This window comes from Paraburkholderia sp. Ac-20340, assembly GCF_017104965.1.
GTDB lineage: Bacteria > Pseudomonadota > Gammaproteobacteria > Burkholderiales > Burkholderiaceae > Paraburkholderia.
In genome coordinates this window covers 1-45,836 of sequence record NZ_JAAGPR010000051.1, presented here as the reverse complement: position 1 = coordinate 45,836, position 45,836 = coordinate 1, and the positions used below count along the sequence as shown (strand labels likewise).

At 64.4% G+C, this 45,836-nt stretch carries 33 protein-coding genes and 2 pseudogenes; 23 read left to right on the top strand and 12 right to left on the bottom strand.

The features are described 5' to 3' along the window. From glyA to G3N59_RS34835, 7 genes and pseudogenes are all read left to right on the top strand, one after another. Window positions 1–236: pseudogene (glyA, locus tag G3N59_RS34865) on the top strand (serine hydroxymethyltransferase); the annotation flags it as partial. Window positions 237–250: 14 nt separating this feature from the next. After that, a complete protein-coding gene (locus tag G3N59_RS34860) occupies window positions 251–799 on the top strand; it encodes a hypothetical protein (protein WP_205987452.1) in 549 nt (182 codons plus the stop codon). Between the two features lie 110 nt (window positions 800–909). Continuing rightward, entirely contained in the window at window positions 910–1,827 is a 918-nt protein-coding gene (locus tag G3N59_RS34855; protein WP_205987451.1) for a LysR family transcriptional regulator, read from the top strand. Window positions 1,828–1,989: 162 nt separating this feature from the next. Then, window positions 1,990–3,129 carry a porin gene (locus G3N59_RS34850; protein ID WP_205987449.1) on the top strand — a complete coding sequence of 380 codons (1,140 nt, stop codon included), beginning with the start codon at window positions 1,990–1,992 and terminating at the stop codon, window positions 3,127–3,129. Window positions 3,130–3,175: 46 nt separating this feature from the next. Beyond that, window positions 3,176–4,534: an MFS transporter gene (locus G3N59_RS34845; RefSeq protein ID WP_205987448.1), complete on the top strand. Its 1,359-nt coding sequence runs from the start codon at window positions 3,176–3,178 to the stop codon at window positions 4,532–4,534. A 28-nt stretch (window positions 4,535–4,562) separates the two neighbouring features. Beyond that, complete coding sequence (locus G3N59_RS34840; protein ID WP_205987447.1) at window positions 4,563–5,336, top strand: DUF4286 family protein; 774 nt, start codon at window positions 4,563–4,565, stop codon at window positions 5,334–5,336. Further along, on the top strand, window positions 5,336–6,367 hold the full coding sequence (locus G3N59_RS34835; RefSeq protein WP_205987445.1) for an alcohol dehydrogenase catalytic domain-containing protein: 1,032 nt from the start codon (window positions 5,336–5,338) through the stop codon (window positions 6,365–6,367). The genes G3N59_RS34840 and G3N59_RS34835 overlap by 1 nt, the downstream gene beginning before the upstream one ends. Before the next feature lie 47 nt (window positions 6,368–6,414). On the opposite strand, the gene G3N59_RS34830 is transcribed toward G3N59_RS34835, so the two are convergent. Both G3N59_RS34830 and zigA read right to left on the bottom strand, forming a co-directional pair. After that, complete coding sequence (locus G3N59_RS34830; RefSeq protein ID WP_205987443.1) at window positions 6,415–6,975, bottom strand: carbonate dehydratase; 561 nt, start codon at window positions 6,973–6,975, stop codon at window positions 6,415–6,417. 17 nt (window positions 6,976–6,992) lie between these two features. Further along, on the bottom strand, window positions 6,993–8,222 hold the full coding sequence (gene zigA / locus G3N59_RS34825) for a zinc metallochaperone GTPase ZigA (RefSeq protein ID WP_205987442.1): 1,230 nt from the start codon (window positions 8,220–8,222) through the stop codon (window positions 6,993–6,995). A gap of 191 nt (window positions 8,223–8,413) precedes the next feature. On the opposite strand from zigA, the gene G3N59_RS34820 reads away from it, so the two are divergent. Next, window positions 8,414–9,475 (top strand): DMT family transporter, encoded by a 1,062-nt coding sequence (locus G3N59_RS34820; RefSeq protein ID WP_205987440.1) that lies wholly within the window; start codon window positions 8,414–8,416, stop codon window positions 9,473–9,475. Window positions 9,476–9,532: 57 nt separating this feature from the next. After that, window positions 9,533–9,925: an SRPBCC family protein gene (locus G3N59_RS34815; protein WP_205987439.1), complete on the top strand. Its 393-nt coding sequence runs from the start codon at window positions 9,533–9,535 to the stop codon at window positions 9,923–9,925. A gap of 541 nt (window positions 9,926–10,466) precedes the next feature. On the opposite strand, the gene G3N59_RS34810 is transcribed toward G3N59_RS34815, so the two are convergent. The 3 genes from G3N59_RS34810 to G3N59_RS34800 form a co-directional block, all read right to left on the bottom strand. Next, on the bottom strand, window positions 10,467–11,909 hold the full coding sequence (locus tag G3N59_RS34810) for an MFS transporter (protein WP_205987438.1): 1,443 nt from the start codon (window positions 11,907–11,909) through the stop codon (window positions 10,467–10,469). 69 nt (window positions 11,910–11,978) lie between these two features. Further along, the gene (locus tag G3N59_RS34805; protein WP_205987460.1) at window positions 11,979–13,130 is read right to left on the bottom strand and encodes a CaiB/BaiF CoA-transferase family protein; all 1,152 of its coding nucleotides are present in this window, start codon (window positions 13,128–13,130) and stop codon (window positions 11,979–11,981) included. Between the two features lie 19 nt (window positions 13,131–13,149). Next, window positions 13,150–14,097, bottom strand: a complete 948-nt coding sequence (locus G3N59_RS34800; protein WP_205987437.1) for a hydroxymethylglutaryl-CoA lyase — start codon at window positions 14,095–14,097, stop codon at window positions 13,150–13,152. 151 nt (window positions 14,098–14,248) lie between these two features. Here G3N59_RS34800 and G3N59_RS34795 point away from each other — a divergent pair, with 151 nt between their 5' ends. The 6 genes from G3N59_RS34795 (at window position 14,249) to G3N59_RS34770 (ending at window position 22,929) form a co-directional block, all read left to right on the top strand. Beyond that, on the top strand, window positions 14,249–15,163 hold the full coding sequence (locus tag G3N59_RS34795; RefSeq protein ID WP_205987436.1) for a LysR family transcriptional regulator: 915 nt from the start codon (window positions 14,249–14,251) through the stop codon (window positions 15,161–15,163). A gap of 89 nt (window positions 15,164–15,252) precedes the next feature. Next, window positions 15,253–16,212 carry a substrate-binding domain-containing protein gene (locus G3N59_RS34790; protein ID WP_205987435.1) on the top strand — a complete coding sequence of 320 codons (960 nt, stop codon included), beginning with the start codon at window positions 15,253–15,255 and terminating at the stop codon, window positions 16,210–16,212. A 97-nt stretch (window positions 16,213–16,309) separates the two neighbouring features. Next, complete coding sequence (locus G3N59_RS34785) at window positions 16,310–17,458, top strand: purine nucleoside permease (RefSeq protein ID WP_205987434.1); 1,149 nt, start codon at window positions 16,310–16,312, stop codon at window positions 17,456–17,458. Between the two features lie 325 nt (window positions 17,459–17,783). Beyond that, complete coding sequence (locus G3N59_RS34780) at window positions 17,784–19,118, top strand: FAD-dependent monooxygenase (protein WP_205987432.1); 1,335 nt, start codon at window positions 17,784–17,786, stop codon at window positions 19,116–19,118. A gap of 238 nt (window positions 19,119–19,356) precedes the next feature. After that, on the top strand, window positions 19,357–20,181 hold the full coding sequence (locus tag G3N59_RS34775; RefSeq protein ID WP_205987431.1) for an alpha/beta hydrolase: 825 nt from the start codon (window positions 19,357–19,359) through the stop codon (window positions 20,179–20,181). A 504-nt stretch (window positions 20,182–20,685) separates the two neighbouring features. After that, window positions 20,686–22,929: an NADP-dependent isocitrate dehydrogenase gene (locus G3N59_RS34770; RefSeq protein ID WP_205987429.1), complete on the top strand. Its 2,244-nt coding sequence runs from the start codon at window positions 20,686–20,688 to the stop codon at window positions 22,927–22,929. A 105-nt stretch (window positions 22,930–23,034) separates the two neighbouring features. Here G3N59_RS34770 and G3N59_RS34765 read toward each other — a convergent pair whose 3' ends face one another. Next, window positions 23,035–26,370 (bottom strand): autotransporter outer membrane beta-barrel domain-containing protein, encoded by a 3,336-nt coding sequence (locus G3N59_RS34765; RefSeq protein WP_241024788.1) that lies wholly within the window; start codon window positions 26,368–26,370, stop codon window positions 23,035–23,037. 446 nt (window positions 26,371–26,816) lie between these two features. On the opposite strand from G3N59_RS34765, the gene G3N59_RS34760 reads away from it, so the two are divergent. Next, window positions 26,817–27,722: a LysR family transcriptional regulator gene (locus tag G3N59_RS34760; protein ID WP_205987428.1), complete on the top strand. Its 906-nt coding sequence runs from the start codon at window positions 26,817–26,819 to the stop codon at window positions 27,720–27,722. Between the two features lie 142 nt (window positions 27,723–27,864). Beyond that, on the top strand, window positions 27,865–28,836 hold the full coding sequence (locus G3N59_RS34755) for a sensor domain-containing diguanylate cyclase (protein WP_205987426.1): 972 nt from the start codon (window positions 27,865–27,867) through the stop codon (window positions 28,834–28,836). 31 nt (window positions 28,837–28,867) lie between these two features. Here G3N59_RS34755 and G3N59_RS34750 read toward each other — a convergent pair whose 3' ends face one another. From G3N59_RS34750 to nirB, 3 genes are read right to left on the bottom strand one after another with little or no spacing between them, the layout of a single operon-like run. After that, a complete protein-coding gene (locus G3N59_RS34750; RefSeq protein ID WP_205987425.1) occupies window positions 28,868–33,022 on the bottom strand; it encodes a bifunctional nitrate reductase/sulfite reductase flavoprotein subunit alpha in 4,155 nt (1,384 codons plus the stop codon). A gap of 42 nt (window positions 33,023–33,064) precedes the next feature. Next, entirely contained in the window at window positions 33,065–33,412 is a 348-nt protein-coding gene (gene nirD, locus G3N59_RS34745) for a nitrite reductase small subunit NirD (protein ID WP_205987455.1), read from the bottom strand. 29 nt (window positions 33,413–33,441) lie between these two features. Beyond that, complete coding sequence (gene nirB, locus G3N59_RS34740) at window positions 33,442–36,030, bottom strand: nitrite reductase large subunit NirB (protein ID WP_205987454.1); 2,589 nt, start codon at window positions 36,028–36,030, stop codon at window positions 33,442–33,444. A gap of 610 nt (window positions 36,031–36,640) precedes the next feature. Between nirB and cobA the strand changes: the two genes are divergently transcribed. Beyond that, complete coding sequence (cobA, locus tag G3N59_RS34735) at window positions 36,641–37,414, top strand: uroporphyrinogen-III C-methyltransferase (protein WP_205987423.1); 774 nt, start codon at window positions 36,641–36,643, stop codon at window positions 37,412–37,414. A 7-nt stretch (window positions 37,415–37,421) separates the two neighbouring features. Here cobA and G3N59_RS34730 read toward each other — a convergent pair whose 3' ends face one another. The 3 genes from G3N59_RS34730 to G3N59_RS34720 all read right to left on the bottom strand — a co-directional run bounded on the left by G3N59_RS34730 (window position 37,422) and on the right by G3N59_RS34720 (window position 39,350). After that, complete coding sequence (locus G3N59_RS34730) at window positions 37,422–38,186, bottom strand: glycosyltransferase family 2 protein (protein ID WP_205987422.1); 765 nt, start codon at window positions 38,184–38,186, stop codon at window positions 37,422–37,424. A 108-nt stretch (window positions 38,187–38,294) separates the two neighbouring features. Further along, on the bottom strand, window positions 38,295–39,011 hold the full coding sequence (fabG, locus tag G3N59_RS34725; protein WP_205987453.1) for a 3-oxoacyl-ACP reductase FabG: 717 nt from the start codon (window positions 39,009–39,011) through the stop codon (window positions 38,295–38,297). A 78-nt stretch (window positions 39,012–39,089) separates the two neighbouring features. Beyond that, window positions 39,090–39,350 carry a phosphopantetheine-binding protein gene (locus tag G3N59_RS34720; RefSeq protein WP_205987420.1) on the bottom strand — a complete coding sequence of 87 codons (261 nt, stop codon included), beginning with the start codon at window positions 39,348–39,350 and terminating at the stop codon, window positions 39,090–39,092. A 578-nt stretch (window positions 39,351–39,928) separates the two neighbouring features. Between G3N59_RS34720 and G3N59_RS34715 the strand changes: the two genes are divergently transcribed. The 5 genes and pseudogenes from G3N59_RS34715 to G3N59_RS34695 all read left to right on the top strand — a co-directional run. Further along, window positions 39,929–40,597 carry a hypothetical protein gene (locus G3N59_RS34715; RefSeq protein WP_205987419.1) on the top strand — a complete coding sequence of 223 codons (669 nt, stop codon included), beginning with the start codon at window positions 39,929–39,931 and terminating at the stop codon, window positions 40,595–40,597. Between the two features lie 81 nt (window positions 40,598–40,678). After that, entirely contained in the window at window positions 40,679–42,508 is a 1,830-nt protein-coding gene (locus G3N59_RS34710; protein ID WP_205987418.1) for an AMP-binding protein, read from the top strand. A 155-nt stretch (window positions 42,509–42,663) separates the two neighbouring features. Beyond that, window positions 42,664–43,503 (top strand): annotated as a pseudogene (locus G3N59_RS34705) (acyl-CoA synthetase); the annotation flags it as partial. Between the two features lie 230 nt (window positions 43,504–43,733). Then, complete coding sequence (locus tag G3N59_RS34700; RefSeq protein ID WP_205987417.1) at window positions 43,734–44,390, top strand: outer membrane lipoprotein carrier protein LolA; 657 nt, start codon at window positions 43,734–43,736, stop codon at window positions 44,388–44,390. A gap of 76 nt (window positions 44,391–44,466) precedes the next feature. After that, a partial coding sequence (locus G3N59_RS34695; RefSeq protein WP_205987415.1) for an MMPL family transporter occupies window positions 44,467–45,836 on the top strand: 1,370 nt, incomplete at its 3' end.

The window sequence follows — 45,836 nt, the reverse complement described above, 5'->3', positions numbered from 1 at the left end:
CGCACATCACGGTCAACAAGAACGCGATCCCGAACGACCCGGAAAAGCCGTTCGTGACGAGCGGTATCCGTCTGGGTTCGCCGGCGATGACCACGCGCGGCTTCGGCGTGAAGGAAGCCGAGCAGGTGGGTAACCTGATCGCCGACGTGCTGGAAGCCCCTGAAGATGCCGCCACGATCGAGCGTGTGAAGGCGCACGTGGCCGACCTGACCACGCGTTTCCCCGTCTACCGCTAAAGCGCCGAGCCATCGTGCACACCTACATCGGCCCGAGTCTCGCAGCGGGCGGCCGCACGCTCGCCCTGTTCAAAATCCCCACGCGCCAGGGCGAGGTGTATATGAGCGTGGGCCGCACCGAATTCGGCAACGACGAACGCGCCGTCGTGGAAGTGCGGCGCGATGCGCTGTTCGGTCTCTGGCGCAACGACCTGACCGATACGGCCCGCGCGCTGGCCGCTCGCGGCAAGGCACCGGGCGAAACACTGAGCGAAAAGCTGGAACTCGCCGATGAAGGTTTCCGCTTCGGCATGGACGATCCCGTGCCGCTGGTGGAAGTGTGCTGCCGCGTGCGCTCGCAGATCAAAGCCGCGCCAAGCGGTGGCCCGGCCGCCGGCAACGCCACCGCGCAGCCCTATGTGTCGGTGATCGACGGCGTCGCGCGCACGCTCTGGCTCGCGTCCCAGGGCGCGCCCTGCTTTCCTGTCGAATGCCTCGTCGCCGAGGCGCCCTTGCTCGCCCGTCTGGCCGGTTCGCGGCGCAGCCGCTGGATGCGCGTGTCGGAAATGTTGCCGCGCCACTGACCTCCCGCCTGACCCGGCGCGCGCATATGGGAAAATGCGCGCCTGAACAGCGCTCGAATGGCAGGCGGCACACGGTCGGTGACCGCGCATCGGCGCGCAAGGGAGACAGGATGGATAGCGTCGAAAACGCACGCGCGTTTCTCGCGGTGGCCGAAGTCGGCAGTTTCGCGGGCGCCGCGCTGCGGCTCAATCTCGCGCCTTCGGTGGTCACCAAACGCGTGAGCGCGCTCGAAAAAGAACTCGGCCAGTTGCTGTTCCAGCGCACGACGCGCAGCCTGCATCTCACCGCGGGCGGGCGCGATACGATCGTGCGCGCGCGCGATTTCCTCGCCGCCTACGAACGCATGATGCGCGGCCCGGACGAAGACGACGGCTCGCGCCTGACCGGCCGCCTGAGAATCAAGGCGCCTTCGTCGTTCACGAATCACTTCCTCGGCGCGATGTTCAACGATTTTTTCCGCGATCATCCCAAGGTCGATGTCGAGCTTCAACTGACCAATCGCCCCGTCGATCCGGTGGTCGAAGGCTTCGATTTCGTCATCTCCGGTCTGCCGGTGGCCTACGACGGCGTCGAGGATTTCCCGCTCTGCCCCTTCAAGCGGCACGTCTACGCCTCGCCCGCCTATCTCGCGCGCCACGGCGAACCCGCGCATCCTTCCGAACTGGCCACGCATCGCTGCCTGCGCTATTCCTACCTCAATCCGGCCGGCACCTGGAGCTTCGTCGAGCCGGGTTCGGGCGGCGTGATCGACGTGGCGGTGAACGGCGCCTTCGCGACCAACGATATCGACGCCATGCACCGCGCCACCGCCGATGGCCTGGGCATCGCCGTGCTGCCGCGTTACCGCGCGCGCGCCGGCGTGCAGGCCGGCGATCTGGTGCAGATCCTCGGCGGCTTCGAATTGCCGGACTTCTGGGTCAAGGTGCTGCGCCCCGCCGGACATAGCAACCCGAAGGTTTTCCACGCGCTGCTCGATCATCTGACGCGCGGCCTCGCCACGCTGGTCGAAGGCGACGGCTATCTCTGACGCGCGCCGCCCGGCGCGCCCCACGCCATCCTTTCCAAAAAACGCGTTCTGAAGTTCCCGATCGATGCTGTTTCCCGCGGGCCGTTTCGCGGACTATCTCGCCGACGGACGCAACAGGCCATGCGAGCCAGCGCGCCGGACACAAAACGAGAGGAGACAGCTTTGAGACAGTGGATGGCCTATGTGCCGCTGGCCGTATGTGCCGCGGCAGCACACGCGCAGAGCAGCGTGACCTTGTACGGCGCGGTGGACAGCGCGCTCACGTGGAGCAGCAATCAGGGCGGCAAGGCCGCGTGGCAGACCTATAGCGGCGGCCGCGCAGGCGATAAATGGGGCCTGCGTGGCGTCGAGGATCTGGGCGACGACCTCAAGGCGATCTTCGTGCTCGAATCGGGCTTCAGCATCGAAACCGGTGCGGCGCAGCCGTCGAATACGCTGTTCGGGCGCCAGGCCTACGTGGGCCTGAGCGGCAAACTGGGTAACGTCTGGCTCGGCCGTCAGTATTCGATGACGAACGACTATTTCGTGCCGCTGAGTACCAGCATGATGTTCGCAGGCGGCCTGGGCGCGCCGCTCGGCGATATCGACGGCTCGTGGAACTACAACAAGATCAGCAACGTCATCAAGTACGAAACGCCGGTCTGGCACGGCTTCAACGGCAGCGCGATGTTCAGCCTCGGCGGCACCGCAGGCGACTTCTCGCGCAACCGCGTCTACGGCTTCGGCGCGCAATATGCCCACGCGGGTCTGACGATCGCCGGCGCCTACATGAACATGCGCACGCCGGCCACCTCGATCTACGGCGCCAGCGCGGCGCCGGTCGCGGGCGCCGCGTTCGCCAACCCGGTCTCGAACCCGATCTTCTCGAACTACGTGAGCGCGGCCAGCCAGCAGGTCGCGGGCGGCGGCGCGCGCTACGTCTGGGGCCGCTCGCAGATCGCGTTTTTGTACGACAACATCCGCTTTCTCGACATCACGCGCACGGCGTCGAATCCGCGCGCGCCCGCCAACGCGGCCTTCAACGACTATCAATTGACCTACGGCTTCAACGTCACGCCCGCCGTAATGCTGGGCGCCGCGTTCCAGTACAGCATCGCGCCGGGTAGCCGCTATCGCACGGCTTCGGTGGGCGGCGCCTACCTGTTGTCGAAATCGACCTACCTTTATGGCATCGGCATCTGGCAGCACGCGAGCGGCATCGACTCGACGGGCCACGAAGCGGTCGCGGACCTGTTCGGGCTTTCGCCGTCCAGCAACGCCAACCAGGGCGCGGTGCGCATCGGCTTGCGGCACCTGTTCTGAGCGCATATCCAGCGTATCCAACTAGAAAGGATTGAGGAGACATCAGGTGAATTCACCCCATTTCGCGGGCGGCGCACGTCAGACCGACGTGCAGGCCTTCATCGACGAACGGCCGCTGAGCCGCTTCCAGACACTCGTGATCGTGCTGTGCTTCCTGACCGTGGCGATCGACGGCATCGATATTGGCCTCGCGGCCTATATCGCGCCTTCGGTGCGCGCCGAATGGGGGCTGACCGTGACGCAACTCGCGCCGATTTTCCTCTCCGGGCTGATCGGCATGATGGTGGGTTCGCTGGCCTTCGGGCCGCTCGCCGACCGTTACGGCCGGCGTCCCGTGATGCTCGCCTCGGTCGCCTGCTTCGGCGTGGCGACGCTCGCGAGTCTGCTCGCCAGCAATATCGCCGAGCTTTCCGCGCTGCGTGTGCTCGCGGGCATCGGCATCGGCGGCGCGACGCCCACGGCCGTCACGCTGACCGCCGAGTTCGTGCCCGCGCGCCGCCGCCTCACGCTGATCACGGTGATGCTGTGCGGCAATTCGCTGGGCTCGGCGTTGGGCGGCGTGGTGGCGTCGCAGGTGATTCCGCGCTTCGGCTGGCACGCGATGCTGGTGATCGGCGGCGGCGTGCCCTTGCTGCTGCTCGTCGCGCTGTGGGCGCTGCTGCCCGAATCCATGCGCTATCTCGCGCTGCGCCGTCCCGAACGCGCCAGCGATCTGCTCGCGCTCGGCCAGCGCATGGCGGGCGGCACGCTCGACGCCGCCACGCGCTTCGTCGCGCTCGAATCGCGGCCGGGTCGCGCCGCCGTGCGCGAACTGCTGGCGCTGCCGTATCGACGCGGCACGCTGCTGCTCTGGACCACGTTTTTCATGGGCCTTTCCGTGCTGTTCCTGATGGCAAGCTGGCTGCCGACGATCATCACGCACTCGGGCGGCTCGATGCGCGCCGCCGCGCTCACCACCGCGCTGTGGTCGGTCGGCGGCACCACGGGCGGCCTGCTGATCGGGCGCGTGATGGACGGCAGCCAGCCCAGCCGCGTGCTCGGCATGGCGTATCTGTGCGCGTGCGCCGCCATCTGTATCGTCGGGCAGGCCTACGCGACGCCGCTCGTCGCCGCGCCTTTCGTGTTCGTCGCGGGCATGTGCATCAGCGGCACGCAGGTGGGCGTCAACGGCCTCGCGGCCACGCTCTATCCCACGGCAATGCGCGCGACCGGCGTGGCGTGGGCGACCGGCATCGGCCGCTTCGGTTCGATGCTCGGCTCGGCGCTCGGCGGCTATCTGCTGTCTTCGGGCCTGAGCTACGGCGTGCTGTTCGCGATTGTCGCGATGCCGGCTGTCGCCGCTGCGCTGTGCATGTTCGCGATGCCGCGCCGCGCGGCGGCGCCGCTCGCCGCGCCTGCGATCTGACGATTTTTCGATAAACGGAGTTCACCTGATGGCCCTCTTCGGCTGCGCGTTTCTCGCGCTCTGGAACGATGTCGATGCCGATGTCGAGGCGCAATACGAGCGCTGGCACACGCACGAACATGTGCCGGAGCGCGTCGGCATTCCCGGCTTTCTCGCCGGACGGCGCTATCGATCGGATGCTGCCGGACAGCCGCGCTATTTCACGCTGTACGAAGTGACGGATGCGGCGGTTTTCGACTCGGCCGCCTATCGCGACGTGATCGACCGCCCGACGCCGTGGTCCGCCGAAATGCGCCCGCGTTTGCGCAATGTGGTGCGGGCGACTTGTGCAACGATGGCGTCGGTTTCTTCGGCTTTGGAGGCTTCATCGGCTTCATCGGCTTCATCGGCTTCATCGGTCGGCGGCGTAGCGCAGGACGGTGCCGCACTGGCCTGCGCGCGTTTCTCGTGCGCGCCGGATGCGCAACCCGCCGCCGAAGCCTTGCTGGCCGCGTGCGCCGCGCTCGCAGGCGTGCGTTCAGTGCGACTCGGCAATGCTTTGGACTCCGTACCGCAAGCCTTCCAGCAATGGTCAAAAAACGCCGCGCCCACTCACGTGCTGCTGATCGAAGGCGACGATGAAACCGCCTTGCGCGCCGCGCACAGCGCCATCTCGGCGGCCATCGCCACGCACGGCCACGCGAGCGAGGCCGCGATCATCGACACCTACACGCTGGCGTTCCAGATCGCGCACGCCGAAGTCGACGACGCCTTACGGCGCGCCCAACCCCCGCTTACTTTTGACGCCCATTCAGGACATTGATGATGCAGGCATTGCAGAAAACCACCGCCGCCTTCGGGCTCGAATTGCGCGACGTGCCCGCGCCCGACGCGCCGGCCGAAGGCGAAGTGATCGTCGAAGTCGCCGCCGCCGGCATCTGCGGCAGCGACGTGCATATCTACGACTGGTCGGGCGGCTACGACTTCCTCCAATCGGCGTTTCCGGTCACGATCGGCCATGAATTCGCGGGCCGCGTGGCCAGCGCAGGCAGCGACGTCGGCGCACTCGCGGTCGGTCAGCCCGTGGTGGTGATTCCCTCGGTCGAATGCGGCGTGTGCGAAGCGTGCCGCTCGGGGCGCGTCGATGCCTGCCGCGACCGGCGCGGCATTGGCATGCTGCGCGACGGCGGCTTCGCGCGCACCGTGCGCGTGCCCGCCGCGAACTGCCTCACGCTGCCCGACGATATCGACCTGGGTATCGCGGCGCTGGGCGAGCCGCTTTCGATCGCCATGAGCGCGGTGAAGACCGCCGAAGTCGCGGCCGGCGACCGCGTGCTGGTGATGGGCCCGGGCACGATCGGCCAGGGCATCGCGCTGCTGGCCAGCGTGCGCGGCGCGAACGTCACGGTTGTTGGTTACGACGATGCGGACCGCCTCGCCACGGTGCGTGCGCTCGGCATCGAGCAGACCTTCGATCTGCGCGACCATGCGCTGGACGAAGTGAAAAAGCGCACGAATATCGACGAATTCGACATCGTGATCGAAGCGACGGGCGTGCCTTCGACCGTGCAGGCCGGGCTCGATTGTCTGCGCCCTTCGGGCATCTTCGTGATCTGCGGCATTCACGGCAAGCCGGTCAGCTTCGATGCCGCGAAGCTCGTGCGCAACCGCCATCAGATTCGCGGCACCTATCGCGCGACGCGCGCAACGTGGGCCGAAGTGCGCGATTTCGTGGTCGCGCATCAGGCGCGACTTGCACCAATGGTCACGCATCGCCTGCCGCTTGCCGAAGCCATCGACGGATTCGAAATGGCGCGCAACAAGATCGGCTCGAAGATTCTGCTGCTGCCGTAACTGCCCGATGCCATGCGGCCCGCTCGACTGAACGGGCCGCATGACCGTCAAAGCTCGTTCGCGATACGCCGATAACCGCGCACGAGACGGTTATTCGTCTGCGCGACATCCTCGGAAAACTCCGCGGCGCTCGCCGACACTTTGGGGATCGTCGCGAGATCCGTTGCCGGCCCGATACGCAGCGTCGAAGGCACATAAAAGCCTGCGGGAAGATCGCAACCGTCCACCACCGCGTTGTGACGCACCACGCAACCGGCACCAACCGTGCAGTTGAACAGCACGCTATTGAAGCCGATAAACACGCGGTCGCCCACGCTACACGGCCCATGCACGATCGCGCGATGCGCAATCGACGTATGACGGCCAATGTTCACCGCCGCGCCCGACTTCGAATGAATGACTACGCCATCCTGAATATTGGAATGCGCGCCGATCACAATGGGCTCGATCTCGCCGCGCGCATCGGTTTCATCGGCGCGAATCACGGCATACGGGCCGATAAACACATCGTCCTCGACGATCACGCGACCGCACAAAATAGCGGTCGGATCGACAAAAGCGCTTTCATGCACCACGGGCAGATCGCCACGCGGATTCTTTCTGATCATTGCCCCGCACCCTTTCCTTACCAGATCACACTGCTGTCCTGCTCTTCGGGCACCGTGCCGTCCCACTCGGGAAACGGATCGGCGAAATCGGCCCATGCGTGCGGGCCCGTGGCCATTTCCGCATCGTCCAGCAAGCACGCATCGAGACGTTGACGCAGCAGCGCTTCGTCCATATCGATGCCGATCAGCACCAGTTCCTGACGCGCATCGCCGACGTTTTCGTCCCAGTTTTCGTCGATAAACGCGCGCGATTCGTCGTCCGCGGGCCAGTGCGACTTCGGCACCGCGGCCCACCAGAGCCCCATCGCGCCATGACGGCACACCGATCCCGCCTGCGACCACGAGCCTGCATGCGTGGGCCGGCTGGCGAGCCAGAAGAAGCCTTTCGAGCGCACCACGCCCGGCCATTCGCTATTCACGAGATCCCAGAAACGCTGCGGATGCATCGGCCGGCGCGCACGCCAGACAAAGCTGCCGATACCGTATTCCTCGGTCTCCGGTTTATGTTCGCCGCGCAATTCCTGCAGCCAGCCGGGCGCTTTCGAGGCCTCGTCGAAATCGAATAGTTTCGTGTCGAGCACGTGCGCGAGCGGCACGCGGCCGAATTCGGCGATCTCGATGCGCGCACGCGGATTCAACCCGCGCAGGATGGCGATCAGGCGCTCGCGATCGGTCGTGTCGATCAGATCGATCTTGTTGACGACCATGACGTCGCAGAACTCGATCTGCTCGATCAGCAGGTCGGCGACCGTGCGCTGATCTTCCTCGCCCAGCGACTCGCCGCGCGCTTCCAGACTGTCCTGCGAACCGTAATCGTTGAGGAAATTGAACGCATCGATCACGGTCACCATGGTGTCCAGGCGCGCGACATCCGAGAGACTTTGGCCTTCTTCATCGGCGAACGTGAAGGTTTCGGCGACCGGCAGCGGCTCGGAAATCCCCGTCGATTCGATCACCAACTGGTCGAAGCGCCCCGCCTTCGCCAGCTGGTTCACCTCCAGCAGCAGGTCTTCGCGCAAGGTGCAGCAGATGCAGCCGTTGCTCATCTCGACGAGCTTTTCGTCGGTGCGCGAGAGTTGCGCGCCGCCGTCGCGCACGAGCGCCGCGTCGATATTCACCTCGCTCATGTCGTTGACGATGACGGCCACGCGGCGGCCTTCGCGATTGTTCAGGATGTGGTTCAGCAGCGTCGTCTTGCCGGCGCCCAGAAAACCGGAAAGCACCGTGACCGGCAGGCGTGTGTCCATGGGGAGGCTCCTTGGCTTCTGTTCTGCGATTCTTTGTATCGGGGATGGCGGCAGCGGCGCTGATGCGCATCGCTTCGCACTGTTCAATTTCGCGATGTTATAACATAACATTCAAGAAAGCCACTCTGTCATTCTCATCGGCGATAATTGCGGTTCTTGTCCGCTCGTCGCCAGCCCGCAGGTTTTCCCAGATGAAATCGCATCTTCACGCCATCGCGACGGCGTTGGCCGCCGCCGCGCTGTTCGGGGCCGCTACGCCGCTCGCCAAGGCGCTGCTCGGCGCGCTGTCGCCTTTTATGGTGGCCGGGCTGTTCTATCTGGGCAGCGGCACGGGACTCGCGCTGGCGATCCTCGTGCGCCGATTGCGACGACGCGCCGACGCCCCGCCCGACCACGCCCCGCTACGCCTGGCCGAAGCGCCCTGGCTTGCGGGCGCGATCGTTGCGGGCGGTGTGGCCGGGCCCGCGCTGCTGATGCTCGGGCTCGTTACGACGCCCGCCGCGTCGAGCGCCCTGCTGCTCAATCTCGAAGGCGTGCTGACGGCGCTGATCGCGTGGGTCTGTTTCCGCGAAAATTTCGATGCGCAAATCGCGCTGGGCATGGCCGCCATCGTCGCGGGCGGCGTGCTGCTGTCGTGGAGCGGACCGCACGCGGGACTCACGCCGGGCGCGTTGTGCGTGGTGGGCGCGTGCCTTTGCTGGGCCATCGACAACAATCTCACGCGCAAGGTCTCCGCCAACGACGCGATGACGATCGCCTGCCTCAAAGGCCTGGCGGCTGGGCCCGTCAATCTGCTGGTGGCGTTCTGGTTGGGCGCGCACTGGCCCGACGGCGCGCGTATTGCCGCGGCGATGGCGGTGGGATTCGCGGGATATGGCGTAAGCCTCGTGCTGTTCGTGGTCGCCTTGCGCAACCTGGGCACGGCGCGCACCGGAGCGTATTTTTCGGTGGCGCCGCTGTTTGGCGTGGCGCTTTCCTTGATGCTCTGGCCGCAGCGGCCGGCGCTGACGTTCTGGGCCGCGCTCGCGCTGATGGCCCTGGGCGTGTGGCTGCATGTGCGCGAGCGCCACGAGCACGAGCATACGCATGACGCGCTCGAACATACGCATCGGCATCGGCATGATGCGCATCATCGGCATGAGCACGATTTCGACTGGGACGGCACCGAGCCGCACACGCATGCCCACCAGCATCTGCCGCTCACGCATACGCATGCCCATTTCCCGGATGTGCATCATCGGCATTCGCATTGATCGGCGTTCAACTTTCGACTACTGGAATTTCGACTACTGGAAACAGGAGATGCGGCGATGGCTTCTCTTTATCGCGATGTTCCCTTGAGTATCGATGCGGCCAGCGCATGGGCCACGTTGCGCGACTCGCGCAATATCGCGCAGGTTTTTGCGGGCGTGCTGGTTGATGTGAAAGTCGAAGGCGATAGACGCAGCGTGACGTTTGCGAATGGCAACGTGGTGCAGGAGCGCATCGTGACTGTCGATGACGCGAGGATGCGGGTGGCCTACGCGGTCTGCGGGCCGAACTTCGAGCAGCACGCGGCGTCGATGCAGATCGTGGCGAACGAAGCGGGCGGCGGTTGCAGGCTGGTGTGGATCTGCGATTTTCTGCCCGATGAACGGCGTGCAGTGATCGAGCCGCTGATGGATGCTGGGTGCGCGGCGGCGGCGCGGAATCTGGTGCGTTAGTGGGTCGTGCGAGTGCGGGTTGTGGCGGCGGTTTCCGATTGTGTTCGTGTGACGTGTTCTGCTTCGCTCATGGGGACTTTTTCTTGCGATCAAGGTTTGCGGACATGCGAGCGTGCGTGATTCGGTGAGGGGTTTTGAGGCTGGCTGTTAGTTGCGTTATGAGTTTTGTTTGCGGATTGCGCTCTCTGTTGACGGTTACGAATCAAGCATGAAAAATTTTCCTTAAATACAGATTTTTGCCAGTTCGATTCAATTAATTCATGTCAATCTGAGGCGCCATGCGGCCATTGACGAGGCGCTTCAGTTGTTGAACTAGCGCCCGCAGCGTCCTGAAACTGCCTGGTGACCTGAAATCCCACTGTCCAACAAAAAAAAGCCCGCATTGCGCGGGCTTCAAATACTAGAACAGTGGGCCGGGGGAGCCTGCCTGTTCCATATCGCAGGACCAGATGCGATACGTCTTTGACTGTAGGCTTCCCCTACAACCGCCGGACATACGAAAATTCCGAATTACCTGCGACACTCCAGGCCGCACACCACATCACCCCGAAATCTCATCCAGCGAGACCCCATTCGTGCGCGGCCCGAACGCGCCGATCGACACCATCACCGCGAGCATGCAGCAGGTAATCCCGGCGAACACACCTTGCACGCCGAAGTCGCGCAACAGCGCCGCGATAATGAAACCGGACATCATCGCCCCCACCCGGCTCGCCGAATACACCACCCCATTCGCACGACAACGCACGGCCGTAGGAAACAACTCCGCCTGATAGGCGTGATAGCAAACGGAAATCATCTGCCCCGCGAGACTGATCAAAATCCCCAGCACGATCAGCGCCGTAGCCCCGCGAGCCTGCGAGAACAGCAGCCCGAATACCAGCACCGCAAACGCCGATCCGACGATCAACCATTTGCGCTCGATCCTGTCCGCGACGAGCATCGCCAGCAGCGGCCCGCACGGCAGCGCAATCGCAATCACGAAGGCATAGAGCAGGCTGCGCGTCACGTGCACGCCCTGCCCGATCAGCAAGGTCGGCACCCAGTTCGCGAAACCGTAATAACCGATCGCCTGACACAGATTGAACGCGATCAGCATGAGCAGGCGCGCGCGATACGGCGGCTTCCACAACTCCGCCAGCGAGGCACGGCGATGCGCGGGCGGCGTCACCACCGGCGCGGGCGGCGGCAATTCACGTCCACTTTCGCGGACTGCCGCCTGTTCCAGCCGCGCAATCTCGCGCTCGGCTTCCTCGGTGCGGTGATGCGTGGCGAGCCAGCGCGGGCTTTCCGGCACGGCACGGCGCACGAACCAGACAATCACTGCGCCCAGCGCACCCGCCAGCACCACGTAACGCCAACCGTCGATACCAAACGGCGCAATCGGCACAAGCCACCACGACAGCAAGGCGGAAGCCGGCGCGGCGGCAAACATGATCGCCTGATTGAAGGCCATTGCGCGACCGCGCATCTGCTGCGGGACCATCTCGGTCACATAGCTGTCGATCGTCACGATCTCGATGCCCACGCCGATGCCGGTGATAAAGCGCCACAGGATCAGGCCTTCGGAAGAATGCTGCATCGCCATGACGATCGAGCCAATCGAATACCACAGCAGGGAAAACGTGAATACGCTTCGTCGTCCGAATTTATCGGGAAGCCAGCCAAAAAAGAACGTACCGATAAAAAGACCCGAAAATGTCGCGGCCACGAATGCGCCAATGCCATTGAAACCGAACAGATTCGATGTCGTGGTCTGCAGCAGACCGCTTTTCGCCATACCCGGCGCGATATAGCCCGTGAAAATCAGATCGTAGACCTCGAAGAAGCCGCCCAGCGAAATCAGCAAGACCAGTTTCCACAATTGCCAGGTCGCCGGCAGCCGATCGAGCCGCGCGGAGAGCGCGGCCGCCACGGCCTGGCCCGGTTCTGCCACGTCCAAAGGCAAGGCGAGCGCATCGTCCGTGGTGAGGGTGCGTTGCATAGTCTGTCTCCATGTTGTTTTGGCGCGCGGGCTACTCTGGCCCGCGCTGCGTCACATCGCTCTTTGAGGCTAACCGGCTACATGCGCGGCGAGTCGCGCCAGCACTTCCTCCGTATGCTCGCCCACTTTCGCCAGCGGTTGGCGCACGCCGGGGCGGCGTCCGTCCATCATCAGCGGCAGCAGCACGACTTCGGTTTCGCCGCCGTCGTCGGTCTGCATCGGCACGAGGCCGCCACTGGCCTTCAGATGCGGATCGTCGAGCAACTGGTCCGGGCGCACGATCGGCGCATACGGCACGCCCGCCGCTTCCAGGCGCGGCATCAAGTCCTCCACGCGATGCGCCTTGAGCACATCGCCCAGACGCGCGAGCAATTCGGGGCGCAAGGCCACACGTGCCGCGTTACTGGCATAGCGCGGCTCGCGCGCATAGTCGGGGCAGCCAATCACGTCGCACAGCGTAACGAACTGCTTGTCGCTGACCGCGCCGATAAAAAGCTGCTCGCCTTCGGCCAGCGTGAACACGTCGTACACGCTCCATGCCGACACGCGCGAGGGCATCGGCGGCGGCGCTTCGTGCGTCATCGCGTATTGCTGCATATGCTGCGCGCTCAGAAACACGCAGTTCTCGAACAGCGCGCTCTGCACTTCCTGGCCGCGCCCGCTCGCCTCGCGCTCGCGCAATGCCGCCAGCACGCCGATCGCACCGAACATGCCGCCCATGATGTCGTTCACCGACGTCCCCGCACGCAGCGGCCGCCCAGCCGGCCCGGTCATATACGACAGGCCGCCCATCATCTGCACGACTTCGTCGAGTGCGAGCCGGTTTTCATAAGGCCCGGGCAAAAAGCCCTTGTGCGAAACGTAGATCAGCCCCGGATAACGCTGCGAAAGCGTGGCGTAGTCCAGACCGAATTTCTGCATCAGCCCCGGCCGGAAATTCTCCAGCATCACATCGCATTGCCCGATCAATTCGACTGCAGCAGCGCGCCCTTCTTCGGTATTGATATCGAGCACGACACTCTTTTTATTGCGGTTGAACGAGCGAAAAAAACCAATTCCCAGGCCCGGCAGATCGCGCGTTTTATCGCCGCCGGGCGGTTCGATCTTGATGACTTCCGCACCCAGATCCGCGAGAATCATTCCGCAGGTTGGGCCCATGACCATATGCGTAAATTCGACGACGCGCACGCCGTCGAGCGGCAGCCTTCGCGTGGTGTCCATGTTTGCGCTCATCACATCCTCAGGATAACGAATCGACCGTCACAGCGGCCTGAAAAGTCTTTGGCAAGCCGGCGCGCCAGAGCGCGCCATGCAGGCTCTCGCCATCGAGCCATTGCGCCACTTGCGCGCGCAAGGCCAGCAAAGCGTCGATATCGATACCGGTTTCGATACCCATGTCTTCGAGCATGAAAGCCAGGTCCTCGCTTGCCGCGTTGCCGCTCGCACCGGGCGCATGCGGACAGCCGCCGATGCCTGCCAGCGAAGCATCGAAGCGCGTCACGCCGGTTTCCAGCGCGGCATGGACATTGGCGAGCGCAAGACCGCGCGTGTCGTGAAAGTGCGCGCACCAGAGCCGCTCGCCCGCCATGGCGCGCGCGCGTTCGAACAACGCGCGCACGGCACGCGGATTCGCGTAGCCCACCGTATCGGCGAGACTCACGCGATCGGCGCCCGCATCGAGCAGCGCCTGCATGTAGCGCAACACATCTTCCTGCGCGACCTCGCCTTGCAGCGTGCAACCGAAAGCCGTGCCGATGCCGCCTTCGATCAGCGTGCGCGCGCCAGCAGCATCGCGTTCGGCACGCATGCGCGCGACTTCGGCCACGACTTCGTCGGGTGTCTTGCGCAGATTCGCGCGGCTATGCGCTTCGCTCGCGGAAAGCGGCACGAGCATCAGATCGGCGCCGGTTTCGAGCGCGCGCTGCGCGCCCTTGAGATTGGGCACCAGCACGGAAACGCACAGGCCGGGCAGACTGCGCGCGAACGCCACCAGTTCGGCCGTATCGGCGAGTTGGGGCAACAGGCGCGCGGGCACGAACGAGCCGACTTCGATCTCGCGCACACCGGCCGCATGCGCCGCGCGCAGCCAGGCGAACTTGAGTTCGGTGGGCAAAATGGTGTCGATGCTTTGCAGGCCGTCGCGCAGACCGACTTCGCGCAGCGTGGCGCGCGCGGGATAGGCGGGCATAGAAATGTCTCCAGACGAATAAGCGGGGCGCCGGTTCATGTCGTGCCGGCGTGGTGTTTCGTTGTATTTGCCTCTGTGCTAACTTTAGACATTCCAGTCCATCCATAAAGCGGTATTTTGGAAGCTCCAAGATTCCGTTTGGGAAACACAGATGCACGATATCGACACCAAGACGCTGCGCCTGTTCGTGGCCGTCTGCGAACACGGCAACATGGGGCACGCGGCGCGCGAATCGCATATCGAGCCTTCCGCCATCAGCAAGCGCATCGCCCAACTCGAAACCGATCTGGGCGTGCCTTTGCTCACGCGTTCGCGGCGCGGAGTGCAGCCCACCCAGGCGGGCGTCGCGCTGCTGGAGCACGCGCGCAGCGTGATCTTTACGCTCGAGCGCGCCGTCAGCGATATCGCTGCGTTCGGCAGCGGCCTGCGCGGCAGCGTGAGCGTGTGCGCGTCGGCATCGGCGATTGCGGAGGCATTGCTCGACGATCTCGCCTCTTTCATGCGCATGCCCGCTCACGAAAACATCCGCGTCAACGTGGATGAGCGCACCTCGAAGGAACTCGTGCAGCGCGTGCGCGACGGCGTGGCGTCCGTGGGCGTGTGCTGGGACAACGTCGAACTGGGCGGCCTGGAAGCGCGCCCCTGGCGCACCGACCGGCTCGCGCTGGCCGTGCCGGGCGGGCATGCGCTCGCGCGGCGTAAATCGGTGGCGTTCGCGGATACGCTCGGCTTCGAACACGTGGGCCTGCCGCCCTCCACCGCCGTGCACACCTTGCTGCAACGCGCGGCGGCGCTGAGCGGGCGCACCGTGGATTACCGCGCGACGGTATCGAATTTCGACGCGGCGTTTCGCGTGGTCGCCGCGAAGCTCGGCATCAGCGTCGTACCGGAGGAAGTCGGCCAGAGCTACACGCGCATCATGAACGTGCGCCTTGTGCCTTTGAGCGACGCGTGGGCGCAGCGGCGCTTCATCGTCTGCTTTCGTGCGTTCGATGCCTTGCAGCCCGCCGCGCAGCGCATGGTCGAGCATCTGGTGGCGCGCGCGCAGGCCGCCGAAGCTGCTTGAACCGCTTGAGCTATCCCAAGCCCGCACGCCTCGTTTACACTTCCACCATTCCGTTTCTGCCCCGCGCGAACTGCGCCGCCGCTCACGCCATGCACCATCCACAACGCCGCCGTTTCGTGCTCGCAAGCCTGCTTGCTGCGATCGGCGCCGCGCATGCCGGCAGCGGCATGGGCGCCACGCGCGAAGTCACCATCGCGCTCGTGCTCAAGGCCATGCCCGATCCCTTCACGATGGCGATGGTCGCCGCCGCCAGGGGTTTCCAGGCGCACTCGCCTTATCCGTTCAAGCTGGTGATACTCGGCATCCAGTCGGAAACCGATGCGGCCGGACAGATCCGCCTCGTCGATACGGCCATCAAACAGCGTGTCGATGCGATCGTGCTCGCGCCCGCCGATTCGCGTGCGCTGGTGAACGCCGCGCGTCGCGCCGTCCAGCACGGCATCCTCACGCTGGCGATCGACAATCCGCTCGATGCCGACGCACTGCGCGAAGCGCGCATCCACGTGCCTTACGTGGGCCCCGACGACCGCCGCGCCGCGAAGCGCGTGGGCGAATACCTGGCGCGCCGGCTGCATGCGGGCGATCGTGTCGGCATCATCGAAGGGGTGTCGTCCGATCTCAACGCGCAGCAGCGCACGGCCGGCTTTCGCGACGCGATGCAGGCCGCGCACGTCGAGATCGCGGCGACCGAAACCGGCAACTGGGAATATGGCCAGGGGCGTCTCGCGGCGGCCTCGATTATCGCGTCGCAGCCGGGCATTCGCGCGCTGCTATGCGCGAACGACAACATGGCGCGCGGCGCGGTCGATGCGGTGCGCGAATCGCAACTCACCGGCCGCGTGCTGATCACCGGCTTCAACAACAGCGACGCCATCAAGCCGATGATCAAGGATGGCCGCGTGCTCGTCACGCTCAACCAGTTCGCGGAAAAGCAGGCGGTGTATGGGCTCGACGTGGCGCTGCAAGCCTGCGTCGAACATCGCGATCAGGATGACCTTTCCGAATACATCGAAACGCCTGTCGTGCTGGTGGCGAAGGATATTTCATAGCGGCGGATTGCACGCGCAATCTGGCGGCGCATTTTCGCGTTGGCATCATATGATGGCGGCTCGCACGATACCGAACGTCACGAAATCCAACGCGCATATGAACAAGAAAATCGAACCCGTCGTTACTCGTTTCCGCTTCGCTAGCCACCTCACCTCGCACTTCGCCTCGCACGCCACCACGCTCTCTTCCACGTTCCTCGCCGCCCTCGCACTCGCGGGCTGCGCCGCCAGCAACGCGCCGTCGTCCACCCAGGCGTCCTCTGGCGCCTTCGTGCAACAAGGCGCGGCCACGGGCGCGCGCCCGGTGAAGGTGATGATCGTCACGATGTTCGCGCCCGAGGCCAAGACCTGGCTCGACAAGCTCGGGCCCTGGGACAGCATTCCCGTTGCGGGCCTCTCGCCCGACTATCCCGCCGTGCAGTGCAATCACGACGATGTCTGCGTGATGACCACCGGCATGGGCCACACGAACGCCGCCGCATCGACGATGGCACTCGCCTTCGCGCCGCAATTCGATCTGCGCCAGACTTATTTCCTGGTGGCGGGCATTGCGGGCGTGAATCCGCAGCAAGGCACGGTGGGTTCGGCGGCGTGGTCGGACTGGCTCGTCGATTTCGGCCTGCAATGGGAGATCGACCCGGACCGTCGTCCCAAAGGCTGGCATACCGGCTATCTCGGCATCAATACGAAAAACCCCGGCGAAAAGCCCGCGCTCGACTATCGCACCGAAGTCTTCCAGCTCAATGCGAAGCTGACTTCGGCGGCCTATGCCTTGAGTCACGACGTCGCGCTGGCCGATAGTCCCGAAGCGAAAACCGCGCGCGCGAAGTATCGCTATGCGCCGGCCAATCGCGCGCCCAGCGTGATCCGTTGCGATTCGATTGCAGGCGATACCTGGTGGTCGGGCGCGGAACTCGGTGCGCGCGCAACCGAATTCACGCGTCAGCTCACCGGTAACAAGGGCGTCTATTGCATGACGCAGCAGGAAGATAACGCGACGTATGAAGCACTCAAACGCGCCGCCGCCACGCAGCGTGTCGATCTCGACCGGGTGGCCGTGCTGCGCGCGGGATCGGATTTCGATCGTCCGTACAAGGGCCAGTCGAGCGCCGCCAATCTGCTCGGCTATGCGAGCCAGGGCGGCTTCGCGCCCGCTCTCGAAAACCTCTATCGTGCGGGCAATCCGCTCGTGCAGGATATCGTCGCGCATTGGGACGACTGGCGCACTGGCGTGCCCTCGCGCTGATCCGCCCTGCGTTCCTGCCCGCGTCTTTCGACGCGGGCAAGCTTTGAAGCGCCTGCCTCATTGCGCCCTCGTGAAGCGCGGAAATGCGTCTTTGACCGGATGGACTTATCAAGGCATCCATGCCAGATTGAGCCACATCCTTTCGCGCGGCACGCTTGCCGCCGCGACGCACCGTTATTTTCCGGCTCAAAGGGGGACACTTGCGCGATTCGTTTCCTATCGAAGCGGCGCTGAACGTTCAGCCCTGCAACGCTCGACCGATACGTTCAGACGAAGGCAAAAAGCACACACGTGCGTGCTTCGTTATCGGCGTGTCGCCCAGGGTATGCACGTCGCCGCTCTGAATCCTGCGGCGCGCGCCGTCGTCCTCGGCGCCGGGCCTGCGGGCGCGGCGGTCGCGCGCGAACTGGCGCGCCTCGGCTACGCGGTGCAGGTCGTCAGCGACTGGCGGCGCTTCGACGCCGTGGAAGGCCTTTCGGCGCGCGTCATCGAAGGCTTGCGTCATGCGGGTCTGCATCGCGCGGCCAGCAGCGTCGCCGGACCCTGCACGCGCACGACGCTCTGGAACGGCGTGCTGCAAACGCTCAACGCGGAGTTTCTGGCCGATCGCCGCGTATTCGATGCCGCGTTGCGCGACGATCTGCGCCAGGCAGGCGTCGACGTGATCGAGGCGAATGTGCGCAATATCCAGACCTCGCCGGCCGGTCACGACCTCGTGATCGAAACCGCCGATGGCCCGCTTTCGCTGCGCGCCGATTTTCTCGTCGAAGCGCGCGGGCGTTTTGCGCCGCTGTTGCGCGACGCCACGCGCGGGCCGCAAACACTGAGCCTGCTGAACGTATGGCAGGGCGAGCGTGGCGCGGCGGCATCCGCCATCGAAAGCCTGCAGGACGGCTGGGCATGGATGGCGCGCCTGCCCGACGGCCGTTGTTACTGGCAGATGACACTCGATGTGGCGAGCGCCGAACTCCCGCAGCGCGACGAACTGCTGGCATTCTGCGCGCGCATGCGGCACGCGCCGCTGGCGAGCGACTTTTTCGCGCACGACGCAGATACGGACGTGCGCCTGCACGCGCGCAGCAGCACCGCGACATTGTGCGGGCGCACCGGCGCGCACAACTGGCTGCGCGTGGGCGATGCGGCGATGGCCGTCGATCCGCTATCGGGCAACGGTATTTTCCAGTCGCTTTCGTCTGCACTGCAGGCGCCCGCCGTGATCCACACCTTGCTCAGTTGCCCGGAGCGCGCCTCGCTCGCGCTGCGCTTTCATCAGCAGCGTATCGAGCAGTTGTTCGTGCGCTTCGCGCGCACGGGCCGCGACTTCTACGCGCTCGAACAGCGCTGGTCCGCACGATCGTTCTGGGAATCACGCCGCCTCTGGCCCGACGACGCGCCGCTGCAAGTGAACGCCGATTTCAACCAGCTCAATATCGAGCGTGCGCCGGTGATCGACGGCAATCTGATCGCCGAAGCCGATGTGGTCGTGAGCCCCGATCAACCGCTCGGCGTCTGGCATCTGGAGGGCGTGCCGCTCGCGCCTATCGTCGAGGCGCTGCGCAAACAGCCGGCCGAACAGGTGCTGCGCGCACTCGATGCCGATCAGGCGCGCCTCGTGCGCCACTGGCTCGACGCGCACGGTTATTCGCAAACGCACGCCTGACGTGCGCGGTTTGTTTCGAGACATCCGCACGCTGGCGCTGCATCGCACAGCTTCGGATCATCGCTTCGCGATCCTCTCTATACTCGTTCGCGTATTCGACCTGCCGGCAACGCGCCGCGCCTCTGCCGCGTGACATCCCCGTGACATCCGGGTGACGCCCGCTTTATACCTGCTTGATACCCGCGCAGCACCCTCAATTCGCGTGATTCCCCTTTCGCCTCAACCAGGAGCGCTACTGATGAGCACGTTCACCACCCGCGACGGCACCTCGATCTACTACAAGGATTGGGGCAGCGGCCGCCCGGTCGTCTTCAGCCACGGCTGGCCGCTTTCGTCCGAGGCCTGGGACGCGCAGATGCTCTTTCTCGTGCAGAAAGGCTTTCGCGTGATCGCGCACGACCGTCGCGGCCACGGCCGCTCGGACCAGCCGGCCAAAGGCAACGACATGAACACCTGGGCCGACGATCTCGCCGATCTGCTCGACAAGCTCGATGTGAAAGACGCCACGCTGGTCGGCCATTCGACGGGCGGCGGCGAAGTCGCGCGCTATATCGGCCGTCATGGCACGAAGCGCGTGTCGGGCGCGGTGCTGATCGGCGCGGTGCCGCCCATCATGATCAAGAGCGAACAGAATCCGGGCGGCCTGCCCAGGGAAGTGTTCGACAACATTCGCAAAGGTGTCGTCGATAACCGCTCGCAGTTCTTCAAGGATCTGGCCGTGCCGTTCTACGGCTTCAATCGCAGCGGCGCGAAGACCTCGCAGGGCACGATCGACGCGTTCTGGCTGCAGGGCATGTGGGGCGGCATGCTGGCGCTCTACGAGTGCGTGCACGAATTCTCGGAAGTCGATTACACCGAGGATCTGAAGAAGATCGACGTGCCCACGCTGATCCTGCACGGCGACGACGACCAGATCGTGCCGATCGACGACGCGGGCAAGCTCTCCGCGAAGATCGTCAAGGATGCGACGCTCAAGATTTATCCGGGCGGCTCGCACGGCATGTGCACGACCGAAGCCGACAAGGTCAACGCCGACCTGCTGGAATTCCTGAACCGGAAGTAACGACCGGACGTAATGACCGGAACGAAGGACCGGCCCGCGCAATCCTGACGGTGGCGAATCGTCTGAATCCTGCATCGGTTCGCCGCCAATACCCCACTGTTTGACCAGGAAATTCGGACGCAAAACGAAGCGCTGCGGCAATAAATTCTTCTATAAGACTCAGCGATACCCCTCGCTTTCAGCAAGGGTCTTCACCAACTTGACAAAGAATCGAGGGTACGAAACTGAAATTATCCGATCCGTCCCCGAGCGATTCAAAATAGCGCGTAAGCCTTTATTTATCAGGCATTTGCGGCGATAACGTTTTCAGCGCAAGCCCGCCCGTTCGCGGCAAACGCGACGATTTCACGCATGAACATGCCCGCGCAACGCAATTTCATAATATGAAATTCATGTCGATCTCGGCCCCGGGCGATCCGAAATTGAGGCAAAATCCAGGTGTTTCGCCGACTGCGCGCAGCCGGTGGTGTTACCACCTCGTTTAACGATCCCGCCAAGAAGCCGATGAGTACCCAGCAACCCACCATCATCTATACCCTGACCGATGAAGCGCCGCTGCTTGCCACCAGCGCGTTTCTGCCGATCATCCGCACCTTCGCTGCGCCGGCCGGCGTGAACGTCGAGACCAGCGATATTTCCGTGGCGGGCCGCATCCTCGGTGAATTCCCCGAATTCCTGACCGAGGAACAACGCGTTCCGGACAACCTGGCTGAACTGGGTCGTCTCACGCAGCTGCCGGAAACCAACATCATCAAGCTGCCGAACATCAGCGCATCGGTGCCGCAGCTCGTCGCAGCCATCAAGGAACTCCAGAACAAGGGCTACAAGATCCCCGACTTCCCGGAAGATCCGAAGACCGACGAAGAAAAGGCTATCCAGAAGCGCTATTCGAAGTGCCTCGGCTCGGCGGTGAACCCGGTCCTGCGCGAAGGCAACTCGGACCGCCGCGCACCGCTGGCAGTCAAGAACTACGCGAAGAAGCACCCGCACAGCATGGGCGAGTGGAGCATGGCTTCGCGCACCCACGTCGCGCACATGAAGCACGGCGACTTCTACCACGGCGAAAAGTCGATCACGACCGACAAGGCGCGCGAAGTGCGCATGGAACTCGTGACGAAGAGCGGCGAAACCATCGTCCTCAAGCCGAAGGTCTCGCTGCAGGCTGGCGAAATCGTCGACAGCATGTTCATGAGCAAGAAGGCCCTGCTGGACTTCTATGAAGACCAGATGGAAGACGCGCGCAAGACCGGCGTCATGCTGTCGCTGCACGTCAAGGCGACCATGATGAAGGTTTCGCACCCGATCGTGTTCGGCCACGCTGTGCGCACGTTCTACAAGGACGCGTTCGCGAAGCACGCCAAGCTGTTCGAACAACTGGGCGTGAACGTCAACAACGGCCTCGTCGATCTCTACACGAAGATCGACACGCTGCCGGAATCGCAGCGCGAAGAAGTCATCCGCGACATGCACGCGTGCCACGAGCACCGTCCGGCGCTGGCGATGGTCGATTCGGCCAAGGGCATCTCGAACCTGCACGCACCGAACGACGTGATCGTCGACGCATCGATGCCCGCGATGATCCGCGCAGGCGGCAAGATGTGGGGCGCCGACGGCCGCCCGGCCGATACGAAGTGCCTGATCCCGGAAAGCACGTTCGCGCGCATTTACCAGGAAATCATCAACTTCTGCAAGACCAACGGCGCATTCGACCCGAAGACCATGGGCACGGTGCCGAACGTCGGCCTGATGGCGCAGAAGGCTGAAGAGTACGGTTCGCACGACAAGACCTTCGAAATCCCGAAGGACGGCACGGCCCGTATCGTTGACAACGCAACCAACGAAGTGCTGGACGCGCTCACGCAGGAAGTCGAGCAAGGCGACATCTGGCGTATGTGCCTCGTGAAGGACGCTCCGATCCGCGACTGGGTCAAGCTGGCCGTCACGCGCGCGAAGAACTCGGACACGCCGGCCGTGTTCTGGCTCGACCCGTATCGTCCGCACGAAAACGAAGTGATCAAGAAGGTCGAAGCGTACCTGAAGGATTACGACACGAGCGGCCTGGACATCCAGATCATGTCGCAAGTGCGCGCGATGCGTTACACGCTCGAGCGCGTGATCCGCGGTCTGGACACGATCTCGGTCACCGGCAACATCCTGCGCGACTACCTGACCGACCTGTTCCCGATCATGGAACTGGGCACGTCGGCGAAGATGCTCTCGATCGTTCCGCTGATGGCCGGTGGCGGCATGTACGAAACGGGCGCAGGCGGTTCGGCTCCGAAGCACGTGCAGCAGCTGGTTCAGGAAGACCACCTGCGTTGGGACTCGCTCGGCGAATTCCTCGCGCTGGCAGTGTCGCTGGAAGACCTCGGCATCAAGACGAACAACGCGCGCGCCAAGCTGCTCGCGAAGACGCTCGACGCCGCAACCGGCAAGCTGCTGGACAACAACAAGGGCCCGTCGCCGAAGACCGGCGAGCTGGACAACCGCGGCAGCCAGTTCTACCTGTCGATGTACTGGGCACAAGAGCTGGCAGCGCAGAAGGACGACGCGGAACTCGCCGCCCAGTTCGCGCCGCTCGCGAAGGCACTGGCCGACAACGAACAGAAGATCGTTGCTGAGCTGGCTGCTGTTCAGGGCAAGCCGGTCGATATCGGCGGTTACTACAAGCCGGACTTTGCGAAGCTGGCTGAAGTGATGCGCCCGAGCGCGACGTTCAACGCAGCGCTCGAAGCGGTCGCGAAGTAAGTCGACGTTAGCTTAGCTGCATTCGAGGCCTGTTTTTAAGGCCTCGTTGTAGAAACGCCCCTGCAGCTTCTGCTTGCAGGGGCGTTTTGTTTTTGGGCATTGAGTTCACCACGCCCAGCGCACACCCGCATCGCCCGCGATCACACGCTGATGCTCGCCGCCCAGATTCGTCAGCCAGCTTGCCGTGACGAAGACACTGCCGCGCTTCGTCAGTTGCGCGACAAGACCCACACCGACCTGCCCCATCGTCTGCCCGACCGGCGTGCCCAGCGTGGTGGTGCCGCTGAAGGTGGTTTTGTCATCGGCGCCGAATGCACGCAGCACATTCACCCGCGCATAAGGTTTCCAGTCGATGCCACCGGCCGCAAACGCGTACTGCAAGCGCGCGCCGATGCGGCCAAGAAACGTGTTGCCGTTATTCCACGTGACCTCCGAAATGCCATCGTTGAAGCGGTCGAGCGAAAGCCATTGCCAGACGATCTGTGCCTGCGGCTCCAGCGTGAGGCCATATGCGAGCGCCATCGGCAAACCCGCTTCGACGGACCCGGTGAACGCGTTGCCGTGTGTCGAACCTGACACGCCGCCGTCGGTATCGCTCGACTGCGTGCGTACCGTGAGCGCGCTGCCCATTGCCACGGCGTCCGTGTACCAGCCGCCCGCGCCGATGTGCGTCCAGTACGCGCCAAGGTTGTACACATTGATTTGCAGCGAGCCAGCGCTGTAATCGGGCTGCCCTAGCGCAAAGCCGTTCACGTCGCCCACAGCGCGCGAAAAACCCAGCAGAAAGCCGAAGTGATCGCGCGCACCGCTCGCGGGATGTGTGGCATAGAGATCCTGACCGATCTGCATGCCCCATACCGATCCGTCGAACGACGGGCTCAGCTCGCCGCCCTGCCCAATAGTGCTATCGCCGCCCCACGCCCGCGCCCACGATGCGGGTACTGTGCCACTCTCGGTAAGCGAGCCTTGCTCGCCTTGACGATCATGGAATGTATCGATCTGAAGGATGCCTAATTGACGTGCGACGCTGGGCGCTTCGGCGTAAAGCGGTACTTCCGCACGATAAACAGGCACGCTGTTTTCAGCCTCTTTGGCGACCGCGCTCGCCACAGCCTGCACGATAGATTCTGGCGTGCCTGGCGCGGAAACAACGGGCTCGGGCGCACTACCTACATTCGTCTCGCCTGTTACGGCCGGAATGGTATTGCGCAAATACCAGTTCTGGCTCGTACCTGCGCTTACGCCGCCCTTCGCCAGAAAGTATTCATACGCGCCAGCCTTCACGGACCCGCCCGCCAAAGAAAACGCTCCGGCATTCGTGGTCGCGCCATTGAGCGCCTGCACGATCTGAATGCCGTCGCTCGACGTCGCCGCGCCTGGCCCATTCACGTTCGTGACGTCCAGCGTGCTATTGCCGCTGGCCGTGCCGCCGCTCACCACGAGCCGGTCCGATGCCGCGCCGTCGCCGGCCAGATATGTGTTCAGCGCAATCGACCCATTCTGGCCGATATAGTTGCCCGCCACCGTCAGCGTATTGCCCACGCCGCTACCGCCAAGCCGCACGAGCCCCGCATTGGTGAGATTGCCGTTGATCTGGAAATTGCCGATCGCGCCGCCTGCGAGCGCGGCCATTGCATTGGCCGTAGCGATCGTGCCGTTATTCGTGACGTCGCCACTCACGCTGCCATAGCCGCCCAACGTCGCGCCCGCTGCAACCGCCACTGCGCCACCACCTGTGAGCGCAGCCGCGCTGCTCGCGCTATCGCCCACAATCAGCGTGCCCGCGCTGACATTCGTGCCGCCCGCATAGCTGTTGCTCCCGCCATCGAGCGTCAGTGCGCCCGCGCCAAGCTTGGTGAGCGCGCCTGCACCGGTGATGTTCTGCGTAATCGTCGAGCTGAAACTCTGTGTATCGATGGTGCCGTTGTTCGCCGTAATCGCCATCGCGCGGCTGGCCGAAAGATCGAACGCGCTATTCAATTGCAGCGTGCCGCCGTTCAAAGTGAGCGCGCCCGTTGATGCGCCGATGGCGTTATCGGCTGCAATCGCAAGCGTGCCTTGCGTAATCGTCGTGCCGCCGGAATACGTATTGCCACCCGATGCCGATGGCGAGAGCGTCAACGCACCCGCACCGGTTTTTTCCAGCGTGCCAGTGCCGCCGATCAAACCCGCGTACGTCCCATCGCTGTCCTGCTGAAAGCGCACGAGACCGTTATCGGTCACGGCGAGCGGCAGATTCGCGGCGTTCGCCTGCAAGGTCGCGCCGCTGTCCACACTGGCGCTGACCGTCGCCGTGGTCGTGCCTAACGTGCCGGTTAGATTGAGCGTTCCGTTTTTGACATAGGCATTCGCAAACGTGCCCGTCCCAGACCATGTCCATGCGGTTCCGGTCATCGTCAGCGTCTGATAGTTGACGAAGGCATTCGAAGCCGTGCCGCTGCCATGCAATTGCACACTGTTGGCTCCGCCGCCACCATCAGCACTACCTACTATTTGCGAACCGGTCTGCAAAATCAGTGTGTCATTGCCATTGCCGTTCTTGATGGCCGTGCCGCTACCGCCCTGAATCAACCCCGCATTGGTGATGGTGGTATTGCCATTGGTCGAACGCACGCCAATGCCGTTATTGCTGACGATCGATCCGCCCGCCTGATTCGTGATCGTCGCGTTAAAAGAACTGCCGAGCGTATTCGATACGACCGCATCGACGCTGCCGCTACTCGACGCCGTACCGGTCGTCTGGATTGTCCCGCTATTGACGAGCGTATCGTTGTTGCCCTGCATATAGACCGCAGGGCTGTCGCGTCCCGATGAGGCGAGCGTGCCGCTATTGTTGATGGTGCTGCTTCCACCGAGCAGCGAAGCCGCGCGCGCATTGCTTCCCGAAGTCGAAACCGTGCCGGTATTGGTGAGCACATTGCCCGACGCGCCCTGGTTGCTTTGCCCCCAGGCCGCTGTCATGCCATAAGAGTTGGCGCCCGATGTCGTGATCTTGCCGTTGTTGACGAGTTGATTGTTGTTGCCATTCGCGGCCAGACCATCGTTATAGGCACCCGTGGTGGCGATGACGCCGCTTGTGCCATTCGTCACGGTATTGCCATTATTCACGCCGATCAGCATGGCTCCGCGATTCGCCACGCCCGTGCCATTGCCCGACATGGAAAGGCTGCCGCTATTGACGAGGGTGCTCGATGTATCGACTGAAAATGGCGTCGGCGTGCTGCCATGCGAATAGCTGCCGGTGACGGTGCTGTCCAGCGTAATCGAAACCTGCGTACTACCGGAAACCGCTACGACAGAAGGTGCGCCCGATCCGCTGCACGTGACCGTGGTATTGCTGGCCGGTGCTGTCGAGGAACAAGCGGCGTGCCCCACCACCGGCGTTGCACCGGTCAATAGCGCCATGCTGCCCACACCGATTTTCCACGTCCGTTTTTGCATTTTCGCGTCCAGTGTATGGAACGTTGCGACTGCATTCGGCTGCGTGAATCGGTTTATAACACCGCTTTAAAAAATCTTCCCGATAAGTGTTTTCATCAGACAATTAAAGCTTCTTTAAATGCCATTTTGTGCGATGCGGAAATTCATTCAATCCATGCATCGCCCATGTTTCAAATATCGCTTGAATAACGATGTAAAGGGAAAGCACGCGCCGCTCAATGCGCGTTATTTCCCAGCGCAATCTCATACCGCACACAGCCGGTACGCGCCCCCACATTCTCCTGATTCGTCACCCAGTAAATACGAAGCCCATTCTGATCCACGCCGATCGCTCTCAATCGCTCGATAAACGCCGTGGCAATGCCTTGCCTGCGATCGACACACTGGACGTCCACACAGCGGCCGTGCTGAAATAAGCGGAACCGAATCTTTCATCGCCAGCCATCATGCCCGCTGATATCAGGACAATGGATCTCAATCTGCTGCGCGCACTCGACGCCCTGCTCGACGAGCGCAACGTCACGCGCGCCGCGCAGCGTCTCTCGCTCACGCAACCCGCAGTGAGCGGCATGCTCACCCGCCTGCGCGAAGCCTTCGACGATCCGCTCTTCGTGCGTACGCAGCGCGGCATCGCGCCCACGTTGCGCGCACTCGAACTGGCCGCGCCGGTCAGGCAGATTCTCGGCGAAGTCGAGTCGCTGCTCACGCCTCAAGCATTCGATCCTGCCCGCGCCGATTTCACGCTCACGCTCGCGGCCACCGATTACGCGCTGCAAGCGGTGGTGTCGCCCTATCTCGCGGCCTTGCGTCGCGATGCACCGGGCATACGCGTGGCGGTCGTGCCCGCCCAGGACCCGTCGCTGTTCGCGCAACTCGCACGCGGCGACGTCGATATCGCGTTGATCACGCCGGAGAGCACGCCGCCCGATCTACACGCGCGGCGTCTTTTCGATGAACGCTACGTATGCGTGATGCGTAAAGATCATCCCGATGCCGCGCGCAAGCGCATGACGATTGCACGCTTTTGCGCGCTCGATCATGCGCTCGTTTCGTATTCGGGCGGCGCATTCGAAGGCGTCACGGACACCGCACTCGCGCAGCTTGGCCGCAAGCGGCGCGTGGCGCTTTCGGTGACGAGTTTTCTGGTATTGCCGGAGATTCTGCGCGCAAGCGATCTGATTGCAGTCGTGCCGCAAAGGCTCGCCGAGCGTGCCGAAGGTTTAGCCGTGCTCGCGCCGCCGCTCGCGATTCCGGGCTTCACGAAAACCGCCGCCTGGCACGAACGCACGCATCGCGATCCGGCGCGGCGCTGGGCACGCGCCTTGCTCTTCGATGTGTGCGGTTCGCTTTAGCAATGCGTGCGGCCGCAATCAATTCGAAAGCTCGCCTGCACGACGCATCATCCCTGCGTTGCAGACTCACACTTCGTGCGGTCACAGCCCAACGCTTCGCGTTAGAATCGACGGCATCTTTTTCCAATCCTCTCGTTCATTTATGCTTCGACCTTCCGAACCCGCGAACGAAGCCGAGCGTCTGGACGTGTTGCGATCGCTCAAGATCCTCGACACACCGCCCGAAGACCGCTTCGACCGCATCACGCGTCTCGCACGACGCCTGTTCAACGTGCCCATTGCGGCCATCACGCTGGTCGATTCAGGCCGCCAGTGGTTCAAATCGCATCCGGGTCTCGACGTTTCCGAGACCTCGCGCGACGTGTCGTTCTGCGGCCACGTGATCCTCGGCGACGAGCTATTCTTCGTCAACGACGCCAGCATCGACTCGCGTTTCGCCGACAATCCGCTGGTCACCGGCAATCCGAATATCCGCTTTTATGCGGGCTGTCCGTTGTCGGTGCCGGGCGATATCCGGCTGGGCACATTATGCGTAATCGATAACCGCCCGCGCGTTTTCGACGACGAGGAACGCATCGTGCTGCGCGATCTCGCCGCCATGGCCGAGCAGGAAATCGCCGCCACCCAGATGGCGACGACCGACGAACTCACGGGCCTTGCAAACCGCCGCGGTTTCAAGTCGCTCGCGGAGCAGGCGGTGCGTCTGTGCCGCAACACGCAGCGCCCCGCTTCGCTGCTGTATCTCGACCTCAACGGCTTCAAGCAGATCAACGATACCTACGGCCACGCCGAAGGCGATCGCGCACTGGTTGCGTTCACAACGATATTGCGCACGGCGTTGCGCGATGGCGATGTGATCGGCCGGATGGGCGGCGATGAATTCGCCGTGCTGCTTTCCAGTACCGACGAACACGGCGCAATGAGTGCGATGGAACGCATCCGCAATCAGCTGGAGATTTTCAATCGCGCCGCGCAAAAGCCGTATCAGTTGCGCAGCAGCGTGGGCAGCGCGATGACGCATGACGATCTGCCGTCGTCGGTGGACGATCTGCTCGCGCGCGCCGATGCCGCGATGTATCAGCAAAAGCGCGCATCATTGGGCGAGCGGCGTTAAGGCGTTTTTGGCAAGTTCGCCTTTGGCAAGATCAGTACACGTCGCGCACATAACGGCGCTCGCGCGACATCTGGCCGACGTATTCGCCGGCGGCATCGTCGCTCATGCCGCCGTGCTGCGCAACGACCGTCCTGAGTGCGGCGTCCACATCCTTCGCCATGCGGCTCGCGTCGCCGCAGACATAGAAGTGGGCGCCCTCTTCCAGCCATGACCAGAGCTGCGCGCCGTTTTCGCGCATACGGTCCTGCACGTAGACCTTTTCATGCTGATCGCGCGAGAACGCGAGATCGAGTTTATTCAGCAGGCCGTCGCCGCGCATTGCTTCGAGTTCGTCGCGGTAATAAAAGTCCGTTGCCGCGTGTTGCTCGCCGAAGAACAGCCAGTTGCGGCCCGAATCGCCCCGCGCGCGACGCTCGTGCAGAAACGCGCGGAACGGTGCAACGCCGGTGCCGGGACCGACCATGATCATCGGCGTGTCGCCACTGCGTGGCGGACGGAAATGCGTGCTCTTTTGCACGAATACCGGCACGCTGCCCGCCGTCGCGCGATCGGCGAGGAAAGTCGACGCCACGCCTTTTCGATCGCGCCGCCCGTTGTGATAACGCACGGCGGAAACGGTCAGATGCACTTCGCCCGCGTGCGCCTTCGGGCTCGATGAAATCGAATAAAGCCGCGGCTGCAGACGCTTGAGCATGCCGGTCAATTCACGCGCCGAGAGTTCGACGGGATACTCGTGCAGCACATCGGCGAGTTGTTGTCCCCACAACCAGTTTTTCAGATCCGATTTGCGGTCGTCGTGCAGCAGATCGCTCAGGCCCTGACCACGCGCACGCGCGGCGATCAGCGCAAGCGCATCGGCACCGGGACGGGCGATTTCATAGTGATGGCTCAAGGCATCGGCGAGACGAACATCGCCCACGCCCGGCACATCCACGGGCGTATCGGCGTGCAGATGCGTCAGTGCGAGCACTTCGTCGACCAGCGCCGGGCAGTTTGTCGGCCATACGCCCAGCGCATCGCCCGCTTCGTATTCGATGCCCGCTTCGCCAGTCGCCAGCGAGAAGTAACGCGTGTCCTTGCTCGCGCCCTGCATGTTCAGGCGCACGTTGGCCACCAGGCGCGACGCGGCCGGACGCGTCTTGGTCGGCGCACAGCCCGGCAACACTTCGGGAATCGATCCGCCCGCGGGCACGGCATGCAGCGCCGCGTCTTCCTCCTTGATGCGCGCCGTGACGCGTTCGAGCCAGGCGTCGGCGGTACTCTGGAATTCGCTGTCGCAATCGACGCGCGCCATCAAACGCTGCGCGCCCAGCGCCTCCAGACGCGTATCCAGATTGCGCCCGTGGCCGCAGAACTGGTCGTAGTTGCGATCGCCCAGCGCGAGCACGGCATAGCGCAGCGAAGCGAGACGCGGGGCATTGTCGGCCTTCAGCGCGCTCCAGAACGGCTCGCCATTATCGGGTGAATCGCCGTCGCCGAAAGTGCTGGTCATCAGCAGTACGTACTGTGCCTTTTCCAGATTCGCGAGCGTGTAATCGGCCATGCAGGCCGTGCGAATCTCGCAGCCCGATTCCATCAATTGCGTGGCGTAGCGCTCGACCAGCGACTCGACGTTGCCGGTTTGCGAGGCCCAGAGCAGCACGACTTTCGGGCGCGTGTGCGCGATGCGCACGCTGCCTTGCTGCTCGTCCTGCGGCCTGGCGGCTTCGATCAACGGCGCGACGCGCGATGGCGCGCGGCTGAATAAGCCCGCGAGCAAGCCATCCACCCACGCGCGTTTTGCAGCGGTCATCGGCGCATGTTGGGGAAGCAATGGCACCGCAGCGTCGGCGGACTCGTTGCGCGACGCGCGCAGGCCGTTCACAAAACCCGCGAGATAAAGCCGCTCGGTTTCGCTGAGCGTCGGCGCGGGCGTCGCGCCGAGGTCGAGTAGGTTCGCAAAGGCATCGATTCGGGTCATGTCGAATTCCTGGGGCAACGCCGCTTCATGGGTCTCTTGCGTGGCGGTCTGCGCGTCGTGAATATCGCGCGCATCGGGTTCGACCACGACAGGCTCGGGCGCGACGCGCGTGAGCGCGACGGCGCAGAATTTCAATTCGGGCTGCTGGGAAATGGCGTCGATCGCATCGCTCGTCACAGCGTTGACGCAAAGATCGTCGCCGAATACGTCGTTCCAGTGCATCGGCGCGAAGCAATTGCCGGGCTGCACGCGGTCGGTGACCACTGCGGGCAGCACCACGCGTCCGCGACGCGAACGCACTTCCACGCGGTCCTTTGCCGCGATGCCGAGCGCACCGGCATCTTCGGGATGAATCTCGACAAACGGCGCGGGATTGAGCTTGTTGAGCATCGCCACCTTGCCGGTCTTCGTCATGGTGTGCCACTGATGCTGCAAGCGCCCCGTGTTGAAGACGATCGGATACGTGCCATCGGGCAGTTCGGCAGGCGCCACGTGCGGGCGCGCGAAGAAAACGCCCTTGCCATGCGGCGTGGCGAAGACGATGCGCGGTTCGCCGTCGCGAGCGGCATCATTCAGATAACGAATGGGATTGCGATCGCTTTTCGCATCGGGCGCGCACGGCCATTGCAGCGGCGTTTCGCGCAGCTTCGCGTGGCTCACACCGCGCAGATCGTAGCCGGTCTTCGGGTTCGAAAAGCCGACGATCTCATCGAAAACTTCAGCCGCGCTCGCATAGCTGAATGCCGCTTCAAAACCCATTGCGCAGGCCACGCGCGCGATGATCTGCCAGTCGGGCAACGCTTCGCCCGGCGACTCGACGGCGCGCTGCGTGAGCGTCATATTGCGCTCGGAGTTGATCATCACGCCTTCGGCTTCGGCCCACAGCGCGCCGGGCAGCAAGACATCGGCGTATTGATTGGTTTCCGTGTCCAGAAACGCATCCTGGGCGATCACGAGTTCGGCGGCGCGCAGACCCGCCATCACGGTCTGACGATTCGCAACCGAAGCCACCGGATTCGTGCAGATGATCCAGCAAGCCTTGATTTCGCCTGCCGCCATGCGCGAAAACATGTCGATGGTGCCGCCGCCCAGCTTGGTCGTGAGCGTGCCTTGCGGCACTTGCCAGCGCGCCTCCACGAAGGCGCGATCATCTTCGGACAGGACCGAACGCTGCCCCGGCAGGCCCGGACCCATATAGCCCATTTCGCGCCCGCCCATCGCATTGGGCTGGCCCGTGAGCGAAAACGGCCCGCTGCCGGGACGGCAGATCTTGCCCGTCGCCAGATGCAGATTGCAGAGCGCGTTGGTGCTCCACGTGCCGTGCGTGCTCTGATTCAGGCCCATGGTCCAGCAACTCATCCACTCGGGCGCAGCGCCGATCATCTGCGCAGCGCGGCGGATATCGGCTTCATCGAGCCCGGTGATGGCCGCCACTTTCTCCGGCGTGTAATCGGCGAGAAATGCGGGCATCGCGTCCCAGCCTTGCGTGTACTGCGCGATGAAATCGGTGTCCGTATGACCGTTTTCGTGCAGCAGATACAGCAGGCCGTTGAGCAGCGCGAGATCGGTGCCGGCCTTGATCGGCAGATAGAGCGAGGCTTTATCCGCGGTGGCCGTGCGGCGCGGGTCGACCACGATCAGCTTCGCGCCGGCCTTCACGCGATCCATCATGCGCAGAAAAAGGATCGGATGGCAGTCCGCCATATTCGCGCCGATCACGAAGAAACAATCGGCGCGATCGAAATCCTGATACGAACCCGGCGGGCCATCCGCGCCCAGCGAAAGCTTGTAGCCGCTGCCCGCGCTCGCCATGCAAAGACGCGAATTCGATTCGATATTGTTGGTGCCGACAAAGCCCTTCGCGAGTTTGTTGACGAGGTATTGCGCCTCGATCGACATCTGGCCGGAGACATAGAACGAGAGGGCATCGGGACCATGCGCGTCGAGCGTCGCGCGCAGACGCGCCGCCGTATCGGCGATCGCCTGGGCGATGGGCAACGGCACCGGGTCTTCGTCGCGCGCGCGGCGCACGAAGGCGCGTTCGAGCCGCCCCGATTTGCGCAGCGCCACGTGCGCCGACGAGCCCTTGGTGCAGAGCCGCCCGAAATTGCTCGGGTGCTCGGTATCGCCGGAGATCTTCTTGACCTCGCCGTCCTCGACGTGCAGCACCATGCCGCAACCCACGCCGCAATAAGGACACACGGTCTTGACGCTCTTGCCCGTCATATCGATCTCTTACCCGTTCGTTTCAAGCGAATTCAAGTTGCGTTAAGCGGCCACCCAAACCTGGCCGTCTTGCACGCGCGTGGCGAATGCATTCACCGAACTGCGCGGCTCTTCCAGGCATTCGCCCGTAGCGAGATCGAAGTGATGCTTGTAGATCGGCGACGCCACCACGATGCGCTCGCCCAGACTCCCCACCAGCCCGCGCGACAGCACCGCGGCCTGCGAATTCGGATCGTAATTACCGATGGCAAACACGCGCGCTTCGCCATCGTCGATATGAAATACGGCGATCTGCTCGCCCTTCACGAGCGCGCACACGCCCGTATTCGGCACGATTTCCTCGAGCTGGCAGACCGGCACCCAGCTTTCCGCGAACATGGACTGGTTCATGTCATTCATTCTGGATTCCTCTCTAGTATTTAAACTGCCTCGACAACCACGGGAATATCGGCCAGCGTATTTCGTTGCGCACGCACCGGAATCTGTTCGCGCTCCTCGAGCGTCGCCGGGCGAATCTGGCCGCGCTCCTCCACGAAGGTCACATGCTGATCGCCTTCTTCGCTATTGACGAAGTGGCGGAAGCGGCGACGCGTTTGCGGATCGGTCACGGCTTTTTTCCATTCGCATTCGTAGGTGTCCACCACGAGCTGCATTTCCGCTTCGAGCTCCGCACCAATGCCGAGCTTGTCGTGCACGATCACGTCGATCAGATAATCGAGGCCGCCTTCGAGGTTGTCGCGCCACACGCTGGTGCGTTGCAGACGGTCTGCCGTGCGGACATAGAACATCAGGAAACGGTCGATATAGCGCTCCAGCGTGGCGCGATCGAGATCCGCTGCGAGCAGTTCCGCGTGGCGCGGCTTCATGCCGCCATTGCCGCAGACATAGAGATTCCAGCCCTTTTCCGTGGCGATCACGCCCACATCCTTGCCCTGCGCTTCCGCGCATTCGCGCGTGCAACCGGACACGCCAAACTTGATCTTGTGCGGCGCGCGCAGGCCTTTGTAGCGGTTCTCCAGCGCAATCGCGAGCCCCACCGAATCGCCCACGCCAAAGCGGCACCACGTCGATCCCACACACGATTTCACCGTGCGCAGCGCCTTGCCATAAGCGTGACCAGATTCAAAACCGGCTTCGATCAGTTCTTCCCAGATAAAAGGCAATTGCTCGACGCGTGCACCGAAAAGATCGACGCGCTGACCGCCCGTGATCTTGGTATAGAGACCGTATTTCTTCGCCACCATGCCCACGGCGATCAGCCCTTCGGGCGTCACCTCACCGCCCGCCATGCGCGGCACCACCGAATAGGTGCCGTCGCGCTGGATATTGGCGAGGTAATAGTCGTTCGAATCCTGCAGGCTCGCGTGTTCCTTCTTGAGCACGAACTCATTCCAGCACGAAGCCAGAATGCCGGCTACGGCAGGCTTGCAGATATCGCAGCCCAGACCGTGACCATGCTTTGCGAGCAGCGCGCCGAACGTCTTGATCTGCTCGACGCGAACGAGGTGATAAAGCTCCTGACGCGAATACGGGAAGTGCTCGCAGAGATGATTGTTGACGGCCACGCCCTGACGCTTCATTTCCGACTTCATGACCTGCGTAACGAGCGGCACGCAGCCGCCGCACGACGCGCCCGCGCAGGTTGCGGCCTTCATCGCGCCGATGCTGGTCGCGCCTTCGCGCACGGCGGCGCAGATCTGCGCCTTCGACACGTTATTGCACGAGCAGATCTGCGCGGCTTCGGGCAAGGCTTCCACGCCGAGCGCGGGCTTGGCCTTGCCGTCGGCTTGCGGCAGGATCAGGAATTCGGGCGCTTCCGGCAACTCGATACCGTTGAGCATCATCTGCAACAGCGTGCCGTATTCGCCCGCGTCGCCCACCATCACCGCGCCCAGCAGCTTCTTGCCGCATTCGGACACGACGATCTTCTTGTAGACCGCGCGGCGTTCATCGGCGAAACGGTACGAGCGGCTGCCTGCCGTCTTGCCGTGTGCATCGCCAATGCTTGCCACATCCACGCCCATCAGCTTGAGCTTGGTGCTCATGTCGGCGCCCGCGAAATCCTGCGCGACGTCGCCCGCCAGCGCCTTCGCGACGATGCGCGCCATGTCGTAGCCCGGCGCGACCAGACCGAAAATCTGCCCTTGCCACAGCGCGCATTCGCCGATGGCGTAGATATCGGCGTCGCTCGTACGGCATGCATCGTCGATCACGATGCCGCCGCGCGGGCCCACTTCGAGGCCGCAGGCACGCGCCAGTTCGTCGCGCGGACGAATGCCCGCCGAGAATACGATCATGTCGGTTTCGAGGTGCGTGCCATCGGCGAACACCATGCGATTCGCGGCGCTTTCGCCATCGACGATCGCCGTGGTGTTCTTTTGCGTATGCACGCTCACGCCCAGCGCCTCGATCTTGCCGCGCAGCATGCGCCCGCCGTCGTCGTCCACTTGCACGGTCATCAGGCGCGGCGCGAATTCGACCACATGAGTTTGCAGGCCGAGATCGCGCAGCGCTTTCGCGCATTCGAGGCCCAACAGGCCGCCGCCCACCACCACGCCGGTTTGTGCGCTCGCGCCACGCGCCTGCATGGCTTCCAGATCTTCGATCGTGCGATACACAAAGCAGTCCGAACGATTATTACCTTCGATAGGCGGCACGAACGGCGAAGAACCGGTGGCCATCACCAGCTTGTCGTAGACGAGCGTTTCGCCGTTCGACACGCTGACCGTGCGCGCGGCACGGTCGATCGACACGACCTTCGCGTCGAGCACGAGGCGCACGCGATCGCGCACATCGTCGCGCTCGAAAAAGCCTGCGCTCACGAGCGAAAGATCGTCGGCGCTTTTGCCTGCGAAGAATTCGGAGAGATGCACGCGGTCATAGGCCGGGCGCGGCTCCTCGCAGAGCACGGTGACGCGCAGCGGCTGTCCCGTTTGCGCGGCATTGGCGAGCACGCTTTCCAGAAACTTGTGGCCCACCATGCCGTGGCCGATGACGACGACGTTCAGAGCGTCCGTTGCGAGCGTAGATTGCGTCATGCCTGTGCACCCTGCTAGAGAGAAAATAAAAAAAGCGTCCCGCAAATCCCGCTTCAAGGAAGCCAGATTCAGGGGACGCCGTTGTCCTGTGTTCAATCGAATTGTCCTGCCTGCTGCCCGCATGATTTGCGGTGCAGCAGCCGGATCGCCATTGATCCGGGTTCGCAGGTCTTTATGCAAGCGTTGTGCCAATGCGGATGAAATCGGCGCAATGCCTTTCGCCGTGGGCGTTTGCGCCGCTCGCGCGATGATCGGGCACGATCGGCGCGCTGATTCACGACGATGCAGGCGGGCACAAGTTTGGTGCCGTGCAGCACGGCGGCTGTGCGCTTTCGGTGCGGTTTCCGGTGCGTGCAAGCGGCTGAAACGAAGCCATCACGCGCGATCACGCAGCGGCGGGCGTTGGTCTGGAACTTGCGTTATTCGACGCAACCGGCAACGATGCCGGTACGCGCAGTACGGTTAGACATCGCAGGAATGGACAACGGCGTCCCCTCGTCACTCATGGCGAGCGGACGCCGTTTGCATTTGAAGCGCAAGATAGACAGTGCGTCACAACGCACGCCATCAAGGACGAAACATGAACGACGCAACGGGCAAGGTCACATTGTTGAGCGCAGGTCCGGGCGACCTCGACCTGCTCACGCTCAAGGCCGCGAAAGCGCTCGCGCGCGCGCATATCGTGCTGCTCGACGATCTCGTCAATCCAGAGATCGCTTCGCTGGCCCCGCAGGCGCGCATCATCAAGGTCGGCAAACGCGGCGGCTGCAGATCCACGCCGCAGGCGTTCATCGAACGTCTGATGGTGCGCTACGCGCGCAAGGGTCACGATGTCGTGCGCGTCAAAGGCGGCGACGCGCTGCTGTTCGGCCGCGCGGGCGAAGAACTCGCGGCGCTGCATCGAGCGGGCGTGCCGTTTGAAATCGTCAATGGGGTGTCGTCGGCATTCGCGGCGGCGGCGGGCTTAGGCGTCTCGCTCACGCATCGCGATCATTGCCAGGGCGTGATCTTCGTGACCGCGCATCTGCGCGACCATAGCGAACCCGACTGGCGCGCGCTCGCGGCCACGCAGATGACGCTCGCCATCTATATGGGCATGAGCCGGATCGACGGCTTGTGCGCAACGCTCGCGCAGGTGCTGCCGGGCGCTACGCCAGCGGCGGTCGTGCAATGGGCAGGCACGGCGCAGGAGCGCCGCGTGATGGGCACGCTCGGCGATATTGCGGAACGGGCGCATGCGGCCGGACTCGGCAGCCCGGCGATCATTCTGGTGGGCGACGCAATTGGCGAAGCAATTGCGCTGACGGGATTCGATGCGCACACAACGAACGTGCCGATGCTGCGCCGTGCGTGAAGCGCGATTAGCGCAGCACTTTCTTCGCCACCATGAACGGCAGGCGCACGCCGAATCCGGCCACGAGCCGCAGATGCATCCACGAAAGCAGCAGATTGTCGCGCGCGTAATTGAAGTGCGAGACGCCGCCTTCGTGCGCGCTGAAGTAACGCACGGGCGCTTCGATCTGGATCGGCCGCACGCCGGCCCAGCACAGGCGCACGGCGGCTTCGGGATCGAAGTCGAAACGGCGCATCCATGCATGGCTGCGCATGATGGTCATGAGCGGCGCGATCGGATAGACACGGAAGCCATACAGCGAATCGCCGATACCGGCCCACAGCGTTTCGAAGTCGGCGAGCATGTTCGAGAGCCGACGGCCCTGCACGCGCAGTTGCGGCGCGCTTGCGTCGAATTTGGGGCGGCCCAGCACCATCGCTGCGCGATCGGCTTGCGAGGCGGCCATGAAGCGCGGAATCAGATCGGCGGGATGCTGGCCGTCCGAGTCCATCGTGAGCACGTGCGTGAAGCCTTGCGCCGCGGCGGCTTCCATGCCCGCGAGCACCGCCCCGCCCTTGCCGCGATTGGCGGGCAGCACGATCACGTGCAGGCCGGGATCGCCGGCCGCCATCGCCTGAAGGCGCTCGGCGCTGCCGTCGGTGCTGCCGTCCACGACCACCCAGACCGGGTTCCATTGCGCACGCGCGGCGCGCACGGTTTCATCGACCTTGACGCCCGGGTTGTAGCTCGGGATCAGGACAAGATGGCTGGTGGAAGCGGCTGGCGTGGACATGGCGAACGCAATACTGACAAAGTTGAATGACCCGGCGAAGACAGATGCCCGCGGGTTCGGGATCGGGTTGAAGCGGCGATCGGCTAAAGGGGCTAACGACGTCCGGACTCAGGCCAGCCCGCCGTTGATCGACAGCACCTGCCCGGTCACATAGGCGGCGGCATCGGACACGAGATAGGCGACCATGCCGGCCACTTCCTCGGGCTGACCGGCGCGCTGCGCGGGCACCAGTTGCTTGATGCGCTCGGCGGGAAAAGCGTCCTCGGCCATCGGCGAAGCGATGATGCCCGGCGCGATCGCATTGACGGTGATGCCGCGCGATGCGACTTCGAGCGACAGCGCCCGGGTCGCGCCAATCAGGCCGGCCTTGGCCGCCGAATAGTTGACCTGACCGCGATTGCCCATCACACCCGCCAGCGAGGCGATATTGACGATGCGCCCGCGACGCGTGCGGATCATCGGCAACATCAGCGGCTGCGTGACGTTGAAGAAGCCGTTGAGCGATACGTCGATCACCCGGCGCCACTGCTCGCGCGACATGCCCGCGAGCGGTGCATCGTCGTGAATGCCGGCGTTGTTGACGAGAATCTGCACGGGCGCGTCTTCGATCAACCGTTCGAGCGCGGCCTGGGCGGCGTCGGCGTCGGTCACGTCGAAGGCAATCGCCTGGGCCTGACCGCCTGCATCGACGATACGTTGCGCGACGGCCTGCGCATCGTCCAGACGCCGGTTCGCGTGCACCCAGACTTCATGGCCGGCTTCGGCCAGCGCGGCGCAGATGGCCTGACCGATCGAGCCGCTGCCGCCGGTCACGAGCGCCCGCATGGGCTTATCTCTCGGCTTGTCCTTGTGCATGTCAGTCCCCGTTATGCGATGGCGGCGCGACGGCAGCGCAAGCGCCGCTCAGCGCGTGCGATGCGCCTCGACGTAGGCCGACAAGGCGCCCAGCGTCGCGTAGATTTTTTCGTTATCCGGATTGTCCGAACGCAGCTCGAAACCGTACTTCTTCGAGATCAGCAGCGCGATTTCCAGAATATCGATGGAATCGAGCCCAAAGCCTTCGCCATAGAGCGGGGTCTCGGCCGTGACATCCGCGATCGCGATGTCTTCGAGATTCAGTTCACCGACGATCAACGTCGCGAGTTCGTGTTCCAGTGGGTTCATGTGCGTGCGTGAGAAGCGTGAGATGAGGGGCGCGCAACGGCTCGGAATGCTCACGAGCGGCAGCCGCCATCGGTTATAGTCCGGCTCCCGGCGCCAGCCCCTGATTTTAGGGTTCGTTTGGTAAAAGTTACGCGGATTCTAGACGAAGGGTATCGGGGCGTATACGGGGAGGCCTTCCGAAAGGTTACAGAGGGTCGGGCACAGGCCGTGTGGCTTTGAGCACGCAAAGTCGCGTCGCGCCTGAAGGGCGGTGGGCCGACCTCGCTGCGGCGATTGCCGGCGCCTGCGCGGTGTCATACAAACGGTTACAAAGCGCCCAGAAGGCTTACCGAGGAAGCCGGCCGGGCATCTTAAAATACGCCTGCCCCGAATTATGGGCCGCAGATTGATATGACATAACTGAGTTCGTGAGCGAAGCCGCTATCTCGTAAGCGAACTGAAAACTCCCGCAGCCACCATAGACCAGGACTCCCGACGATCATGCTCCGCCCGCCCGTTCGCGCCCGTTTTGCCTGTTCCGCGCGTCATGCCCCGGCCTGCCATGCAGTGCGCGAGGGCGTGCGTGCAGGAGCCGCGCAATGAGCGCGGGCGGCGCAGTGGTGCGCACGGGGCTGGGCATCGCGGCGGTGATCGCGTATCAGGTGCTCGCGCATCATGCGGTCGCCACGCCTGGCGAACAGGGTCTGGGGCTCGCGATGGCCTTGATTCCGCCGCTGTTGCTCGCGCTGGGCGCAGCCGCGAAATCGCCGCGCCGGGCGTGGCTCCTGCCGCTCTGGGTGGCGGGCGCGTGCGCGCTCTGGGGAGCGCGCACGCCGCTTGCTCAGCAGTTTGAATGGGGCCTGTACATCGAACACGCGAGCTTCAATCTGGGCATGGCGCTGCTGTTCGGGCGCACGCTGGCTGCCGGACGCACGCCGTTGTGCACGCAGTTCGCGTCGATGTTGCATACCCGGGACGGCAGCGCGCTCGCACCGGCGATTGCGCGCTACACGCGGCAGATCACGCTTGCATGGACGCTGTTTTTTGTCGCGACCGCCGCGGTATCGACGCTGATGTTTGCCTTCGCGCCGATCGTCGACTGGGCGACCTTCGCGAATTATCTGGCGCTGCCGCTGGTGGGCGTGATGTTCGTCGCCGAGCATGCGTGCCGGCGTTTCGCGCTGCCGGGCGAACGGCGCGCGGGCATGATGGAATCGGTGCGCGCTTACCGGGCGTCGTCCGGCGCGGCGAACGCGGGCCGAACGTGAACTGAAGGTCCGCACGCGCACTGAATGAATGATCGACCGGCACGTCGTATCGCTGGTCCCTGTTTTCGTATCAACCGATTTATGCAGACTCATCCGCTGGTTTCTCACACCTCGCCCCGTCAGGTCATCGCCTGGCGCGACGGCTCGCCGGTCACGGTGCGCGCGTTCCTCGCCGAAGTCGCGCGAGTTGCGGCTGCGCTGCCGCCGGGCACGCACGTGCTCAACGTTTGCCGCGACCGTTACCGTTTCGCGGTGAGTCTGTGCGCGGCGCTGGTGTCGGGCCGCATCAGCCTGCTGCCTTCGACGCTCACGCCGGAAATGGTGCGCCAGATCGCATCGTTCGCCCCCGATGCGTTCTGCCTCTACGACGCGCCCCACTGCAGCATCGATCTGCCGCAAGTGCGCTATCCGGCGGCCCCGCAAGCGGCAGATTCCGCGGATTACGCCGACCCGGCTCATGCGCCCTTCGACGTCCCGCAGATCGACGCCGAACGCGTGATGGCCTACGTTTTCACGTCCGGTTCGACCGGCACGCCGGTGCCGCATCGCAAGACCTGGGGCTTTCTCGTCGGCGCCATGAAGGCTTCGGCCGTGCGCCTGGGTCTCGCCGCACCAGGTCTCGCCGATCACACCGGCGCCACGCCGACGATCATCGGCACCGTGCCGGCGCAGCATATGTACGGCTTCGAAACGACGGTGCTGCTGCCGCTGATCGCGGGACTCGCGTTCAGCAACCGCCAGCCGTTCTATCCCGAGGACATCCGCAGCGAACTGGCCGCCATCCCGCAGCCGCGCGTGCTGGTGACTTCGCCGATCCATCTGCGCGCGCTGCTCGCCAGCGACGCCGCCGTGCCCGACGCCGCACTCGTGCTCAGCGCCACCGCGCCGCTCGCGGCAAAGCTCGCCAGCGATGCCGAAGCGCGCCTGCACGCGCCGCTCGTCGAGATCTACGGCAGCACGGAAACCGGCCAGATCGCCACGCGCCGCACGGCGCAGGGCGCGACGTGGACGCTCTACGACGCCATCCGCCTCGAAGCGCGCGACGATGCCAGCGCCGCGCAGGACGACGGCCCGAGCGTGTGGGCGTCCGGCGGCCACATCGAAACGCCGGTGCCGATGGGCGACGCGCTCGAACTGCTCGATACGCATCGTTTCCTGCTGCACGGCCGCAAGGCGGATCTGATCAATATCGCGGGCAAGCGCACGTCGCTGGCGTATCTGAATCATCAACTCAACGCGATCGACGGCGTGACGGACGGCGTGTTTTTCATGCCCGACGAAGGCGCTCGCGCCACGCCCGCCGCGGAGCCGGTCACGCGCCTTGTGGCGCTGGTGGTCGCGCCCGCGCTGGACGCCGCGCGTCTGCAACGCGCGCTACGCGAGCGCATCGACGCGGCGTTCATGCCGCGTCCGCTGATCTTCGTCGATGCACTGCCGCGCAACGAAACCGGCAAGCTCCCGCACGACGTCCTCGCGGCGCTGGTCGCGCGACATACGCGCGGCGGGGGCCGAAATGGCACACAGCCCGACGCACAGATCGACGCAGAAGCCGCCGTAAAACCCGCCCTGAATTTCACGATTGCCGCCGATCACCCCGCGCTGCCCGGACATTTCCCGGGCCATCCGATCGTGCCGGGCGTCGTGCTGCTCGATCACGCCATCGACGCGATCGGTGCGGCGCTCGATCGTCCGTTCGACACCTGGCGTCTGAGCGCGGCGAAGTTCCTGAGCCCCGCCGCGCCCGGCGACGCGCTCGAGGTCGAGTTCGACACCCAGGCGAGCGGCGCGATCCGCTTCACCGTGCGCGCCGGCGCGCGCGCTGTCGCGAGCGGTACGCTCTCGGCCGCCGCCAGCGCCATGCAAAACGTAAAGACTAGCGCGACAACCACGCAGGAAGGGCCGCAGCCATGACCCAGAACACTCGACGCACCGCTAGCAACGACCCGGGCGCTTGCGCAGAAAACCGCGCAGAAAGCGGCGCCGATAACCGCACCAGCAGCCACGCGGGCACCCGCACCGACTGGGCCCAGCGCGAGGAGCGCGGCAACGCGCTGCTGCTGCGCGCCATGACGTGGATTTCGCTGCGTCTGGGCCGCCGCGTCGCGCGCACGCTCGTGCATCTCACCGCCGCGTATTTCGTGCTGTTCTCGCCGCGCGCACGCGCCGCGTCGCGCGACTATCTGCGCCGCGTGCTCGGCCGTCCGGCCAACTGGCTCGATCTGTACCGCCACGTCTTCACCTTCGCGGTGACGATCCACGACCGCATCTACCTGATGAACCAGCGCTTCGACCTGTTCGACATCCGTCCCAAAGGTCATACGCTGGTGGACGAAGCACTCGCCAGCGGGCGCGGCGCGTTCCTGATGGGCGCACATCTGGGCAGCTTCGAAGTGGTGCGCGCGCTCGGCCGCACCAAGCCCGACTTGCGCGTGGTCGTGACGATGTACGAAGAAAACGCGCGCAAGATCAACGCGACGCTCGCCGCCGTCAACCCGGCCGCGCAACCGGAGGTGATCAGCCTCGGCCAGGTCGATTCGATGCTGCGCGTGAACCGGCGGCTCGACGAAAACTGCATGGTCGGCATGCTCGCCGACCGCACCCTGCTCGCCGACGACACCGCCGCGCTGCGCCGCATGGCCTTTCTCGGCGAGCCCGCCGCGTTTCCGCTCGGGCCGCTCTATATGGCCGCGATGCTCAAGCGTCCGGTGATCTTCATGACGGGCCTGTATCGCGGCGGCAATCGTTACGACGTGCACTTCGAAAAGCTCGCCGATTTCACCGACATCCCGCGCGAGCAACGTCAGGCGGCCATCGACGCGGCGCTGGTGCGCTACGTCGCGCTGCTCGACCGCTATTGCCGCAGCGCGCCGTATAACTGGTTCAACTACTTCGACTTCTGGCAGACGGCGCAGAAGCCGCAGGACGCGTCGGCGGAACAGACGCAGCCCAGCGCCCAAAGCGCGGAAGCCAAGGCAAAGAGCGCGGCGCTGGCCGCACGGCTCGCGCAGAACGCGTTTGCGGCCAGTAGCGCCAATCGGGCCGGCGGTGCGGTCGGCGCGGCCGCCCACGCGCAGACCCGCGCACCGGCGCGCCGCGACAAGACCGCCAGCCTCGCCACCCGGGAGACTTCCGACGCATGAGCGCCCTTCGCTTTCCTACGCTGCGCAACGTCACACGCGCGCTCGCCGTGTGTGTGCTGATGGGCGCGAGCCTCGCTCAAGCGGCGTCGCCTGCTGCGTCGGCTGCCTCGGCACCCGATGCAGGCTGGACGCTCGACCGCCTGATGTCCACGCTCGCGCAGCACAAGTCGGGCCGCGCCGCGTTCACCGAAACCAAGTACCTCGCAATCGCGACGCAACCGGTCGAATCGTCCGGCGAACTCTCCTTCGTCGCGCCCGACCACCTCGAAAAGAACACGCTCGCGCCCAAACCCGAGCATCTGGTCGTGGACGGCGACATGCTCACCGTCGATCGCAACAACCACAAGTACACGCTCGCGCTCGCCCGCTACCCGGAACTGGGCGCGTTTATCGAGAGCATCCGCGCGACGCTCACGGGCAACCGCTTCGCGCTGGAGCAGACCTACCAGGTCGCGCTTACCGGCAACGGCGACGACTGGACGCTCACGCTCACGCCGCGCGATTCGCAGATGCGCAAAACCGTTAGCGCAATCACGCTCGAAGGCACGCGCGATATGCTGCGCAGCGTAGCGATCCAGCAGGCGGGCGGCGATCATTCGGTGATGCGTCTGCGCCCGCTCGCGGCGTCGGCGTCGGCGTCGTCATCGAATTGAGCGCCAATCTGGCGACAACCCAGCGCCAACCGAGCCCCGCGCCCGCACCCCGCCTCAACCAGCCTGCCCGATCCGCATGAAACCCTCCCTCGAACCCAGCCTGCCCCGCCGCTGCCTGCAGGCGCTGCAACGCTGGGCTGTGCCCGTCTGGCTGCTGTTCCTGCTCGCCTGCGCCGCCGTGATCGCGCGCACGCCGTTCAGCACCGATCTGTCCGCCTTCCTGCCGAGCGCGCCCAGCGCCAGCCAGCGCGTGCTCGTCGATCAGTTGCGCGACGGCGTGGTCTCGAAGCTGATCCTCGTCGCCATCGAAGGCGGCGATCCGGCCACGCGCGCGCAGCTCTCGAAACAGGTCGCCGCCAGACTGCGCGCCGATCCGCAATTCGCCGCGCTGCATAACGGCGAAGCCGTCAACGACGCGCGCGACCAGCAGTTCGTTTTCACGCACCGCTATGCGCTGAGTCCCGCCGTCACGCCGCAGCATTTCACCGAGGCCGGCCTGCATGCGGCGCTGGGCGACAGTCTCGATCTGCTGAGTTCGTCGGCGGGCCTCGTCGCCAAAGATCTGCTGCCGCACGATCCGACCGGCGAAGTCGCCGCGCTCGTCAGCCAGCTCGATAGCGCCGCGCAGCCCGCGACCCAGGACGGCGTCTGGGCCTCGCGCGACGGCTCGCGCGCCGTGCTGGTGGCGCAAACCGCCGCCGCAGGTTCGGACACCGACGCCCAGGCCCGCGCCATCGACGCCATCCAGCACGCCTTCGATGCGGCTGCGGCGCAGGTGCCGGGCTCACCCGGCTACCGCCTCGTCATGAGCGGCCCCGGCGTGTTCTCGGTGCAGACGCGCGATGCGATCCGCCACGACGTCGAACGCATTTCCGTGCTCAGCCTTGCGCTGATCGTCGCGCTGCTGCTCACGCTCTACCGCTCGCCGCGCACGCTGGTGCTCGGGCTGCTGCCGGTGCTCTCGGGCGTGGCGGCGGGCATCGCGGCGGTGAGTCTCGCGTTCGGCACGGTGCAGGGGCTCACGCTCGGTTTCGGCACGACGCTGATGGGCGAAGCCGTCGATTACTCGATCTATCTGTTCGTGCAGTCGTCGCGCCCGCCCGCTGGCGCACGCGCGGCAGACTCGCTGCGCGCCTGGGTCGCGGCGTACTGGCCGACGATCCGTCTGGGCGTGCTGACCTCCGTGTGCGGCTTCGCGTCGATGCTGTTTTCGGGCTTCCCCGGCCTCGTGCAACTGGGCGCGTATTCGATCGCGGGCCTGGTGACGGCGGCGCTCGTCACGCGCTTCGTGCTGCCGCGTCTGCAAGGCGGCCCGGCGCTCACGCGCAGGCCGTCGAGATCGAGTTGCGTGGCGGCATCGGCGCGATCGAGATTGAACAGGGTCTGGAACAGCGGCGCGTGCGAGAGGTCGCGTTCCGTTTTCAGCAGATCGAGCAATTGCGCGAA

What these genes read in the sequence shown, in the direction of transcription:
- G3N59_RS34700 (WP_205987417.1), top strand. Translation starts at nt 43,734, where the DNA reads ATGAGCGCCCTTCGCTTTCCTACGCTGCGCAACGTCACACGCGCGCTC.
- G3N59_RS34780 (WP_205987432.1), top strand. Translation starts at nt 17,784, where the DNA reads ATGCACGTCGCCGCTCTGAATCCTGCGGCGCGCGCCGTCGTCCTCGGC.
- G3N59_RS34730 (WP_205987422.1), bottom strand. Translation starts at nt 38,186, where the DNA reads ATGTCCACGCCAGCCGCTTCCACCAGCCATCTTGTCCTGATCCCGAGC.
- G3N59_RS34810 (WP_205987438.1), bottom strand. Translation starts at nt 11,909, where the DNA reads ATGCAACGCACCCTCACCACGGACGATGCGCTCGCCTTGCCTTTGGAC.
- G3N59_RS34840 (WP_205987447.1), top strand. Translation starts at nt 4,563, where the DNA reads ATGGCCCTCTTCGGCTGCGCGTTTCTCGCGCTCTGGAACGATGTCGAT.
- nirD (WP_205987455.1), bottom strand. Translation starts at nt 33,412, where the DNA reads ATGAACCAGTCCATGTTCGCGGAAAGCTGGGTGCCGGTCTGCCAGCTC.
- G3N59_RS34760 (WP_205987428.1), top strand. Translation starts at nt 26,817, where the DNA reads ATGCCCGCTGATATCAGGACAATGGATCTCAATCTGCTGCGCGCACTC.
- G3N59_RS34820 (WP_205987440.1), top strand. Translation starts at nt 8,414, where the DNA reads ATGAAATCGCATCTTCACGCCATCGCGACGGCGTTGGCCGCCGCCGCG.
- G3N59_RS34710 (WP_205987418.1), top strand. Translation starts at nt 40,679, where the DNA reads ATGCAGACTCATCCGCTGGTTTCTCACACCTCGCCCCGTCAGGTCATC.
- G3N59_RS34765 (WP_241024788.1), bottom strand. Translation starts at nt 26,370, where the DNA reads ATGCAAAAACGGACGTGGAAAATCGGTGTGGGCAGCATGGCGCTATTG.
- G3N59_RS34815 (WP_205987439.1), top strand. Translation starts at nt 9,533, where the DNA reads ATGGCTTCTCTTTATCGCGATGTTCCCTTGAGTATCGATGCGGCCAGC.
- G3N59_RS34835 (WP_205987445.1), top strand. Translation starts at nt 5,336, where the DNA reads ATGATGCAGGCATTGCAGAAAACCACCGCCGCCTTCGGGCTCGAATTG.
- cobA (WP_205987423.1), top strand. Translation starts at nt 36,641, where the DNA reads ATGAACGACGCAACGGGCAAGGTCACATTGTTGAGCGCAGGTCCGGGC.
- G3N59_RS34795 (WP_205987436.1), top strand. Translation starts at nt 14,249, where the DNA reads ATGCACGATATCGACACCAAGACGCTGCGCCTGTTCGTGGCCGTCTGC.
- G3N59_RS34805 (WP_205987460.1), bottom strand. Translation starts at nt 13,130, where the DNA reads ATGGACACCACGCGAAGGCTGCCGCTCGACGGCGTGCGCGTCGTCGAA.
- G3N59_RS34855 (WP_205987451.1), top strand. Translation starts at nt 910, where the DNA reads ATGGATAGCGTCGAAAACGCACGCGCGTTTCTCGCGGTGGCCGAAGTC.
- zigA (WP_205987442.1), bottom strand. Translation starts at nt 8,222, where the DNA reads ATGGACACACGCCTGCCGGTCACGGTGCTTTCCGGTTTTCTGGGCGCC.
- G3N59_RS34800 (WP_205987437.1), bottom strand. Translation starts at nt 14,097, where the DNA reads ATGCCCGCCTATCCCGCGCGCGCCACGCTGCGCGAAGTCGGTCTGCGC.
- fabG (WP_205987453.1), bottom strand. Translation starts at nt 39,011, where the DNA reads ATGCGGGCGCTCGTGACCGGCGGCAGCGGCTCGATCGGTCAGGCCATC.
- G3N59_RS34785 (WP_205987434.1), top strand. Translation starts at nt 16,310, where the DNA reads ATGAACAAGAAAATCGAACCCGTCGTTACTCGTTTCCGCTTCGCTAGC.
- G3N59_RS34830 (WP_205987443.1), bottom strand. Translation starts at nt 6,975, where the DNA reads ATGATCAGAAAGAATCCGCGTGGCGATCTGCCCGTGGTGCATGAAAGC.
- G3N59_RS34755 (WP_205987426.1), top strand. Translation starts at nt 27,865, where the DNA reads ATGCTTCGACCTTCCGAACCCGCGAACGAAGCCGAGCGTCTGGACGTG.
- G3N59_RS34790 (WP_205987435.1), top strand. Translation starts at nt 15,253, where the DNA reads ATGCACCATCCACAACGCCGCCGTTTCGTGCTCGCAAGCCTGCTTGCT.
- G3N59_RS34770 (WP_205987429.1), top strand. Translation starts at nt 20,686, where the DNA reads ATGAGTACCCAGCAACCCACCATCATCTATACCCTGACCGATGAAGCG.
- G3N59_RS34775 (WP_205987431.1), top strand. Translation starts at nt 19,357, where the DNA reads ATGAGCACGTTCACCACCCGCGACGGCACCTCGATCTACTACAAGGAT.
- G3N59_RS34750 (WP_205987425.1), bottom strand. Translation starts at nt 33,022, where the DNA reads ATGACGGGCAAGAGCGTCAAGACCGTGTGTCCTTATTGCGGCGTGGGT.
- G3N59_RS34715 (WP_205987419.1), top strand. Translation starts at nt 39,929, where the DNA reads ATGAGCGCGGGCGGCGCAGTGGTGCGCACGGGGCTGGGCATCGCGGCG.
- G3N59_RS34720 (WP_205987420.1), bottom strand. Translation starts at nt 39,350, where the DNA reads ATGAACCCACTGGAACACGAACTCGCGACGTTGATCGTCGGTGAACTG.